This is a genomic window from Corynebacterium guangdongense (assembly GCF_030408915.1).
In the GTDB taxonomy this organism is placed as follows: domain Bacteria; phylum Actinomycetota; class Actinomycetes; order Mycobacteriales; family Mycobacteriaceae; genus Corynebacterium; species Corynebacterium guangdongense.
Window position 1 is genome coordinate 2,493,184 of record NZ_CP047654.1, and the last position, 56,448, is coordinate 2,549,631.

At 68.1% G+C, this 56,448-nt stretch carries 54 protein-coding genes (1 of these 54 only partly in view); 25 read left to right on the top strand and 29 right to left on the bottom strand.

Annotated features, from left to right (window positions below):
• From ppk2 to groL, 4 genes are all read right to left on the bottom strand, one after another.
• Window positions 1–476 carry the 5' portion of a polyphosphate kinase 2 gene (gene ppk2, locus CGUA_RS11770; RefSeq protein WP_290195888.1) on the bottom strand. Its footprint begins 424 nt before the window's first position, so only the first 476 of its 900 coding nucleotides appear in the window; its start codon is at window positions 474–476; its stop codon lies off the left edge, out of view.
• A 137-nt stretch (window positions 477–613) separates the two neighbouring features.
• A complete protein-coding gene (locus tag CGUA_RS11775; protein WP_290195890.1) occupies window positions 614–736 on the bottom strand; it encodes a porin in 123 nt (40 codons plus the stop codon).
• 138 nt (window positions 737–874) lie between these two features.
• Window positions 875–1,117 carry a PorH family porin gene (locus CGUA_RS11780; protein ID WP_290195892.1) on the bottom strand — a complete coding sequence of 81 codons (243 nt, stop codon included), beginning with the start codon at window positions 1,115–1,117 and terminating at the stop codon, window positions 875–877.
• 496 nt (window positions 1,118–1,613) lie between these two features.
• The gene (groL, locus tag CGUA_RS11785; protein WP_290195894.1) at window positions 1,614–3,251 is read right to left on the bottom strand and encodes a chaperonin GroEL; all 1,638 of its coding nucleotides are present in this window, start codon (window positions 3,249–3,251) and stop codon (window positions 1,614–1,616) included.
• Window positions 3,252–3,478: 227 nt separating this feature from the next.
• Between groL and CGUA_RS11790 the strand changes: the two genes are divergently transcribed.
• The 7 genes from CGUA_RS11790 (at window position 3,479) to CGUA_RS11820 (ending at window position 11,480) form a co-directional block, all read left to right on the top strand.
• The gene (locus tag CGUA_RS11790) at window positions 3,479–4,810 is read left to right on the top strand and encodes a dipeptidase (RefSeq protein WP_290195895.1); all 1,332 of its coding nucleotides are present in this window, start codon (window positions 3,479–3,481) and stop codon (window positions 4,808–4,810) included.
• Window positions 4,811–5,062: 252 nt separating this feature from the next.
• The gene (locus tag CGUA_RS11795) at window positions 5,063–8,083 is read left to right on the top strand and encodes a Na+/H+ antiporter subunit A (protein WP_290195897.1); all 3,021 of its coding nucleotides are present in this window, start codon (window positions 5,063–5,065) and stop codon (window positions 8,081–8,083) included.
• 2 nt (window positions 8,084–8,085) lie between these two features.
• On the top strand, window positions 8,086–8,577 hold the full coding sequence (locus CGUA_RS11800) for a Na(+)/H(+) antiporter subunit C (protein ID WP_290195900.1): 492 nt from the start codon (window positions 8,086–8,088) through the stop codon (window positions 8,575–8,577).
• Window positions 8,570–10,312, top strand: coding sequence for a Na+/H+ antiporter subunit D (locus tag CGUA_RS11805; RefSeq protein ID WP_290195902.1), 1,743 nt, complete (start codon window positions 8,570–8,572; stop codon window positions 10,310–10,312). Before CGUA_RS11800 ends, CGUA_RS11805 begins: the two co-directional genes overlap by 8 nt.
• Window positions 10,312–10,824, top strand: coding sequence for a Na+/H+ antiporter subunit E (locus CGUA_RS11810; protein WP_290195904.1), 513 nt, complete (start codon window positions 10,312–10,314; stop codon window positions 10,822–10,824). Before CGUA_RS11805 ends, CGUA_RS11810 begins: the two co-directional genes overlap by 1 nt.
• Window positions 10,824–11,099 (top strand): monovalent cation/H+ antiporter complex subunit F, encoded by a 276-nt coding sequence (locus CGUA_RS11815; protein WP_290195905.1) that lies wholly within the window; start codon window positions 10,824–10,826, stop codon window positions 11,097–11,099. Before CGUA_RS11810 ends, CGUA_RS11815 begins: the two co-directional genes overlap by 1 nt.
• The gene (locus CGUA_RS11820; RefSeq protein WP_290195907.1) at window positions 11,100–11,480 is read left to right on the top strand and encodes a monovalent cation/H(+) antiporter subunit G; all 381 of its coding nucleotides are present in this window, start codon (window positions 11,100–11,102) and stop codon (window positions 11,478–11,480) included.
• Here the strand turns inward: CGUA_RS11820 and CGUA_RS11825 are convergent.
• The 4 genes from CGUA_RS11825 to CGUA_RS11840 all read right to left on the bottom strand — a co-directional run bounded on the left by CGUA_RS11825 (window position 11,477) and on the right by CGUA_RS11840 (window position 14,383).
• Window positions 11,477–12,052 carry an alpha/beta fold hydrolase gene (locus tag CGUA_RS11825; RefSeq protein ID WP_290195909.1) on the bottom strand — a complete coding sequence of 192 codons (576 nt, stop codon included), beginning with the start codon at window positions 12,050–12,052 and terminating at the stop codon, window positions 11,477–11,479. The genes CGUA_RS11820 and CGUA_RS11825 overlap by 4 nt on opposite strands.
• Entirely contained in the window at window positions 12,049–13,191 is a 1,143-nt protein-coding gene (locus CGUA_RS11830; RefSeq protein ID WP_290195911.1) for a glutamate--cysteine ligase, read from the bottom strand. Before CGUA_RS11830 ends, CGUA_RS11825 begins: the two co-directional genes overlap by 4 nt.
• A gap of 13 nt (window positions 13,192–13,204) precedes the next feature.
• Entirely contained in the window at window positions 13,205–13,999 is a 795-nt protein-coding gene (locus CGUA_RS11835) for a LytR C-terminal domain-containing protein (RefSeq protein ID WP_290195914.1), read from the bottom strand.
• A 150-nt stretch (window positions 14,000–14,149) separates the two neighbouring features.
• The gene (locus CGUA_RS11840) at window positions 14,150–14,383 is read right to left on the bottom strand and encodes a DUF3263 domain-containing protein (RefSeq protein WP_290195916.1); all 234 of its coding nucleotides are present in this window, start codon (window positions 14,381–14,383) and stop codon (window positions 14,150–14,152) included.
• 15 nt (window positions 14,384–14,398) lie between these two features.
• On the opposite strand from CGUA_RS11840, the gene CGUA_RS11845 reads away from it, so the two are divergent.
• Genes CGUA_RS11845 through CGUA_RS11865 form a run of 5 tightly spaced genes read left to right on the top strand, consistent with a single transcriptional unit; the run spans window position 14,399 to window position 18,819 of the window.
• Window positions 14,399–14,998, top strand: a complete 600-nt coding sequence (locus CGUA_RS11845; RefSeq protein ID WP_290195919.1) for a peptide deformylase — start codon at window positions 14,399–14,401, stop codon at window positions 14,996–14,998.
• Window positions 14,999–15,988 (top strand): N-acetylglutamate synthase, CG3035 family, encoded by a 990-nt coding sequence (locus CGUA_RS11850; protein ID WP_290195922.1) that lies wholly within the window; start codon window positions 14,999–15,001, stop codon window positions 15,986–15,988.
• A gap of 24 nt (window positions 15,989–16,012) precedes the next feature.
• The gene (locus CGUA_RS11855; RefSeq protein ID WP_290195924.1) at window positions 16,013–16,438 is read left to right on the top strand and encodes a VOC family protein; all 426 of its coding nucleotides are present in this window, start codon (window positions 16,013–16,015) and stop codon (window positions 16,436–16,438) included.
• Window positions 16,439–16,493: 55 nt separating this feature from the next.
• Complete coding sequence (locus CGUA_RS11860; protein WP_290195926.1) at window positions 16,494–17,321, top strand: exodeoxyribonuclease III; 828 nt, start codon at window positions 16,494–16,496, stop codon at window positions 17,319–17,321.
• A 10-nt stretch (window positions 17,322–17,331) separates the two neighbouring features.
• Window positions 17,332–18,819 (top strand): phospholipase D-like domain-containing protein, encoded by a 1,488-nt coding sequence (locus CGUA_RS11865; RefSeq protein ID WP_290195928.1) that lies wholly within the window; start codon window positions 17,332–17,334, stop codon window positions 18,817–18,819.
• 123 nt (window positions 18,820–18,942) lie between these two features.
• On the opposite strand, the gene CGUA_RS11870 is transcribed toward CGUA_RS11865, so the two are convergent.
• Genes CGUA_RS11870 through CGUA_RS11880 form a run of 3 tightly spaced genes read right to left on the bottom strand, consistent with a single transcriptional unit; the run spans window position 18,943 to window position 21,147 of the window.
• Window positions 18,943–19,698, bottom strand: a complete 756-nt coding sequence (locus tag CGUA_RS11870; protein WP_290195930.1) for a multidrug ABC transporter permease — start codon at window positions 19,696–19,698, stop codon at window positions 18,943–18,945.
• Window positions 19,698–20,609, bottom strand: a complete 912-nt coding sequence (locus CGUA_RS11875; protein ID WP_290195932.1) for an ABC transporter ATP-binding protein — start codon at window positions 20,607–20,609, stop codon at window positions 19,698–19,700. The genes CGUA_RS11870 and CGUA_RS11875 overlap by 1 nt, the downstream gene beginning before the upstream one ends.
• A gap of 25 nt (window positions 20,610–20,634) precedes the next feature.
• The gene (locus CGUA_RS11880) at window positions 20,635–21,147 is read right to left on the bottom strand and encodes an NUDIX domain-containing protein (RefSeq protein WP_290195934.1); all 513 of its coding nucleotides are present in this window, start codon (window positions 21,145–21,147) and stop codon (window positions 20,635–20,637) included.
• Between the two features lie 79 nt (window positions 21,148–21,226).
• On the opposite strand from CGUA_RS11880, the gene CGUA_RS11885 reads away from it, so the two are divergent.
• From CGUA_RS11885 to CGUA_RS11895, 3 genes are read left to right on the top strand one after another with little or no spacing between them, the layout of a single operon-like run.
• Entirely contained in the window at window positions 21,227–22,687 is a 1,461-nt protein-coding gene (locus tag CGUA_RS11885; RefSeq protein ID WP_290195936.1) for a GlnX family signal transduction membrane protein, read from the top strand.
• Window positions 22,687–23,745, top strand: a complete 1,059-nt coding sequence (locus tag CGUA_RS11890; protein WP_290195937.1) for a transporter substrate-binding domain-containing protein — start codon at window positions 22,687–22,689, stop codon at window positions 23,743–23,745. The genes CGUA_RS11885 and CGUA_RS11890 overlap by 1 nt, the downstream gene beginning before the upstream one ends.
• Window positions 23,708–26,230, top strand: coding sequence for a serine/threonine protein kinase (locus tag CGUA_RS11895; protein ID WP_290195939.1), 2,523 nt, complete (start codon window positions 23,708–23,710; stop codon window positions 26,228–26,230). The genes CGUA_RS11890 and CGUA_RS11895 overlap by 38 nt, the downstream gene beginning before the upstream one ends.
• 6 nt (window positions 26,231–26,236) lie before the next feature.
• On the opposite strand, the gene CGUA_RS11900 is transcribed toward CGUA_RS11895, so the two are convergent.
• Together CGUA_RS11900 and pta are read right to left on the bottom strand one after the other, a co-directional pair.
• The gene (locus tag CGUA_RS11900) at window positions 26,237–27,463 is read right to left on the bottom strand and encodes an acetate kinase (RefSeq protein ID WP_290195941.1); all 1,227 of its coding nucleotides are present in this window, start codon (window positions 27,461–27,463) and stop codon (window positions 26,237–26,239) included.
• Window positions 27,463–28,836, bottom strand: coding sequence for a phosphate acetyltransferase (pta, locus tag CGUA_RS11905; RefSeq protein WP_290195943.1), 1,374 nt, complete (start codon window positions 28,834–28,836; stop codon window positions 27,463–27,465). Before pta ends, CGUA_RS11900 begins: the two co-directional genes overlap by 1 nt.
• Window positions 28,837–29,167: 331 nt before the next feature.
• Between pta and CGUA_RS11910 the strand changes: the two genes are divergently transcribed.
• From CGUA_RS11910 to CGUA_RS11920, 3 genes are all read left to right on the top strand, one after another.
• Complete coding sequence (locus tag CGUA_RS11910) at window positions 29,168–30,535, top strand: FAD-dependent oxidoreductase (RefSeq protein WP_290195945.1); 1,368 nt, start codon at window positions 29,168–29,170, stop codon at window positions 30,533–30,535.
• 102 nt (window positions 30,536–30,637) lie between these two features.
• Window positions 30,638–32,161, top strand: a complete 1,524-nt coding sequence (locus CGUA_RS11915; RefSeq protein ID WP_290195947.1) for an HNH endonuclease — start codon at window positions 30,638–30,640, stop codon at window positions 32,159–32,161.
• A gap of 80 nt (window positions 32,162–32,241) precedes the next feature.
• Window positions 32,242–32,691 (top strand): GNAT family N-acetyltransferase, encoded by a 450-nt coding sequence (locus CGUA_RS11920; protein WP_290195949.1) that lies wholly within the window; start codon window positions 32,242–32,244, stop codon window positions 32,689–32,691.
• A 3-nt stretch (window positions 32,692–32,694) separates the two neighbouring features.
• Here the strand turns inward: CGUA_RS11920 and CGUA_RS11925 are convergent, their stop codons facing one another.
• From CGUA_RS11925 to CGUA_RS11940, 4 genes are read right to left on the bottom strand one after another with little or no spacing between them, the layout of a single operon-like run.
• Entirely contained in the window at window positions 32,695–33,096 is a 402-nt protein-coding gene (locus CGUA_RS11925) for a type III secretion system chaperone family protein (RefSeq protein WP_290195952.1), read from the bottom strand.
• Window positions 33,093–33,518: a YbjN domain-containing protein gene (locus tag CGUA_RS11930; protein WP_290195954.1), complete on the bottom strand. Its 426-nt coding sequence runs from the start codon at window positions 33,516–33,518 to the stop codon at window positions 33,093–33,095. Before CGUA_RS11930 ends, CGUA_RS11925 begins: the two co-directional genes overlap by 4 nt.
• Window positions 33,519–33,521: 3 nt before the next feature.
• Entirely contained in the window at window positions 33,522–34,763 is a 1,242-nt protein-coding gene (purT, locus tag CGUA_RS11935; protein ID WP_374725049.1) for a formate-dependent phosphoribosylglycinamide formyltransferase, read from the bottom strand.
• Between the two features lie 31 nt (window positions 34,764–34,794).
• On the bottom strand, window positions 34,795–36,084 hold the full coding sequence (locus CGUA_RS11940) for an adenylosuccinate synthase (RefSeq protein ID WP_290195959.1): 1,290 nt from the start codon (window positions 36,082–36,084) through the stop codon (window positions 34,795–34,797).
• Between the two features lie 76 nt (window positions 36,085–36,160).
• Between CGUA_RS11940 and CGUA_RS11945 the strand changes: the two genes are divergently transcribed.
• The 3 genes from CGUA_RS11945 to CGUA_RS11955 all read left to right on the top strand — a co-directional run bounded on the left by CGUA_RS11945 (window position 36,161) and on the right by CGUA_RS11955 (window position 39,465).
• Complete coding sequence (locus CGUA_RS11945) at window positions 36,161–37,147, top strand: hypothetical protein (protein WP_290195961.1); 987 nt, start codon at window positions 36,161–36,163, stop codon at window positions 37,145–37,147.
• 213 nt (window positions 37,148–37,360) lie between these two features.
• A complete protein-coding gene (locus CGUA_RS11950; protein WP_290195964.1) occupies window positions 37,361–37,960 on the top strand; it encodes a PRC-barrel domain-containing protein in 600 nt (199 codons plus the stop codon).
• A 482-nt stretch (window positions 37,961–38,442) separates the two neighbouring features.
• A complete protein-coding gene (locus CGUA_RS11955) occupies window positions 38,443–39,465 on the top strand; it encodes a PRC and DUF2382 domain-containing protein (RefSeq protein WP_290195967.1) in 1,023 nt (340 codons plus the stop codon).
• 37 nt (window positions 39,466–39,502) lie between these two features.
• On the opposite strand, the gene CGUA_RS11960 is transcribed toward CGUA_RS11955, so the two are convergent.
• From CGUA_RS11960 to CGUA_RS11990, 7 genes are all read right to left on the bottom strand, one after another.
• Window positions 39,503–40,603, bottom strand: coding sequence for an FUSC family protein (locus CGUA_RS11960; protein WP_310169343.1), 1,101 nt, complete (start codon window positions 40,601–40,603; stop codon window positions 39,503–39,505).
• A 93-nt stretch (window positions 40,604–40,696) separates the two neighbouring features.
• Entirely contained in the window at window positions 40,697–41,947 is a 1,251-nt protein-coding gene (locus tag CGUA_RS11965; RefSeq protein WP_290195971.1) for a hypothetical protein, read from the bottom strand.
• 157 nt (window positions 41,948–42,104) lie between these two features.
• Window positions 42,105–43,139, bottom strand: coding sequence for a class II fructose-bisphosphate aldolase (gene fbaA, locus CGUA_RS11970; RefSeq protein WP_290195973.1), 1,035 nt, complete (start codon window positions 43,137–43,139; stop codon window positions 42,105–42,107).
• Between the two features lie 174 nt (window positions 43,140–43,313).
• Window positions 43,314–44,507, bottom strand: a complete 1,194-nt coding sequence (locus tag CGUA_RS11975; RefSeq protein WP_290195976.1) for a glycoside hydrolase family 76 protein — start codon at window positions 44,505–44,507, stop codon at window positions 43,314–43,316.
• 56 nt (window positions 44,508–44,563) lie between these two features.
• On the bottom strand, window positions 44,564–45,211 hold the full coding sequence (locus tag CGUA_RS11980) for a TrmH family RNA methyltransferase (protein WP_290195978.1): 648 nt from the start codon (window positions 45,209–45,211) through the stop codon (window positions 44,564–44,566).
• Window positions 45,198–45,752 (bottom strand): orotate phosphoribosyltransferase, encoded by a 555-nt coding sequence (gene pyrE / locus CGUA_RS11985; protein ID WP_290195980.1) that lies wholly within the window; start codon window positions 45,750–45,752, stop codon window positions 45,198–45,200. The genes CGUA_RS11980 and pyrE overlap by 14 nt, the downstream gene beginning before the upstream one ends.
• A 59-nt stretch (window positions 45,753–45,811) precedes the next feature.
• Window positions 45,812–47,059: a TtfA family protein gene (locus tag CGUA_RS11990; protein ID WP_290195983.1), complete on the bottom strand. Its 1,248-nt coding sequence runs from the start codon at window positions 47,057–47,059 to the stop codon at window positions 45,812–45,814.
• 401 nt (window positions 47,060–47,460) lie between these two features.
• On the opposite strand from CGUA_RS11990, the gene CGUA_RS11995 reads away from it, so the two are divergent.
• From CGUA_RS11995 to CGUA_RS12005, 3 genes are all read left to right on the top strand, one after another.
• The gene (locus CGUA_RS11995) at window positions 47,461–47,745 is read left to right on the top strand and encodes a hypothetical protein (RefSeq protein WP_290195985.1); all 285 of its coding nucleotides are present in this window, start codon (window positions 47,461–47,463) and stop codon (window positions 47,743–47,745) included.
• 226 nt (window positions 47,746–47,971) lie between these two features.
• Window positions 47,972–48,892 (top strand): ABC transporter ATP-binding protein, encoded by a 921-nt coding sequence (locus CGUA_RS12000; protein ID WP_290195987.1) that lies wholly within the window; start codon window positions 47,972–47,974, stop codon window positions 48,890–48,892.
• Entirely contained in the window at window positions 48,889–50,493 is a 1,605-nt protein-coding gene (locus CGUA_RS12005; protein ID WP_290195989.1) for an ABC transporter permease, read from the top strand. The genes CGUA_RS12000 and CGUA_RS12005 overlap by 4 nt, the downstream gene beginning before the upstream one ends.
• Here CGUA_RS12005 and CGUA_RS12010 read toward each other — a convergent pair.
• From CGUA_RS12010 to CGUA_RS12025, 4 genes are read right to left on the bottom strand one after another with little or no spacing between them, the layout of a single operon-like run.
• Window positions 50,490–51,317 (bottom strand): sulfurtransferase, encoded by an 828-nt coding sequence (locus CGUA_RS12010; protein WP_290195990.1) that lies wholly within the window; start codon window positions 51,315–51,317, stop codon window positions 50,490–50,492. The genes CGUA_RS12005 and CGUA_RS12010 overlap by 4 nt on opposite strands.
• A gap of 48 nt (window positions 51,318–51,365) precedes the next feature.
• The gene (locus CGUA_RS12015; protein ID WP_290195993.1) at window positions 51,366–51,728 is read right to left on the bottom strand and encodes a hypothetical protein; all 363 of its coding nucleotides are present in this window, start codon (window positions 51,726–51,728) and stop codon (window positions 51,366–51,368) included.
• 6 nt (window positions 51,729–51,734) lie between these two features.
• On the bottom strand, window positions 51,735–52,148 hold the full coding sequence (locus CGUA_RS12020; RefSeq protein WP_290195995.1) for a DUF4265 domain-containing protein: 414 nt from the start codon (window positions 52,146–52,148) through the stop codon (window positions 51,735–51,737).
• 4 nt (window positions 52,149–52,152) lie between these two features.
• On the bottom strand, window positions 52,153–52,551 hold the full coding sequence (locus CGUA_RS12025; RefSeq protein WP_290195997.1) for a DUF302 domain-containing protein: 399 nt from the start codon (window positions 52,549–52,551) through the stop codon (window positions 52,153–52,155).
• 106 nt (window positions 52,552–52,657) lie between these two features.
• Here CGUA_RS12025 and CGUA_RS12030 point away from each other — a divergent pair, with 106 nt between their 5' ends.
• Window positions 52,658–53,722, top strand: coding sequence for a M20 family metallopeptidase (locus CGUA_RS12030; protein WP_290195999.1), 1,065 nt, complete (start codon window positions 52,658–52,660; stop codon window positions 53,720–53,722).
• A gap of 76 nt (window positions 53,723–53,798) precedes the next feature.
• Here CGUA_RS12030 and clpB read toward each other — a convergent pair whose 3' ends face one another.
• Entirely contained in the window at window positions 53,799–56,363 is a 2,565-nt protein-coding gene (gene clpB, locus CGUA_RS12035) for an ATP-dependent chaperone ClpB (protein WP_290196002.1), read from the bottom strand.
• Between the last annotated feature and the right edge of the window lie 85 nt (window positions 56,364–56,448).

Genomic DNA, 56,448 nt, shown 5'->3' on the forward strand with positions numbered 1-56,448 from the left:
ATGACGCGCTCGACGCCGGAGCGGTTGTACCAGGAACGGTCGAAGAAGATGATCTCACCGGCCGAGGGGAAGTGGGCGATGTAGCGCTGGAAGTACCACTGGGTGGCCTCTTTCGAGGTCGGCTTCTCCAACGCGATGGTACGGGCGCCGCGCGGGTTGAGGTGCTCGTTGAAGCGTTTGATCGTGCCGCCCTTGCCGGCGGCGTCACGCCCCTCGAAGAGGATGATGTGGCGCTGGCCGGTCTCCTTGGTCCAGTTCTGCCACTTCAGCAGCTCGATCTGCAGCTGACGCTTGACGTGCTCGTACTCCTTGCGGGTCATCCGCTCGTCATAGGGGTAATCCTCGCGCCACGTCTCAATCGGCGTGCCGTCCGCATTGAGGAGTACCGGATCGTCCTCATCGGAATCGTCGACGGTGTAGCCCTCTGTGGCGGCTAGGTCGATCAGCGGCAGGTCGTCGTCATTGTGGTCAGCCATGCGTTCGAGTCTAGCGTCGGGCTTCGGATTAGGTGCGGTTAGTTCCGGGAACCTGCTACCGGAATTCACCCGCCGGAACCGGGCCGGAAAATGCAGGAAGCCCCGCACCGGAGTGCGGGGCTTCAAGTCAGCTTGTCTTAGAGCAGACCAGCCAGGTCGACGGCGGCGTCGGCCCAGTCGCCGGCAACCTCAAGGTTGTCGAAGAGCCACTCGATGATGCCGGTGGAAGACAGGGTCTGCAGGTTGTCCAGGAACTCCATGTTTTTCTCCTTATGGAAGAGGTGGGGCGTTCAGTGGGGACGCTCCCACGAATGTGTTTTGTGAAAGGTTTTCGGTGGCCCCTCCGCCAATCCGGACGGGCCGCCGGGTGCCGATCCCCAGGGGGCGGCGGGAACTACTTAGGAGTCAGCCTCGACGGAGGAGAGGCTGGAGGTGCTGGCCTCGGCGCCGGCCTCGGCACCGTTCTCAGCGTCGGTGGAGGAGAAAGCGTCCAGAGCGGAGGAGGTGGTCTCGAACTCGACGTCAGCCTCGAGGTTGAACAGGTTCTGCAGCAGCTCGACCGGCAGGGTCAGGAAGTCCTTGATGGCGCCAGCGAAGGTAGCGAAATCGTCCAGCAGGTCAACGTAAACGGTGAGATCCATGAAATTCTCCTTGATAGGGGCCAGCAGGGCTGGCGGAAGGTTTCCAGTTTTGCTGACACCCTGAAGGGCGTCACAGGAATAATCATGTCACAAACCGGTCACGCGTCAACCGCAGAGACGGAGAATTTACTTCGATTTAAACAATTTTCGGGACTTCCCGGACCAGCCCAAAAGGGCGGGGCCCGAACCACCCCCACACCCCTGAACTGGCCTTTTGATATTCCAGCACAGAATAGTTCCACAAAAAGTTCCGATCGACGTAACACATTTCCGGCGTCGCGCGACGTAGGACAAACCCATACCCACCCAGCTTTCTCACAGCACCCCCGAATGGGGTCAAATACAGCCTTTCTTCAGGTGGTCATCTGCGAAAGAGGCCTCGCCCCGTCGCCGGGCCAGGCCCGGAAAGACGCGACGGCCCCGCCGCACCGGGAGGGTGCGGCGGGGCCGTCTGGCGTCGATAAGCCTCCCAGGGCGAGCCCGGGAGGGGGCTCAACTACATGCCCATGCCCTGCATGTCGTCCATGCCGGCGCCTGCGCCCGCCGGCTGCGGCTTGTCGGCGACGACAGCCTCAGTGGTCAGGAACAGAGCGGCGATGGAGGCGGCGTTCTGCAGTGCGGAACGGGTGACCTTTGCCGGGTCGTTGATGCCGGCCTTCATCATGTCGACGTACTCGCCGGTGGCGGCGTTCAGGCCCTCGCCGACCGGGAGGTTGGCGACCTTGTCGGCCACGACGCCCGGCTCCAGGCCGGCGTTGTAGGCGATCTGCTTCAGCGGAGCGGCCAGGGACTGACGGACGATCTTGACGCCGGTGGCCTCATCGCCGGTCAGGCCGAGGTTGTCGTCGAGGACCTTGGCCGCCTGCAGCAGGGACACGCCGCCGCCGGCGACGATGCCCTCCTCGACCGCAGCCTTGGCGTTGCGGACGGCGTCCTCGATGCGCATCTTGCGCTCCTTGAGCTCGACCTCGGTGGCTGCGCCGACCTTGATGACGGCCACGCCGCCGGCCAGCTTGGCCAGGCGCTCCTGCAGCTTCTCGCGGTCGTACTCGGAATCGGAGTTGTCGATCTCGGCGCGGATCTGCTTGACGCGGCCCTCGATCTGCTCCGAGGAGCCGGCGCCCTCGACGATGGTGGTGTCGTCCTTGGTGATGACGACCTTGCGCGCCTGGCCCAGGAGGGACAGGTCGGCGGTCTCCAGGGAGAGGCCGACCTCCTCGTCGATGACCTGGCCACCGGTGAGGATGGCCATGTCCTGCAGCTGGGCCTTGCGGCGGTCACCGAAGCCCGGGGCCTTGACGGCGACGGACTTGAAGGTGCCGCGGATCTTGTTGACGACCAGGGTAGACAGGGCCTCGCCCTCGACGTCCTCGGCGATGATCAGCAGCGGCTTGCCGGACTGCATGACCTGCTCCAGGACCGGCAGCAGGTCCTTGACGTTGGAGATCTTGGCGGAGACCAGGAGGATGTACGGATCCTCGAGGACGGCCTCCTGACGCTCCGCGTCGGTGGCGAAGTAGCCGGAGATGTAACCCTTGTCGAAGCGCATGCCCTCGGTGACCTCGAGCTCCACGCCAAAGGTGTTGGACTCCTCGACGGTGATGACGGAGTCCTTGTTCACGGAGCCGTTGCCGACGGCGTACATCGCCTTGGCGATCTGCTTGCCGATCTCCGGATCCGCGGCGGAGATGCCGGCGGTCTGGGCGATCTGCTCCTCGGTCTCGACCTCCTTGGCGGACGCCAGGACTTCCTCGTTGACCTTCTTGACCGCAGCCTCGATGCCGCGCTTGATGCCCATCGGGTTGGAGCCGGCCGCGACGTTGCGCAGACCCTCGGAGACGAGCGCCTGGGCCAGCACGGTGGCGGTGGTGGTGCCGTCGCCGGCTACGTCGTCAGTCTTCTTGGCGACTTCCTTGACCAGCTCGGCGCCGATCTTCTCGTAGGGATCCTCGAGCTCGATCTCCTTGGCGATGGTGACGCCGTCATTGGTGATGGTCGGGGCGCCCCAGGACTTCTCCAGGACGACGTTGCGGCCCTTCGGGCCCAGGGTGACCTTGACCGCGTCGGCGAGGGTGTTCAGACCCTTCTCAAGACCGCGGCGTGCTTCCTCATCGAAGGCAATGAGTTTAGCCATGTGGTGTGTTCTCCTCGTTTGATAGATTCGTTGACGACACTCACGTCTGCCTCCAAGTAGGCGCCCGCGACGGCACGGCTGACGAGTGTGGACAGCCTCACCCACTCGGTGATCAAGATTTCTGGCACTCAATCAGTTCGAGTGCTAAATCCGTTTTAGCACTCCAACCCCCCGAGTGCAAGGCGATGGGCCGTGACCGACGGGTCCGCTCACGTACCCTGAGGCACATGACTTCTCAGATCACAGTGACCGACCGCGAGCGCATCTTCACCGACCTGAAGGAACTGGTCTCCTTCAATTCCGTGCACGGCCGCGCGGAGCTTGCCGACGCCTCGCACGCCGCCGCCGAGTGGGTCGCCGCCGCCCTGCGCGGGCACGGCCTGAGCACCGAGGTGTTCGACACCGTCGACGGCTCGCGCACCGTCCTCGGCCGCCGGGCCGGCGCCGCGGACGCCCCGACCGCCCTGCTCTACTCCCACTACGACGTCGTCCCGGCCGGGCCGCTCGGCCAGTGGCTCTCCGATCCCTTCACCCTCACCGAACGCGACGGCCGCTGGTACGGCCGCGGCGCCGCCGACTGCAAGGGCAACGTCGCCATGCACCTGGCCGCACTGCGCGCCCTCGAGGCCCACGGCGGCACGGACGTCAACCTCACCGTCCTCATCGAGGGTTCCGAGGAGAACGGCGGCGTCGGCCTGGACAACCTCATCGAGACCCGCCCCGACCTGTTCCAGGCCGACATGATCCTCATCGCCGACTCCGGCAACGCCGCCGTCGGCGTCCCGACCCTGACCGCCAGCCTCCGCGGCGGCGCCCAGATCACCGTCACCGTCGACACGCTGAAGAACCCGGTCCACTCCGGTCTCTTCGGCGGCGCCGCCCCGGACGCCGTCGCCGCACTGATGCGCACGCTCAACTCCCTCTACGACGACAACGGCCTCACCGCCATCGACGGCGTCGACGCCACCGGAGTCTGGGCCGGCCTGCCCTACGACCCGGAGACCTTCCGCCAGGACGCCGCGGTCCTGGACGGCGTCGACATCTACTCGCAGACCCCCGCCGACCAGGTCTGGGCCCGCCCCTCCGTCACGGTCACCGGCTTCTCCTCCACCCCGGTCGAGGAGGCCGTCAACGCCGTCCCGGCCACCGCCAGCGCGCGGCTCAACCTGCGTGTCCCGGACGGCATGGACCCCCACGAGACCGCGGCGAAGGTGGTCGCGCACGTCGAGAGGCACACGCCGTGGAACGCGCGGGTCACGGTCACCGTCGACGACGTCAACCCGACCTTCTCCACCGACGTCACCGCCCCCGGCGCCCGGCTGCTGGGCGAATGCCTCAAGGACGCCTACGGCGCCGGGGAGCTGGCGCTGGTCGGCTCCGGCGGCTCCATCCCGCTGACCGCCACGCTGAAGAAGGCCGTCCCGCAGGCCGAGATCGTCATCTTCGGCGTCGAGGAGCCGCAGTGCACCATCCACTCCCCCAACGAGTCCGTCGATCCCGGCGAAATCGAGCACGTCGCGGCCGCGGAGGCCATGTTCCTCCAGCGTTTCGGCAAATAACGCCCAGCTTTTCTCCCGGACCCCCACAGATCACGTTCACTTAGCCATACTTAGGTTTGATCGCTAGACTGGCCCGCAGTTGGCCGCGCCATTTTGACGCCGCCTCCAATCTTGGGTGTTTCACGGGATCAGACACTGAACGCGATCCCCGGTGGCGCACGCTCGTGTGGCGTCGACGTATGGGGTAGGCGAACGCACCTGTTGCCACGGGTCAGTGCTGACGGAAATACTCAAGAGGGGAGCTAGGGATACGTGCTGGTCTTACTCATCGCGCTCATCCTTGCAGCGGCTGTCGCACCACTGCTGATCCGGCTCATCGGAAGAATCGCTTTCGCCGTCCTGGCGATTGTTCCGGCAGCCGGATTCGCGTGGGTTCTCAGCCTCTTCATCAACGGGACATTCGAGGACGGCGGAGCCCTGTGGTTCCACGCCGAATGGGTGCCGAGCGCGCACCTGAACATCCATCTCCGGCTGGACAGCCTGGCCGCGCTGTTCAGCCTGATCATCCTGGGCGCCGGCGCGCTGGTCCTGCTCTACTGCTGGGGCTACTTCGACTCGAACCCGCCCCGCCTGGCCAAGTTCGGCGGCGAGATGGTCTCCTTCGCGGCCGCGATGTACGGCCTGGTCATCAGCGACTCCTTCCTGCTGATGTACGTGTTCTGGGAGATCACCTCGGTGCTGTCGTTCATGCTGGTCGGCTACTACGGCGAGCGTGCCTCCTCACGCCGCGCCGCCGGACAGGCCCTCATGGTCACCACCCTCGGTGGCCTGTCGATGCTGGTCGGCATCATCCTCCTGGGCCGCCAGACCGGCGTCTGGCACCTGTCCCAGATCCCCAAGTTCAACGATCTCGCCGAGACCCCGTACATCCTCGCCGCGGTGCTGCTCATCCTGGCCGGCGCCCTGTCCAAGTCCGCCATCGCCCCGGCCCACTTCTGGCTGCCGGGCGCGATGGCCGCGCCGACGCCGGTCTCCGCCTACCTGCACTCCGCGGCCATGGTCAAGGCCGGCATCTACCTCGTCGCCCGCCTGGCCCCGGATTTCCGGGTGATCGACGGCTGGCACCTCACCGTCATCTCCATGGGCCTGTTCACCATGCTGCTCGGCGGCTGGATGGCCCTGAAGCACAAGGATCTCAAGCTCATCCTGGCCTACGGCACGGTCTCCCAGCTCGGCTTCATCATGGCGGTCACCGCGATCGGCTCCCGGGAGGCGATGCAGGCCGGGCTCGCGCTGACCTTCAGCCACACCCTGTTCAAGGCCGCGCTGTTCATGATCGTCGGCGCCATCGACCACGCCACCGGCACCCGTGACGTCCGCGAGCTCTCCGGCCTGGGGCGGCGCGAACCGCTCATCGCGGCGCTGGGCTGGATCTCGGCGTTGTCGATGGCGGGCATCCCCCCGCTCTGGGGCTTCATCGCCAAGGAATCCGCGCTCACGGCCGTGCTGGAGGAGGATCTGCTCGTCGGCATGCCGCGCCAGCTGATGATGGTCGGCCTCGTCGTCGGTTCGGTCCTCACGATGACGTACGCCCTGTACTTCCTGCACGGGGCGTTCGCCACCAAACCGGCCGACCACCCGAGCGGCGGCGGCACCTCCGTGGCCGTCGAGGAGATGGAGAAGATCGGCCCGACCCTGTGGCTGGCCCCGGCCGTCCTGTCGGCGCTGACCGTCCTGTTCGGCCTGTGGCCGAAGCCCATGGACGTCGCCATCGGCGCACACGTCGCCAACGTGGACAAGGCCACCCCGGCCGACGAGGCGGCCCATCTGGCGCTGTGGCACGGCTTCACCGTCCCGCTGCTGCTGACCGCCGTCATCGTGGCGCTGGGCGCGGTGCTGTTCTGGCAGCGTGGTGTCCTGGCCCAGGCGCAGTTCGAGAAGCCGGCCCTCGGCTCGGCGGACCACGCCTACGACGCGGTCCTCAACTTCTTCCGCAACCTTTCCCTGCGCCTGACGGCGTCGACCCAGCGCGGTTCGCTGAGCGTCAACCTGGCCGTCATCTTCATGGTGCTCATCCTGCTGCCGGGCATCGCCCTCATCACCGGCGAGCGCACCGACGTGCGCGTCATCCTCTGGGACAACCCGTGGCAGGGGCTGGCGTCGGCGATCATCATCGTCGCCGCCGTCGCCGTGACGCTGGTGAGCAACCGGCTCTCCGCGGTCATCCTCGTCGGCGTCACCGGTTTCTCCATCGCCTTCATCTTCGCCAGCCACGGCGCCCCGGATCTGGCGCTGACCCAGCTGCTGGTGGAAACCATCGTCATGGTCCTGTTCATGCTGGTCCTGCGCAAGATGCCGACGGAGATCGACCAGGCGCAGACCACCAAGTACCAGCGCCTGCGCGCCTGGCTGGCGATCGCCACGGGCCTGGCCGTCACGGTTGTCGCCATGTTCGCCATGAACGCGCGAATCACCGAGCCGGCGTCCGCGCTCATCCCGGATCTGGCCTACGAGATCGGCCACGGCGCCAACGCCGTCAACGTCATCCTCGTCGATATCCGCGCCTGGGACACCTTCGGCGAAATCTCCGTCCTGGTCGTCGCCGCCACCGGCGTCGCCTCCCTGATCTACCGCACCCGCTCCTTCAGCCGCGGTTCCCGGCGCCCCACCCTGAAGGTGCAGGGGCGCCGCTGGCTGGCCTCCGGCGTCGAGAGCGAGCGCGCCCAGAACCGTTCGCTGCTGGTCGACGTCACCACCCGCATCCTCTTCCCGTCGATGATCGTGCTCTCCCTGTACTTCTTCTTCGCTGGCCACAATTCCCCCGGCGGCGGCTTCGCCGGCGGCCTGGTCGCGGGACTGGCGTTCACGCTGCGCTACCTCGCGGGCGGCCGCGCCGAGCTGGAGGAGGCCCTGCCCATCGACGCCGGCAAGATCCTCGGCACCGGCCTGCTCCTGGCCCTGGCCGGCGCCATCTGGCCGATGTTCCTCGGCCAGCCGCCGATCACCAGCCATATCTGGGACCTCACCCTGCCGCTCATCGGCGACATGCACGTGCCCAGCGCCCTGCTTTTCGACGCCGGCGTCTACGTCATCGTCGTCGGGCTCATCAAGCACATCCTCGACTCCATGGGCGCCCAGCTCGACCTGGAGGAGGAGATGCGCAAGCAGCGCGCCCGGGACCGTGCCCGGTCCATGCAGCGCGCGGCCGAGCACCGGCGTCGGCAGGCGCAACGCCAGGCAGCCCGCTCGGCCAGCCGGGAAGGCCCGCTGCCGACCACGCCACGCGGCAGCCCGATCCTGACCACCGACACCACCGCAGAGGAGGACAACTAGACATGGAAGCCAATCTGCTTCTGCTGCTCGCCTCCGGGACGCTGATCGCCGCCGGTGTGTACCTGGTCCTGGACCGCGTCCTGACCCGCCTGCTGATGGGCATCCTGCTCATCGGCAACGGCGCCAACCTGCTCATCCTGCAGGCCGGCGGCGGGTGGGGTTCCCCGCCGATCATGGGCCGCGACAGCGAGATCCACGGCGAGAACGTCGCCGACCCGCTGGCCCAGGCGATGATCCTCACCGCGATCGTCATATCCATGGCGATGACCGCGTTCATCCTCGCCCTGATCTACCGCCAGTACCGCTACCGCACCGCCGACGTCATCGAGGACGACGTGGAGGATGCGGCCATCGCCGCCCGCCCGGCCACCGCCGCCGCGGCCCCGGACCATGACGCCTCCGACGACCCGGAGACGGGCCGCCACACGAGCGAGGGCGACTCCTTCGGCCCCAAGTCCTTCGAGGAGCCGGTGAGGGGTGCGCACGATGAGTGAGTTCTTCCGTCCGCTGGTCGATTTCCTGATCGACTACATGCCCTACCTGATTCCGCTGCCGATTCTTCTGCCCGCCCTGGCCGCGGCGGTGTCGCTGCTGCTCAGCCGCAAGCCGCACGCCCAGCGTGCCGTCGCCCTGACGACGCTGGCCGCCCTGTCGGTGCTGGCTTTCCTCATGATCGTCGTCACCGACCTGGAGGGCATCCAGACCGTGCAGATCGGCGGCTGGGACGCCCCGATCGGCATCACCCTGGTCGTCGACCGCCTGTCGACGGTCATGCTCTTCGTTTCCTCCATCGTGCTGTTCTGCGTCATGTGGTTCGCCATCGCACAGGGTATCCGCGACGGCGGCAAGGACGAGCCCGTCGCGGTGTTCCTGCCCAGCTACATGCTCCTGACCATGGGCGTGAACCTGTCCTTCCTGGCGGGCGACCTCTTCAACCTCTACGTCGGCTTCGAGATCTTCCTCGTCGCCTCCTACGTGCTGCTCACGCTCGGCGCCTCGCCGGCGCGAGTGCGCGCGGGCATCAGCTACGTGATGGTCTCGATGGTCTCCTCGATGGTCTTCCTCTTCGCCCTGGCCATGGTCTACGCCGCCGTGGGCACCGTGAACATGGCGCAGATCTCCATCCGCATGGAGGAGATCCCGGACGGCACCCGCGCCGCGATCTTCGGCACCCTGCTGGTCGCCTTCGGCATCAAGGCCGCGGTCGTCCCGCTGGACGCCTGGCTGCCGGACTCCTACCCCACCGCCCCCTCCCTGGTCACCGCGATCTTTGCGGGCCTGCTGACCAAGGTCGGCGTGTACTCGATCATCCGCATGCGCGCCACCGTCTTCACCGACGGCGGCTTCGACGACCTCTTTCTCTGGGTCGGGCTGGCGACGATGATCGTCGGCATCCTCGGCGCGATGGCGCAGAACGACATCAAACGTCTGCTGTCCTTCACGCTGGTCAGCCACATCGGCTACATGATCTTCGGCATCGGCCTGGGCACCGCCCAGGGCCTGTCCGGCGCGATCTTCTACGCCGTGCACCACATCCTCGTGCAGACCGCGCTCTTCCTGGTCGTCGGACTCATCGAGCGCCAGGCCGGCACCACCAGCCTGCGCCGTCTGGGTTCGCTGATGTACACCGCGCCGATCATCGCGGTGCTCTACTTCCTCCCGGCGATCAACCTCGGCGGCATTCCGCCCTTCTCCGGATTCATCGGCAAGATCATCCTGCTCGAGGGCGCCGCCAACCGCGGCGGCTGGCTGGCCTGGGTCGTCGTCGGCGGCGCCGTCGCGACCTCCCTGCTGACCCTCTACGTCATGGTCCTGGTCTGGTCGAAGGCCTTCTGGCGCGACCGCAAGGACGCCCCGGAAGGGGAACTGGTCAAGGCCCGGCCGGCGCCGCTGGCCGACGTCACCGACGTCGTCCACTACACCGAGCGCGAGGAGGTCGGGAAGATGCCCTTCGGCATGGTCGCCTCCACCGCGACGCTGGTCCTGATGAGCACCTCAATCACCTTCTTCGCCGGCCCGATCTCCGGCATCACCGACCGCGCCGCCGAGTCCGCGCAGGACAACTCGATCTACCGCACGGCCGTGCTCGGCACCGACTGGTCCAACCCGGGACGCACCCCCAACCAGCTCCGGCTGGACGACGGCGCCGACTCCCTCGAGCAGCGCGACCAGCCGCTGCCCCAGCCCGAACCGGTCATCTCCGACACCCCAGAAGTGGAGGCCGAGTAATGCTGCAGGGTTTCCGGAACCGATTCCACTTTCCGTTCTTCGTGTGGATCATCCTCATGTGGACGCTCCTCATGGGCGAGATCTCCTGGGCGAACACCTTCGGTGGCGCCGCCGTCGCGCTGATCGTCATGCTCGCCCTCCCGCTGCCGGCGACGCCGACCAAGGGCATCCGGATCAGCTGGGGCAGGCTGCTCCTGTTCGGCCTCATCTGGCTGCGTGACCTTGCGGTCGCCTCGGTCAAGGTCGGCTGGCTGGCCATCCGCCCGCAGGAGCCCCCCAAGACGGCCATCCTCACCGTGCCGATGCGCGTGTCCAACGACCTCGTCCTCGCCTTCGCCACCGCCGCGTACAACCTGCAGCCCGGCGGCTCGGTCTCCGACATCGACATCGCCAACCGCCTGTGGACCATCCACGTCCTCGACGCGGACGACGAGAGCGACATCAAACGCGAGATCGACAATGTCCTGACCCTGGAACGCCGCATGATCGACATCTTCGAAGGAGGCAAGTGATGCCCGACAACATCTACAACGGATTCCTCCTGGTCGCCGCGGTCTTCCTGGCGCTGGGATTCATCCTGCAGGTCTACCGCATCGCGGTCGGCCCCAACTCGCTGGACCGCATGATCGGCCTGGACGGTTTCACCGCCTCGCTGCAGTGCGCGCTGGCCATCTACATCTGCTGGACCCTGGACACTACGGTCACCAGCGCGATGCTCGTGGTCGCGCTGCTCGGTTTCATCTCATCGATCGCCGTGGCCCGCTTCCGCAAGAGGGACGGTGCCTAAATGACCTGGTCACTGATAGCCGACATCGTGTCCCTGCTGCTCATCCTGCCGGGCGCGTTCTTCGTTCTCACCGCCGCCGTGGGCGTCATCCGCTTCAAGGGCACGATGGCGAAGGTCCACGCGATCACCAAGCCGCAGACGACCGGCATCCTCATGCTCATGACCGGCACCATCATCCACATCGTCGCCGACGAGGATTTCTCCGTCGCCGAGCGCGGCGACGTGGGCATGATCGTCCTGCTCATCACCTTCGCGCTGATGACCAGCCCGGTCACCGCGCAGCGCCTCGGCCGCGTCTCCCGGCGCGAGGGCCTCTACGGCCCCAGCGAGTACATGTCGCGCAACGACTCCCCCGCCGATCGCAGCATGCGCCGGCATTAGCGGTTCAGCTCCGCCACCAGGCGCGACGGATCATTCTCCCACCACGGGCCCGTCGCGTCCCCGATGTCGCGGAGCTCCCCGTCGCTGAGCCCGGCCAGGGTCCGCTCGGCCTGGCCGCGCGTGGCGGCGTCGGCAAGCACCAGCGTCGGCGCCCGGACCCCCGCCAGCTCCGCGGCCGGGTCCTCCTCGAGCCGCGCCAACGCCTCCTGCTTGTCGACGCCCCGTCGCCGCAGCAGGAACCCCGGCAGCACCTTCAGCGCCCGGCGGGCCGCCGCGACCCGTTTCTCGTCGGCGTGCAGCAGCGGCGAGACGAGCACCAGCCTGCCGATCCGGTGCGGCTGGCGCGCCGCCAGGCGAACGGCCACGGCCGCGCCCGTGCCGAACGCGATGACGTCGACGTCGCGCAGCTCGTGTTTGTCCAGCATGGACTCCACCGTGCGCAGCTGCCCGTCGAGGCTCTGCCCGGTGAGGTTGACCAACCAGGGGGTGATCTCGCCCGGCAGCGCGTTGACCAGCCCGGTCAGGCTGTCCGGCTGGCGGCCGGCGTCGGGAAGCAGGAGGAGGTTTCTCACAGGGGGCGCATCTCCACCATCTCGGCGCAGGTCGCGTCGACGACCTGCTTCCAGTCCCCGGTCAGGGTGTGCACGCGGCGCTGCCGGGTGTAGCCGGCGCCGCGCTCGACGATCTCGTCGATGAGCTTCAGCTCCGCCAGGCAGCCGAGCTCCTCGGCGAGGGGGCTGAGGACATCGACGAGCTCGCTGAGTTCCTGGGTGACCCACCGCTCCTCGGTGTCGCGGCTGGTGACGACCAGCGCCTCCATGCCGTATCGGGCGGCGCGCCACTTGTTTTCCGCGACGTGCCACGGCTGCAGGGTCGGCAGCTGCTCACCGCGGTCGATCATGCGGTCGTAGTGGACGACCAGGCAGTGCGTCAGGGCCACGACCGCGGAGAGCTCGCGCAGGTTGCTCGTCGCGTCGGCCACCCGGACCTCGATGGTTCCCCATTTCGCCGCCGGGCGGATGTCGAAGTGCATCGACCCGGTGTGGCTGGTGACGCCGCTGGTGGCCTGGTCGTGCTGGAACTGCTCCCACTCGCGCCAGGACCCGAACTGGTACGGCAGACCCGCCGTGGGCAGCTGCTGGTAGAGCATCGTGCGGTTGGACGCGTACCCGGTGTCCACGCCCTCCCACGCCGGGGAGCAGGCGCTCAGGGCCAGCATGTGCGGGTACTTCGTCATCAGCGCGTTGATGATCGGCCACACGCGATCCTCGTGGCTGATGCCGACGTGGACGTGGACGCCCCAGATCAGCATCTGCGAGCCCCAGTACTTCGTGCGGTTGATGATCTCCGCGTAGGTCATCTTCGGGCTGACCGGCTGCTCCCGCCAGTCCGAGAAGGGATGGCTTCCCGACGCCCACAGCTTCACCCCCAGCTCCTGCGCCCCCTCGCGCAGCGCCTCCACGCCACGTTCGAGCTCGTGGACGGCGTCCGGCACGCTGGTGTGCACCCCGGTGACCAGCTCCACGGTGTTCTGCAGGAACTCGCGCTCGAAGTGCAGCTCGGGATGCCTCGGCGCGACCAGGTCGATCAGCTCGACGGCCTTCGGCACGAGGTCTCGGCTCTCGGGATCGACAAGACCGACCTCCCACTCGACGCCGATGGTCGGAGCGGGAGATCGGTTGAACTCGATGTGCGGTGCGGCATTGTTCATGATGCCGCCGAGTCTACTGCCTGGGAGCCAGTTCGCCGATGAGTGCGAGGGTGACATTTCCGGGGCGGGCGGTGCCCTCCGGAAGCTGCTCGATGTTCGGCGCCGTGGTCGTCGGCACCTTGTAGGTGTCGGCGACCTGCTCGGCCAGTTCCTCGGCGGCCCGCTGGCCGACCTTGTCGCCCGGGTGGTAGAAGACGGTGGTCTCCGGCAGCGGGTTGTCCAGCTCCTGCTCCGGCAGGTTGCCGTGCTCGCCGACCTTGTAGCCGCGGTCGCGCAGGTCGTTGTAGGTCTCCTCGGCCAGGCCGGTGATGGTGGAGTTGTTGACCACGTTGACGGTGACGTTCTTGACGTCGGCCTCGCTGATCCCGCCGCCGGCGGCACCGGCGCCCGCGCCCGCCGACGGCGCCGCGACGTTGCCGTTGTTCGGGGCGGCGGCCGGGCTGGTCGGCTGCTCCTGGGCCGCGGTGCCCTCGGCGTCGGCGGCGGCGGCCGGGTTGTCGGTGGCCTCCGCGCCCTCCGCGCCCTCCGAGCCCTCCGTGGCCGGGGCGCCTGCGGTCGTCGGATCCTGCGTCACGGTGCCGGCCTGTCCGTTCGCCGACTCGGACACGGTCTGGGAGGTGCCGGTGGCGGCGCGTTCGTCGTCGCCGCCCTGGGTGAAGGAGTACAGGGCCCACAGGCCGAAGAGCACGGCGACGGCGATCAGCACCATCGCCAGACCACGGAGCGGGAGTCCGGAGGCGCCGGAGCCGGTGGACGCGGCGCGGGAACCGTCCTGGTTGGCAGAAGTCTCATTATTCACATCAGTCACAATGGCCACAGTAGTGGGCCGGAGGGGATTTCGGGGCGTTTGGGGAGTGGCGCGCCACAAATCCGTGGGTGAAAAACCCCGGGTCAGTCCTTTCCTCTCCCCAAAACCGAGGGTCAGCACTGACCCGGGGGTTGTGACCCGCGGTTTTACCTACGAACCCCGTTCCTCCGCCCGGCGGTGGCGCAGGCGTCGCAGCCTGGCGGTCATGGACGGATACTCCGCCATGGCGGCGGGGACGTCGATGAGCATGTTGAGACGCTGGTAGTAGCGGGCGGGACTGATGCCGAGCTCGGCACGGATGGCCTCATCCTTGCGTCCGCCGGCGCGCATGCCCCGCTCCTCGAAGGCGAGGATACGGGCGTCGTTTTCCGTCAGGTCCTGCATGCTTAAACTATAGGCATGACTATTCGGCCCATCGTCATTCACGGCGACCCCGTCCTGCACAACCCGACCGAGCCGGTCACCGAGTCACCGGCGGAGCTCGCGGAACTGATCGCGGACATGCACGAGACCATGGACGTCGCCAATGGCGTCGGCCTGGCGGCGAACCAGATCGGCGTCAACAAGCGCCTGTTCGTCTACAACTGCCCCGACATGGAGGGTCCGGACGGCACCGAGAAGCCGGACGGCGGCATGCGTCGCGGCACCGTGATCAACCCGGTGCTCGAGACCTCCGAGATCCCGAAGACGATGCCGGACGAGGAGCTCGACCAGGAGGCCTGCCTCTCGGTTCCGGGCGAGTCCTTCCCGACCGGCCGCGCCGACTGGGCGAAGGTCACCGGCACCGACGAGAACGGTGACCGGGTCGAGATTGAGGGCTACGGCTTCTTCGCCCGCTGCCTGCAGCATGAGGTCGGCCACCTCGACGGCTTCCTGTACACCGACACCCTCATCGGCCGGAACAAGCGCGCCGCCAAGAAGATGGTGAAGCAGAACGGGTGGGACCAGCCGGGCCGCACCTGGATGCCGGGCGTCGACGACGATCCTTTCGGCCACTAGATGTCGCACATTTTCCGTTCCGACAAGGTGGCCGTCGGCGAACGCGTCGTGGTCCGCCGCCGGCTTCCCGAAGGTTTCTCCGACGTCATCGGACACGTCACCGCGCTGGATCCACTGACGGTGCGGCCCCAGGAGGTCGGCGGCTTCCCCTCCGCACTGGACGTGGTGGTGATTCCGGAGGAGCAGGTCCACATCGTCAAGAAGCTCTCGCCGCGCATGGTCCGCAACTCCGACATCCGCCACGTCGAGACCGCCTACGCGAAAGCCTTCCCGGGCATCGAACACACGTGGACGGCCGACGGCCAGTGGCTGATGCGGGCTGGCGACGGCGTCACCGAGCGCTCCAATTCCGCGACGCCGCTCGGCCGCTCCGCGGGTTTCGTCCCGGTTCCGCTCGAGGAGATCGAGGCTTTCTACGCACGCCACGACCTCCCGGTCACGCTGCACATCCCGGAGCGCATCGGCAAGCCGGCCGAGCGCCTGGTCGAAGCCGGCGGCTGGGAGCTGGGCCCGGAAATCCTCACGATGGTCCGGCGCCTGGACGACCTCTCCTCGCTGCCGGGCGAGGGGGCGCTGACGTTCAGCGTCGACAAGCAGCCCGACGAGCAATGGCTCTCGAAGTACCACTTCCGCGGCCGGGCCCTGCCGGTGGAGGCGCTGAAGCTGCTGCGCGAGGACATCGACGGGACCATGGGCTTCGCCCAGCTGCGCACCGGGGAGGGCGAGACCGTCGCGATCACCCGCGCCACCCTGACGGAGTCCGAGGACGGCGCCGTCTGGCTGGGCTACTCGGCGGTCGAGGTCGACGAGGCGCATCGACGCCGGGGCCTCGGCACCCTCCTGGGCGCCAGCATCCTGCGCTGGGGCCGCGAGCTCGGCGCGGACAGTGCGTATCTGCAGGTCATATCGAGCAACACCGCCGGCATCGGACTCTACGAAAAGCTGGGCTTCATCGAGCAGCACCGGCACCGTTACGCGGTGAAAAAGTAGCGCCGGGGGCGTAGCCTGGGCGGTGTGACATACCGCACAAGCCCCTACATCGACTTCCCGGGCAACGCCGAGGAAGTCCTCACCTACTACCAGTCCCTCTTCGGCGGCGAGCTGGAAATCGCGAAGTACGACGACATGGACGTCTCCCAGTTCCCCTTCACCCCTCCCCCGGGCATCGTCGCGCACGGTGACCTGCGCGGCCCGCACCTGAACATCAGTGGCGGCGACGATTTCGGACCGGATCCCAAGTCCCTTGAGGAGCGTGGCCTGGCCATGTCCCTCTACGCGAACACCGCCGAGGAGGCCCGGGAGGTGATCACGAAGCTGAGCGACACCGGCGGGACCGTCGAGATGCCCTTCGAAAAGGCGCCGTGGGGCGGCTGGTTCGGCCAGGTGAAGGACCGCTTCGGCATGCTCTGGCAGATCTCGGCCGACCCGGGCAGCGCCTGACCGACCCCCGGGCTTGCGGGCGATCGCGCGGTGGCCACGCTGTACTGTGGTCATCATGCGTATCGCCACCTGGAACGTGAACTCGGTCAGGACCCGCGCTGAGCGGATCGTCGACTTTCTCCACCGCCACGACATCGACGTCCTGGCGATGCAGGAGACGAAGGTCGCCGACGACAAGTTCCCCTACGCGGTCTTCGAGGCCGCCGGCTACGAGGTCGCCCACGTCGGCTTCCACCAGTGGAACGGCGTCGCCATCGTCTCCCGGGTGGGCCTGAGCAACGTCTCCGACGCCTTCCCGCACCAGCCGAAGTTCGCCAAGGACGGCGATCCGGTGGACGAGGCCCGCGCCGTCGGCGCCACCTGCGGCGGGGTGCGCGTGTGGAGCCTGTACGTGCCCAACGGCCGGGACATCCTCGACCCGCACTACGACTACAAGCTCGACTTCCTCTACCAGCTCTCCGCCCACGTGCGCCGTGAACTGGCGGCGGACCCGGCCCAGAAGCTGCTGGTCGTCGGCGACTTCAACGTCGCCCCCCGCGACGAGGACGTGTGGGACATCTCCATCTTCGAGGGCAAGACCCACGTCACCGAACCCGAGCGCGCCGCCTTCCAGATGCTCGAGGAATCCGGCCTCACCGAAATCACCCGCCCGCTGACCGCAGAACGCTACACCTACTGGGACTACAAGTCCCTGCGGTTCCAGAAGGGCGAGGGCATGCGCATCGACTTCCAGCTCGCCTCCGCCCCGCTTGCCGACGCCGCCACCTCCGCCTTCGTCGACGTCGAGGAGCGAGGCGGCAAGGGCGCCAGCGACCACGCCCCGGTGGTCGTGGAGTTCAACCTGGACGCGGCCGCCGCCCCCGCGTACGACGAAGTCCGCTGACCCCACCCCCATGAACGCCCTGATCCCCGACTTCACGTTCTGGCAGTGGATTCTCTTCACCATCGAACTGGTGGTCAAGATTCTCGCGCTGGGCGTCGTACCGGACGGGCGCAAGCCCTCCGCCGCGAACGGCTGGCTGCTGCTGATCTTCTTCCTGCCGTTGGCCGGCGTTCCGCTCTACCTGCTGATGAGTTCGAGTTTCGTCAGCGCACGTCGCCACCGCATCCAGCAGGAGGCGAACGTGATGATCAGCGACCGGCAGGCCGACCTCCCCAACTACCCCGGCAGCGTCGAATTCTCCGCCGAGGTGGAATCCATCCTCAGCCTCAACCGGAAACTGACCGGCTTCCCTGCGGTGACCGGGCACAACAAAGGATTCTGGGCGGACTACGACATGGCGATCCGGCGCATGGCCGAGGTCGTCGACTCCGCCGAAAAATACGTCTACGTCGAGATCTACATTCAGGCCTGGGACGAGACGACCGAAGTCTTCTACCGCTCCCTGGAACGCGCCGTGCAGCGCGGCGTCCAGGTCCGACTGCTCTACGACCAGATCGGATCCCTGAAATACCCGGGATTCCTCAAACTCGGCAAACGTTTCACCGAGATCGGCGTCGACTGGCACACCATGCTCCCCCTGGCCCCCTGGCGCTTCCGCTTCCGCCGCCCCGACCTGCGCAACCACCGCAAGATTCTCGTCGTCGACGGCCGGGTCGGTTTCATCGGCTCGCTCAACATGATCGACCGCGGCTACCTGGTACGCAACCACGTGCGAGCCAGCCGCCAGTGGATCGACCTCATGGTGGAGCTCACCGGCCCAATCGTCACCTCCCTGGAGGCCGTCTTCGCGGTGGACTGGTACACGGAATCCGGGGAGGCCCTCGACATCTCCGCCCCGGCAGACCACGAACCCGAGGTCACCGACGACGTCAACGTCGTGCAGATGCTGCCCTCCGGCCCCGGCTACACCACCGAGCCGAACCTGCGCGTGTTCAACTCGATCATCCACCACGCCAAGGAACGCCTCACCATCTGCTCGCCCTACTTCATCCCCGACGAAGCCATGATGGAGGCCGTGACCACGGCCTGCTACCGCGGCGTCAGGGTGGATCTACTGGTCAGCGAGCAGGCCGACCAGTTCATGGTGCACCATGCGCAGTCCTCCTACTACCAGCAGCTCCTCGAGGCCGGCGTCAACATCTGGCAGTTCCCCGCGCCCTACGTCCTGCACACGAAGTTCGTGGTCGCGGACCCCGGCGAGTCCGGCAACGACGCCATGGGGGCCTTCGGCTCATCAAACCTGGACATGCGCTCCTTCGGCCTGAACTACGAATCGACGCTGGTGGTGGCTAAGGGCAACCTCCTCGACCAGCTCTACGAACTCGGCGAAATCTACAAGTCCGTGTCCTGCCGCATCACCCTGATGCAGTGGAACCAGCGCGGTTTCTGGCGCCGCTACATCGACAACATCATGCGGCTGACCTCGGCGCTGCAGTAGACGAGGACGCAGCGGTCGGCGTCGTCAGGCCGATGGGAGTGGTGCCTGACCGGGGAGCACTAACCGCTTACGCGTTCCCGTCCCCGCAACGCTCCCACCGGAAACCGTAAGCACTTAACGCCCCTACGCGTCGCGGCGCTGCAGCACGACGACGCCGGCGACCCAGGCCACCACCGCCCAGGCGAGGAAGATGAGCGCGGAGACCCACACGTCCCACTCGGTGCCACGCACCGGCATGTTGACGAGGACGGCGTTGAGGTTCTCGAAGGGCAGGTAGCGCAGGATCCGTTCGCCGACGCGCGGGATGAGCCGGACCGCCTGCTCCAGCCCCAGGTACCAGATCAGGGCGAGCGCGACGGTGCCCGCGGTCTGGCGCAGCAGCAGGCCGAGGCCCTGGCAGAACACGACCAGCACGGCCATGAACGTCGGGTAGGCCCAGAGGTAGCGCCGGGCGGCGTCGGTTTCGAAGGGCCGGTACCACTCGGAGACCGAGGCCGGGGCGAGCAGGTCGGAGAGCCAGTAGGACGTCGTCAGGCAGACGAGGGTGAGGAGGGCGGCGATCACCGCGTAGAGCACGACCTTGGCCAGTGCGACCTGCCAGCGGCGGGGTGTGGCGAGGAAGTTGGCGGCGGGCAGCCCGTAGCGGTATTCCGTGGTCACGACCATGATTGCCTGGATCATGATGACGGGGACGCCGAAGACGAGGAAGCCGCTGTGGGCGAGGTCGGGGGTCATGAAGGCGCCGGGGCCGTCCGGGGTGAAGGTGGCCAGGAGGCCGGCCCAGCCGATCGAGACGAGGAGGACGAGCCCGGTGGTCCACCAGAAGGAGGCGGTGGTGCGTAGTTTCGTCCATTCGGACAGGAGGGTGTGGTGGAACATCAGCGGATCTCCTTCTGTCCGGTGTACTGCACGCTGTCCTGGGTGGTGCGCATGTAGGCGTCCTCCAGCGAGGCTTTGGCGCCGCTCAGTTCGGTGAGCATCACGCCGGCGTTGAAAGCGAGGGCGCCGATCTCCTCGGTGGGGCGGTCCGGGATCTCCAGTCCGTCGCCGCTCTTCGTGAAGGCGATGCCCGCGGCGGTCAGCGCCGCGCCGAGCTTGTCGACGTCCGGTGTCCGCACCCGGGTGGTGACCGCCGAGTGCTCGCGGATGAACTCCGCCACGGAGGTCTCGGCCACCAGGCGGCCGCGTCCGATGACGATGAGGTTGTCGGCGGTCTGCGCCATCTCGGAGAGCAGGTGGGAGCTGACGAGCACGGTGCGTCCCTCGGCGGCGAGGGCGCGGAGCAGCCCGCGAACCCAGCGGATGCCTTCCGGGTCGAGGCCGTTGACGGGTTCGTCGAGGATGAGGACCTCGGGGTCGCCGAGCAGTGCGCCGGCGAGGCCGAGGCGCTGGCCCATGCCGAGGGAGAAGCCGCCGGCCTTCTTGCCGGCGACGTCGGAAAGTCCGACCAGCTCGAGGACCTCCCCGACGCGGCTGGTGGGGATGCCGTTCGACTGGGCGAGCCAACGCAGATGGTTCGCGGCGGAGCGGTTGGGGTGGACGCTTTTGGCGTCGAGAAGCGCGCCGACGGTGGCCAACGGGCGGGGCAGTTCCCGGTAGCGCCGGCCATTGATGGTCGCGGTGCCCACGGTCGGGGCGTCGAGCCCGAGGATCATGCGCATGGTCGTGGACTTGCCCGCGCCGTTGGGCCCGAGGAAGCCGGTGACGATGCCGGGTTTCACGCGGAACGACAGGTCGTCCACCGCCCGGACCGGCCCATACACCTTGGTCAGGTTAGATACGTCGATCATGGCCCCCAGGGTGCCACACGCGGCGCTAATTCAGGCGCGACGCCCGCTCGCGCAGCATGGGGAAGGCCTGCCGGAAGGCTGTCAGCAGCGGGAGCTTCTCGACGCCGTCCAGCGGCACCCAGCGCAGCTCCAGCGACTCCTCGTCGGGTTCGAGCGGGATGCGGTCCCCGGTCGTGGTGGTGGCCAGAACCGTCGTGTAGGTCCACCCGCCGGGCAGGTCGGGGCGGGCCGGGTCGGCGCTGAAGGGCCCGGCGGTGACGATGGCCTCCCGCACGTCGACGTAGGCCGGGTCCAGCGATGCCTCCTCGACGGACTCGCGAATCGCGGCGTCGACCGCGGTCTCGTGGGAGTCCCGGGCGCCTCCCGGGAGGGCCCAGGTCCCGCCCTCGTTCGTCCACACCGCACGGTGCTGCATCATCAGTTCCGGGGTGCCGGATTCGGGGTGCGGAGCGACGAGGAATAACCCGGCGGCGCCGAAGCGCCCCCACACCTGTCGTCCGTCCGGTGCCGCCGACCAACCGTTGCCGTCTCCCTCCATAGCCAACAACTTACTAGCAACGCCGCGGTCAGGGGTGAGCCCGTGGCACGGGAGCCGGGTCACGGGTTATTCTTGGTCAATGGCTGATACGCAGGTAAACGCGCGTGACCGGGGCGTCTCCCCCGGTGACGTCGCCGCGCCTGCCGTGCGCGACTCCGTCCAGGACTCCTGGCTCGATCACCTCGACAACGACGACTCCGCGCAGGGCACGGTCACCGGTTCCGCGTGGTTCGCCGGGCTGGTGGAGGGGCCCATCCGCCGCACCCGCCTGGTCTTCGCCTTCCTCACCACGACCCCGGGCATCATGCTGGCGATCACCACGCTGCTGAGCGTGGCCATCTTCGCCGCCGGCTACTCGATGTCGCAGTCCTCCGCGCAGCGGCAGGAGTCCCTGGACGTGCTGCTCTCGGCGACGGAGCCGCTGAGCTACACCACGCACAACCTCTACTCGAATCTCTCCCAGGCCGACACGGTCGCCACCACCGGTTTCGTGCAGCCCGGCGTGGAAACCGACGACTCGGTGGCGGCGTACCACCAGGCAATCGACCGGGCGGCGGTGGCCGCCACCCGAGCCGCCGAGGGGTTGCCGGCGGGGGACCGCACACTGTCCGAGCTGGTCACGACCATCCAGCGGGAGCTGCCGGTCTACACCGGCATGGTGGAGTCGGCGCGGGCACAGTCGCGGGTCGGCAACCCCGTCGGCGTGACCTACATGGCCAACGCCTCGGCCCTCATGCGCGACCGGATCCTGCCCGCCGCCGCCGAACTGTTCTCCCTGACCAGCGACCGGGTGGGTGACCAGCAGCAGTCCCTCTCCCAGCCCCAGTGGGTGCCCTTGTCGGGGCTGTTCGCGGCGGTCGGGTTCCTCACGCTGGCGCAGTGGTGGCTGTGGCGGGTGACCCACCGTCGCCTGAACAAGGGCTTCGCGACGGCGACCCTGCTCATGATCGTGGCGATCGTCTGGGTCTCGGCGTCGAACTTCGCCACGTGGCAGGCCGGCACCCAGGGTTTCGAGCAGGCGTCGCAGCCCTGGGATCGCCTGACCACCGCCCGCATCCAGGCGCAGCAGGCGCGCACCTCCGAGACCCTGGCCCTGGTGCGCCGCGAGTCGGTCGACTCCACCACGGAATCCTTCCACCAGATGGACAGGGCCGTCACCCAGGCGGTGGACTCCTACGCACAGGCGCCCGGCGCGGATCAGCGGGCGATCGCCGACGCCCGCCGCGCGCTCGGCGAGTGGCGCATCGCCCACGAGCAGCTCTCTGCCGCGCTGATGTCGGGTGAGTACGAGTACGCCCTGCACCTGTCCTCCGACCACATCCCCATCGCGGGCCAGCCGGCCACGGCCACGGGGGCGTACAACCGCCTGGACAACGCCCTGACCACGCTCAGCAGCGACGCGCGCGCCTCGATGCGGGCGTTCATCGGCTCCGGCCTGGCGGCGACGAACCTGGTCTCCACCGCGGTCATGATTCTGGCGCTGATCTCGATCGCCGCCATCTGGGTCGGCATCCGGCCACGTCTCCAGGAGTACCTCTGATGAGAGCACGCAGACGCGCGCTCACCGCGCTCACCCTGGCCGTCGGCCTCACGCTGACGGCCTGCACCGGGTTTCCCCTGCCCGGGGAGTCCACCTCCACCGTGGAGACCACCGACTCGCAGTTCCAGGGCGATCGCCCCGCCGGTCCGCCGCTGCCCGCCGGCGCCCTGCTGGAGCAGCCGGGCGAGGTGTCCCCCGCGCAGAACGTCGACCAGGACGTGGTGGGTTCGCTGCGCCCGGACGACCGCACGCCCGAGGAGCGGGTACCGCGGATCGTGGAACGCGGCCGCCTCATCGTGGGCGTCGACCAGTCGCAGAACCTGTTGTCCTCGCGGGACGTGATCACCGGCCGACTCATCGGTTTCGAGGTGGATCTGGCCCGGGAGATCGCCCGCGACATCTTCGGGGACCCGGAGGCGGTGGACTTCCGCTTCATCGATTCCGTCGACCGCGCCCGCCCGCTCGACGCCCGGGAGGTCGACATCATCATCAGGACGCTGACCATCACGGAGGAGCGCCAGGAGGTGGTGGAGTTTTCGGCGCCCTACCTCAGCGCGGACACCCGGATGCTGGTGGCGGGTCCGAACATCCGGGGCTACGGGGATCTCTCCGGCCGCGTGGTCTGCGTCGCCGACGACACCGCCGCGCTGGACAAGGCCCGGGCGGCCGCGCCCTACTCCATCCTGCTCAAGACCCGCCGCTGGTCCGACTGCCTCTACGCGCTGCAGGAACGCCAGGTCGACGCGATCATCTCGGACACCACGATTCTCTCGGGTATAGCGGAGCAGGATCCGTACACCACCATCACCGGTGAGTCGCTGGGTTCGGAGAACTACGGCGTCGGAATCCGGAAGTCCACCCCGGGGGAGGATTCCTCGGGCCTGGTCCGCCAGGTCAACTCCACCCTGGAGCGGATCCGCGCCGACGGCACCTGGTGGCGCATGTATGAACAGTGGTTCTCGGCGAACCTCACCACCGCCGGACCGCCGGACCTGTACTACCGGGAGGAGGAACCCGCCGATGCCTACGCAGCCGACGACGCCCCAGCCGAGGGATGATGACCGTGACGAGTCCACGGAGGAACCGCTGATCTCCACCGAGGCGGTGGCCTTCGACCCCTTCGCTGATGACGAAGACGAGGGCGACGCCGATTACGGCCAGGGGGCCACGGCCGCGGACACCGACGCACACCCCCTCACCGAGGCGGTGGCCTTCGACCCCTTCGCCGATGACGACGAGGACGAGGATTCCGAACCGCAGACCAGCTCCTCGTGGTCGGGCACCAGCCACGACGACGCCGACGCGGTCGCCGACGAGGAGATCGCCCAGCTCATTCAGGAGCTCGACGACATCCGCGAGGGCCGAGCGGCGCCGACGAAGGAGGACGCGTCGGAGCGCTCGCGCCGGGAGGCCATCGACACCTTCCGCTCCCGGCGCGGCGCCCAGCGCACCGCCCGGCCGGTGGCCGACGGCATGGTCAATCTGCCGTTCATCGTGCGCACCAGCCCGGATCAGACGCTGCGGGACCCGCAGCCGGCGATCGAGCGCGGCGTGCCGGAGCCGCAGCTGAGCCCGGGGGACCTGGTCGCCGGTCAGTACGAAATCCTCGGCGTCATCGCGCACGGAGGCATGGGCTGGATCTACCTGGCCAACGACTCCTTCGTCTCCAACCGGCTGGTGGTCCTCAAGGGGTTGCAGTCGCACAAGTCGGACGAGGAGACGGCGACGGCGCGGGCGGAGCGGGAGTTCCTGGCGGACATCACGCACCCGGGCATCGTGAAGATCTACAACTTCATCGACGACCCGCGCGTGCCCGGCGGCTTCATCGTCATGGAGTACGTCGGCGGGCCCAGCCTGAAGGAGCGCCGCGACGCCCAGGTGGACCAGCTCTTCCCCATCGACGTGGCCATCGCCTACATCATCGAAGTGCTGCCGGCCCTGGAGTACCTGCACTCGCGCGGGGTGGTCTACAACGACCTGAAGCCGGACAACATCATCATCACCGAGGACCAGGTCAAGCTCATCGACCTGGGCGCGGTGACCGGCATCGGCTCCTTCGGCTACATCTACGGCACGAAGGGGTTCCAGGCCCCGGAGGTCTCCTCGGAGGGGCCGTCGATCGCGTCGGACATCTACACGATCGGGCGCACGCTGGCGGCGATGACGATCGACCTGCCGAAGGAGAACGGGGTCTACGCCGAGGGGCTGCCCTCCCCCACCGATGAGCCCCAGTTCCGGCGCTTCCTCTCCTACTACCGCCTGCTCCAGCGGGCGACGCATCCGGAGCCGGCGAAGCGCTTCCGCTCCGTCGCGGAACTGGAGACCCAGCTCTACGGGGTGCTGCGTGAGGTCATCGCCCTGCGCGACGGCGTCCAGCACCCGGCGCAGCACTCCCTGTTCTCCCCGCAGCGTACGACTTTCGGCACCAAGCACCTGGTTTTCCGCACGGACCAGCTCATCGACGGCATCGAGCGCACCTCCAAAGTCACCTCCGAGGAGGTGGTGGCCGCGCTCCCCACTCCCCTGATCGACCGCTCCGACGTCGGTGCGGCGCTGCTGTCGGGTTCCTCCTACGCCGAGCCGCTCGAGGCCCTGGAGACCCTGCGCCAGGCGACGCAGACGCCGGAGTACGAGCACTCCGCGGAGATCCCTTTCGGTGTGGTCCGCACCATGCTCGACCTGGGCTTCACCGACCAGGCGCAGTCCTGGCTGCTCAGCCTCCAGGACCGGTTCCAGGAGGACTGGCGCTTCCAGTGGTACAGCGGGGTGGCGTCGACGCTCGTCGACGACTTCGGCCACGCCCAGGCGCACTTCGCCAAAGTCCTCGCCATCCTGCCCGGCGAGGCTGCCCCGAAGCTGGGGCTGGCGGCCATCGACGAACTGCTGCTGCAGTCGATGGACTACCAGGACACCCCGCTGCTGGAACCGAAGCTCGCCAACGCGGCCAGCGGGCTGACCACGAACCTCGCCGATGTGGATTCGGAGTTCTACCGGAGCCTCGGTGAGAACTGGTCGCACGTCACCACCGATCCGGCCCAGCTGCGCTTCCACACCTTGCGTCTCTACGGCATGATCTGGGCGACGAACCTGACGACCGTGTCCTCCGCCTTCGGCCTCTCCCGCCAGCTGGTCGCCGAGGGGCTCACCGAGTCCGCGGTGGCCGCGCTCGACCGCGTCCCGCAGTCCTCCCGCCACCACCGTATGGCCCGTCTGACGACGATTCTCGAGCTCATCGGCGGCGAGCTGAGCGAGTCCCGCATCCGCCGCGCGGCCCGGCGGCTGGAGGAGATCCCGAACTCCGAGCCCCGCTTCCTGCAGATCAAGATCGCGGTGATGACGGCTGGGCTTAATTTCCTGCGCCAGAAAGGGCTGGACAGGGCGTCGGCAAGCAACGCCCTGTTCGAGTACAGCTTCACCCAGCGCGGGTTGCGTCACGGGCTGTCGGACACGCTGCGGGAGCAGGCCCGCGCCGCGCCTTTCGCCCGCCACCGCTACGCGCTGGTGGATATGGCGAACCAGGTGCGCCCGACCACCTGGTTCTAGCTGGTTCTAGAAGGCCACCCGGTCGGCGTCGGGCTGCGCCGCGGCGACCTCGGCGGCCTTCTGCGCGATGGCCAGCTCCTCGTTGGTGGGGATGACCAGGACGCGCACCGCCGAATCGTCGGCGGAGATCAGGCGCGGGCCGTCGTTGGGCAGCCGGTTGCGCTCCTCGTCGATCTTGATGCCGTACATCTCGAGGTCGGCGAGCGCGTCACGGCGCACGAAACGGTCGTTCTCGCCCACGCCGGCGGTGAAGATGATGGTGTCCACGCGGCCGAGGGCGATCATGTAAGCGCCGATGAAGTGGCGTAGCTTGTGGATGTAGATCGAGTACGCGAGCCAGGCGTCCTGGTTCTCCTCCTCGATCATCTGGCGCAGCTCACGGAAGTCGTTGACTCCGGCGATGCCCTTGACGCCCGAGCGCTTGTTGAGCAGGTTGTCGATCTCGTCGATCGACATGTTCGCCGTGCGCGCCAGGTGGAAGATGATGCCCGGGTCGATGTCGCCGGAGCGGGTGCCCATCGCCAGACCCGCCAGCGGGGTCATGCCCATAGTGGTGTCGATCGGCTCGCCGGCGTGCACCGCGCTTGCCGACGCACCGTTGCCCAGGTGCAGGGTGATCTGGTTGAGCGAGGCGAGCGGCCGGTCCAGGAACTCCGCGGCGGCCTGGGAGACGAACTCGTGGGAGGTGCCGTGGAAGCCGTAGCGGCGGATCTGGTTCTCCGCGGCGACCTCACTGTTGATCGCGTAGAGGGCGGCCGCGGGCGGCAGCCCGGCGAAGAAGGCGGTGTCGAAGATCGCGACGTGCGGGATGTCCGGCAGCAGCTCGCGGGCGACGACGATGCCGTCGATGTTGGCCGGGTTGTGCAGGGGCGCCAACGGAATCTGGTCGCGGATCATCTCGACGACCTGGTCGCTGATGAGCTGGGGTGCGGAGAAGACCATGCCGCCGTGGACGACGCGGTGGCCGACGGCGATGATGTCGAGGGAGGTCGGGCCGACGCCGAGGCGGTCAAGGGCACGCATCGACAGCTTGAGGCCGTCGGTGTGGTCGGCGATGGGCTGCTGGGAGACGTGCTTCTCACCGGCGTGGGTGATGGTCAGGCGGCCGTTGGTCTCCCCGATCTGTTCGACGAGGCCGGAGACCAGCGGATCCTCGCTGGCCCTGGCGGCCGGGTCGACGATCTGGAATTTGATGGACGACGAACCTGAGTTGATGACGAGAACGTAGCTCATTAGCGGGAACCTCCGGCCTGGATAGCGGTGATGGCGATGGTGTTGACGATGTCCGGGACGGTCGCGCCGCGGGACAGGTCGTTGACCGGCTTCTTCAGCCCCTGCAGGATGGGGCCGACCGCGAGCGCGCCGGCGGTGCGCTGGACGGCCTTGTAGCCGATGTTGCCCGCGTCCAGATCCGGGAAGATCATGACGGTGGCCTGACCCGCGACCGGGGAGTCCGGCATCTTCTTCCGGGCCACGGAGGGCTCCATGGCGGCGTCGAACTGCAGCGGGCCGTCGATGGCCAGCTCCGGGGCGATCTCCTTCGCGCGCTGGGTGGCGGCGATGACCTTCTCGACGTCCGGGCCGGCGCCGGAACCGCCGGTGGAGTAGGACAGCAGCGCCACCTTCGGGTCGACGCCGAACTGGGCGGCCGTGCGGGCGGAGACGACCGCGATCTCACCGAGCTGGTCGGCGGTCGGGTTCGGGTTGACCGCGGAGTCGCCGAAGGCGTAGCGCTTGCCCTGCATGATCATGAGGAAGATCGAGGAGACCACCGAGGCCTCCGGAACCGTCTTGATGATCTGCAGGGCCGGCTTGATGGTGTGCGCCGTGGTGTGGACGGCGCCGGAGACCATGCCGTCGGCCAGCCCCTTGTAGACCATCATCGTGGCGAAATAGGAGACGTCCTTCATGGTCTCGCGGGCCTGCTCGAGGGTGACGCCCTTGTGCTTGCGCAGCTCGGCGAAGATCCCGGCGAACTCCTCCAGCCACGGGCTCTCCAGGTGGTCGATGATCTGGGCGCGGGAGAGGTCCCAGCCGTTGGTCCGGGCACGCTCGAGGACGTCGCTGGCGTTGCCGAGGATGGTCACGTCCGCGATGCCCTGGGCGAGGACCTGGCTGGCGGCGTCGAGGATGCGGTCGTCATCTCCCTCGGGGAGGACGATGTGCGAGTTCGCGTTGCGGGCCCGCACGATCAGGCGGTGCTCGAACAGCGCCGGGCTGATGACGGCGGCGGTGTCGAGGGCGAGTTCCAGCGCCGGACCGACGGCCCCGCTCAGGCGCTCGGGGTCGCACGCCTCCGCGACGACGGCCCCGCAGCACTCGATGTCGGCGACCGCGAGCTGGACGTGATCGCCCGGCCGGTCGTAGACGACGATGACCGGGGCGCCGAGGGCCGCGGCGACATGCGAGTCGAAGGCGATGCTTCCGGTCCCGACGAAGAGGTGGCCGCTGAGTTCGGCGAACTCGTTGACCACGCGGTGGAGGTCCCGCTCATAATCGCTGAGATTCACGAGCTCAAGCTGGTTGCCGGCAGCGAGTCCAGCGACGTCAATTCCGTCAAAGTTACGGCCTATGACTGTGAGCAGGACAGAGCGGGAGTCGGTCACGATGAGCCTTCCTTGTAGATTGAGAACTTGTCCAAGCTGTTCAATGTGGCTTTCGCCACCCGTGGCACAGAACGTGACACCTCCAGTGCGTCCCGGAGGGTGTGACTGGCCCAGCATGCGCGTCAACCATCCTAGCCTCCACTGTGCCACTCTTCAGGGAACTTGGACCCTTTTTTGCGGGTATTGATGTTATCTATACTGTCCAGAGCTGCATATAATCGCGCCCTGGATATGTCGTAGGCTAAGCGGCACAAGTAGGCTCGTAGCCCGAGCCATTTAGTAGACAACTCAGTACATTAGGACTGGACCACTCAGTTCGAAAGGATCATTCATGACCGCCCCACTGCGCGTTGCCATCATTGGTGCCGGCCCCGCCGGCATCTACGCCTCCGACCTCCTGGTCAAGTCCGACACGGACGTCGCCATCGACCTCTTCGAGAAGATGCCGACCCCGTTCGGCCTCATCCGTTACGGCGTCGCACCGGACCATCCGCGCATCAAGGGCATCGTCCAGTCGCTTCACCGCGTCATGGAGCAGGAGCAGATCCGCTTCATCGGCAACGTCGAGATCGGCCGTGACATCTCCGTCAAGGAGCTGCAGGAGTACTACGACGCCATCATCTTCTCCACCGGCGCCACCGCCGACCGCGCCCTCAACATCCCGGGCGCGGACCTCGAGGGCGTCTACGGCGCCGGCCAGTTCGTCGGTTTCTACGACGGCAACCCGGACTTCTCCCGCGACTGGGACCTCAATGCGGAGAAGGTCGCCGTCATCGGCGTCGGCAACGTCGCCCTCGACATCGCCCGCATCCTGGCTAAGACCGCCGACGAGCTGCTGAGCACCGAAATCCCGGACAACGTCTACGAGAACCTCAAGAAGTCCGACGTCAAGGAGGTTCACGTCTTCGGCCGCCGCGGCCCGGCCCAGGCCAAGTTCACGCCGCTGGAGCTCAAGGAACTCGACCACTCCGACACCATCGAGGTCGTCGTCGACCCGGAGGACATCGACTACGACCAGGCCTCCGAGGTCGCGCGACGGGAGTCCAAGTCCGTCGACCTCGTCGCCCAGACCCTCGAGGGTTACGCCATGCGCGAGCCGAAGGGCGCCCCGCACACCCTCCAGATCCACTTCTTCGAGAGCCCGGTCGAGATCAAGGGCGAAAACGGCAAGGTCACGGCCCTGGTCACCGAGCGCACCGAGCTCGACGGTCACGGCAGCGTCACCGGCACCGGCCAGTACACCACCTGGGAGGTCGACCAGGTCTACAGCGCAGTCGGCTACCGCCCGGACGGCGTCCTGGGCGCCCCCTTCGACGACGACCGCTCCATCATCCCGAACGACGGCGCCCGCGTCCTGACCGGACCGGAGGGCGAGATCGTTCAGGGCCTGTATACCACCGGCTGGATCAAGCGTGGCCCGGTCGGCCTGATCGGCAACACCAAGTCCGACGCCAAGGAGACCACCAGCGCCCTGCTCGATGATTTCAAGGCCGACAAGCTCAGGATGACCGAGCACCGCGACCCCGAGAAGATCACCCAGCTGCTCCAGGATCGCGGCATCGCGACGACCACCTGGGAAGGCTGGCACCGCCTCGACGCCGTCGAGCGCGAGCAGGGCGAGGCCGAGGGCCGCGAGCGCAAGAAGATCGTCGAGTGGGAGGACATGGTCCGCGCCGCCGAGCCGGAGTACAACATCTAAGCTTGCCGACGCATCACCCCAGGCCCGGACACGTTTTCCCGCGATGTCCGGGCCCTCTTGTATGTTGAGGGACAGAACATACTTTCGAGCCGGGGGGCATCGATGTCGACCACACTGATCCAGGCCCAAGAGACCATCCGCCGAATCGCACACTCCGCCGACGACACGCTCGTGACGGAACTGACTGCAACCTTCGGGTCATTCGAACAGCAACGCGCCCACGGACTCGCCCTGCTCGGGGAGTTAGACGCCCGCGACATGGCTCCGGCCCAGGGATCGCCCGATGTGTCGGCGTGGTTGGCGACCTTCTTCGGGCAGTCCGAACGGGCCGCCGCCGACTACCGGACCGTCGCCCGCCGGCTCCGGGAGGCGCCGCGTTTCCTCGAGCACTACCTCACCGGAAACCTCAGCTACTCCAACGTCCGGCTCGCCCTGCGTTACCTCACCGAGGAAAACCACGACACAGTGCTAGACCTGGCGCTGAACCTGACACACGCCCAGCTCCGGCGCGAATTAAGCGGGCTGCCCGACAACGATGACCCGCCCCGGCCCGCCGAGCGCTTCACCTACAGCATTGACCAGGAAACGGGGTGGCTGCGCTTCTCCGGGCAGCTCAACCCGGAGCACGGCGCGGCTTTCCTCGCCGCGCTGAAGATAGGCGAGCTCGCGGGACTTCGGGCGCTCAAGGACACCGACGTCCCCGCCGACCTCTCCCCCGCCGAACTTCTCGGCCACCTCGACGAGAAGCTCGCGGCGGAGGCGGTTGACGACACGCCGGCCACCTCGGAGCGCCCGCTGAGCACAGACGACGTCCTGACCCCGCCTGCGGAGGAGCATCTCTCCGCCGCCACCGCCGCGGCCGCCGACCATGACGTCCCGGAGGACCAGCGCGGCGGCTGGGAGGATGACGGCGGTCCCCCCGTGGATCATTCCCCGGGCAGGAGAATGGTGCCCGCCGGCCGCCTGGGCACGCGCTTCGGCTCCCCCAGAGCACGAACCCGGCTCATGGGGCTGATGTCCCTGGCCCACATCGCCCGCAGCACCCCCACCTCGCTCGTCCGGGCCCCGGGGGCGGAGGTGCACCTGATCATCGGCCCCGACGGGCTGCCCCGGATCCCCGAGCACCTGGGCGAGGAGGCCAGCAGGTTCCTGGACACCATTCTCAACGGCATGCTGCAGATCCACTTCCAGGACCCCGCCGGCGCCATCATCGCCTCCTGCCGTCGCAGCCGGGTGCTCCCCAAGAAGGTCGAGGAGGCTCTGCTCACGCAGTGGGGCCACCAGTGCGCCGGGCCGGGCTGCCCGAACACCAGGTTCCTGGAGTTCCACCACATCCACCGTTACGCGCAGGGCGGGCCGACGGACACCGTGAACCTGGTCCTGTTGTGCAGCGGATGTCACGCGCTGGTCACCGAGGGGACGGTCACGGTGCACATCGACGAACACGACCCCGCCAGAATCCATTTCCGCTACCCCGGCGGCCGATCCTTCACCTCCACCAGACGCGGCGCACCCCGGCGCAACCCGGACGCGGACCGGTACTTCGAGGGCCCGGTGCCGAAGGGCGACGAGGCGCTGCTCCAGCGGTGGGACCTGGACAACCTGTCCTTCGCGGATCTGGCCTAGCCGAACACGCACACGTGTGCGTGGGCCATCCGGACCCCGGGCAATTACCCACTCGTGCCCGCGGAAACTATGATGTCCGCATGCCCGACTACATCTCAACCAGCCGACTCATCGATCTGTCGGCACGCGAGGTCCACGAGCTCTACAAGCTGCGCGTGGACATCTTTGTCGCCGAACAGACGACCCCCTACGCAGAGATCGACGACATCGACGCCGAGTCGACCACTTGGCACCTCCTGGCCCGCAAGGACGGCTCCCTCATCGGCACCGCCCGCGTCTTCCCCCGCGGGGACGACTGCGTCATCGGCCGCTTCGCGGTCGCTCCCGACCACCGCGGGTCCGGGGTCGCCCGTCAGCTGTTCGAGGAGGCCCTGAAGGTCGCCGCCGAGCGCGCCCCGGGCAGGGACGTCGTCCTCGAGGCCCAGGCGCCGCTCGTCGACTACTACGCCGGCTTCGGGTTTGAAGCTGAGGGCGAGCCCTACGACGACACCGGAGTGCCCCACCAGCTCATGCGCCTGAAGCGCAGCTAAACCTCAGCGCTCGGCGTCGAGGCGCGCCACCAGCGCCTGGGTGCTGCCGACGGCGCTGCGCAGGTGCGTGGCGGCCTGGTCGGCCGAGAGTCCGGAGGGGTAGAAGCCCGCCACCTCGGTCACGACGGTGACCGAGCCGTCCTCCTCGAGTGTCCGGTGGCAGGTCGGCCAGGGACGGCTCCGGTGCCAGGTCTCGATGAGGTCGTCGATCTGTTCCGGGGAGAACCCGCGGGCGTCGACGAGACCGGTGACCACCAGGACGTCTCCTGCGATGGACACGATGAAGTCGGCGTCCTCGAAGAGGACGGCGAGGGCGTCGCCGGGAGCGTCGACATGGCTCCAGCCCTCCTCGGCGAGGACGCGACGGATAAGGTCGTAGCTCAGGTCGACGACGTGGTCATTCACAGTTCCTCCACTCCCCGGAAGGCCTCACGAATCTTGGCGACGGACATGGACAGCATGTCATCGAGCTGACGGTCGGCGACCCCGGTCTCCCAGTCTGCGCTGACCTGGGCGGACACGGTCAGGGAGCCGTCGTCGTTGATGCCGTAGACGAGCTTCGGCCAGTAGTTGCCCGCGTGCCAGTCACGGATGAAGCCGCGCAGGCCCTCGAGCTTGTCGACGGGCAGAGTGCCCGGCCACGTCGAGCTGACTGTGGCGACCTCTCCGGCGACGCCGACCCAGTAGACGCGATCCTCCCACCGGATGCCCGTGTCGCCTGACTCGGCGGTCAGATACTCGACCTGCCGGGCGGCCAGGACCTTCCGGACGCGGGAGACAGTCAGCGGCGGCGTCTCCCGCTCGTCGCGGGGCTGAATCGGCTGCATGTCCTACACCTTCTGACGGGAGGTCTCGATACTGATCTTGGCGGCCGCCTCGGCGGCTCGCTGACGGGCGGTTTCGACGCTCTCGCCGGTCGCCAGGGCCAGGCCCATACGGCGGCCGTCGTAGGAGGTGGACTTGCCGAAGAGCCGCACATCCGCCTCCGTGACGGCCAGGGCGTCGGCAAGCCCGGTGTAGCTCACGCTGCGGGACTGGTCGTCGGCGTGCAGCACGACGGCGGCGCCCGGAGTGGTGAGCGTGACGTCGATGGGCAGGCCGAGAACGGCGCGGACGTGCAGGTCGAACTCGGAGAAGCGCTGAGTTGCTAACGTGAGCATGCCGGCGTCGGCCGGGCGGGGGCTGACGGAGGAGAAGTAGACCTCGTCGCCGGCGACGAAGAGTTCGACGCCGTAGACGCCGCGGCCGCCGAGCTCGTTGGTGATGCGGGCGGCCACGGAACGGGCGTTGTCCATGGCGCGCTCGCTCATCTCCATCGGCTGCCAGCACTCCACCAGGTCGCCGCCGGAGTGGCGGGTTCCGATCGGCTCGCAGAACCAGGTCGCCAGCTCACCGGTCTCCGGGTCGATGGAGCGCACGGCGAGGATCGTGACCTCGTAGTCGAAGTCGACGAAGCGCTCGACGACGACCTGGCCGGAGGAACGGGTACCCGGGGAGGAGCGCAGGGCCTGCTGCCACGCGTCGTCGATGTCCTCGGGGCCGCGGACCAGGGTGTGACCGCGTCCCGAGGTGGAGACCTCCGGCTTGACGATGCAGGGATAGCCCAGCTTCTCGAAGGCGGCCTCGTACTCCTCCCGGGTGCTGGCGAAGCAGTACGCGGTCGTCGGCAGGCCCAGCTCGTCGTGGGCGATGGTGCGGATGGACTCCTTGCCGACGGAGAGGTCACAGGCGCGCGCCGTCGGAACGACGGTGACCCGCTTCGACTCCGCGACTTCCGCGAGGGCGTCGGTGGCGACGGTCTCGATCTCCGGGACGACGAAGTCCGGGCGCACGCGCTGAACGAGGGAACGTACCTGGCCGGGATCGGTGGCGTCCGCGACATGCGCGAACTGCGCGACCTGGTGTGCCGGCGCATTCGGGAACTTGTCGACGGCATGCACCTCCAGACCCAGCTTCTGGAACGAGATCGTCAGCTCCTTGCCGATCTCCCCGCCGCCGAGCAGCAGCACCTTGGTGGCGTTGCCCGTGGTGGGGCTGCCCAGCCTCTGCACCGGTCGTTGATCCACCGTCACAAGCTCCCCTTCTTCACTGATCTAGGTTGATCTAGTCGGCCATGACGTCGTGGCGGACGATGGTCTGGTCGCGGCCCGGTCCGACGCCGATGTAGGACATGCGGGCGCCGGAGAGCTCCTCCAGGCGCAGGACGTAGTCCCGGGCCTTCTCCGGCAGCTCCTCGAAGGTGGTGCAGCCGGTGATGTCCTCGTCCCAGGCGGGCATGGTCTCGTAGATCGGCTCGGCATGGTGGAACTGCGACTGGGTCAGCGGCATCTCGTCGAAGCGCTCGCCGTCGACCTCGTAGGCCACGCAGATCGGGATCTCCCCGATGCCGGTGAGCACGTCCAGCTTGGTGAGGAAGTAGTCGGTGACGCCGTTGACGCGCGCGGCGTAGCGGGCGATGACCGAGTCGTACCAGCCGGTGCGACGGACACGGCCGGTGTTCACGCCGACCTCACCGCCGGTGACCTGCAGGAACTCCCCCCACTTGTCGAAGAGCTCGGTCGGGAACGGGCCGGCGCCGACGCGGGTGGTGTAGGCCTTGATGATGCCCAGCACGTGGGTGACGCGGGTCGGGCCGATGCCGGCGCCGACGCAGGCGCCGCCCGAGGTCGGGTTGGAGGACGTGACGAAGGGGTAGGTGCCGTGGTCGACGTCGAGCATGGTGGCCTGGCCGCCCTCCATGAGGACGTGCTTGCCCTCGTCGAGGGCCTTGTTCAGGACGTACTCGGAGTCGATGACCATCGGCTCGAGGCGCTCCCGGTAACCCAGGAAGTACTGCACGATTTCCTCGGCGTCGATGGCCTTGCGGTTGTACATCTTGACCAGCATCTGGTTCTTGACGTCGAGCGCGGACTGCACCTTCTGCCGCAGAATGGACTCGTCGAAAATGTCCTGCACACGGATGCCCACGCGGCCGACCTTGTCGGAGTAGGCCGGGCCGATGCCACGGCCGGTGGTGCCGATGGCCCGCTTGCCCAGGAAGCGCTCCTGCACGCGGTCCATGGTCTGGTGGTACGGCGCCACCAGGTGCGCGTTGGCGGAAATGCGCAGACGGGAGGCATCGGCGCCGCGCGCCTCGAGCCCGTCCACCTCCTCGAACAGGGCCTGCAGGTTGATGACGACGCCGTTGCCGAGAATCGGCGTGGCGTTCTCACTCAGAACTCCGGCGGGAAGGAGCTTCAGCTCATACTTCTCTCCGCCTACGACAACGGTGTGGCCGGCGTTGTTGCCGCCGTTCGGCTTGACGACGTAGTCGACCAGACCGCCGAGAATGTCGGTGGCCTTGCCCTTTCCTTCGTCGCCCCACTGAGCACCCACGATCACGATTGCAGCCATATTTCTCGTCAGTCTTCCTAGAAAGGGGTTGGGACGATACGTGATACTACCTGGCCCGGCGTTAGACTCCATCTTCATGCGTCTGATCGTCGTGCGCTGCGGTGCCCCGGAAGTGGAGGTGCCCCAGCTGAGTGTGCTGCGGGAACTGGTCAACATTGATTCCCTGGAGGTGCTGGACCTTTCGGCGGTCCCGGCCCGCCAGGAACTGCGCCCCCTGGACGAGGCGGCCCTCGAGGAGCTGCCCGTCGATCCGACCCCCTCGCTGGACGAGATTTCCGCCCGGCCCGACGTCGGCCACCTCGGCGCCCCGGACTTCGCGCCGCAGCGGCCCGGGCGCGAGCTGCGCTTCGTCGTCGTCGGCTCCGACGCGGCGCTGTCGGCTGTCCTGACCCGGATGATGCGCGCCGACTACCTCTGGGCGACCGTCGGCTATGTCCCCCTCCACCCGGACTCGGCGGCCGCCACCAACTGGTCGCTGCCCGCCAACCGCGCGGCCGCCTTCCGGCTGGCCTGCGCCGGCACCGTCCGCCCCGCCCCGGTCATCCGCAACGACGCCAGCATCGTCGTCGCCGGTTCCGCCACGATCTCCGCCGTCGACGGCGGCACCCTCGACGCCGAGGTCATCGTCGACGACGCCACCCTCATTTACCCGGAGAAGGTCCGCAACACCCGGGCCCGCTTCTACGGCCAGTTCGGCGTGAAGCTGGTCCCCATGACCGACGCCCCGGGCATCGCCGCCGTCCGCTTGACGACGCCCCTCACCGTGGCAGAGGAGAACCGCGGCGGCCGCGGCCTGCGTGGCGCCATCGGTTCCCTGATGTCGCGTTCCCTGACTCCGGCGCAGGTCCAGGCGTGGTCGGAGACCCCCGGCCTGAGCTGGCTGGTCGACCGGGCCCCGCTGGAACCGGCGGGCATTGATCCGCGTTCGCTGCTCAGCGGCCGCGCCGTCCAGGCCGGCGGCGTCGATCTCCGGGTCACGATCGACGGCGTGCCGGGCCCGCGGCCAGTCAAGCGGGTCACCTTCTACCGCCATCTCCGCGACCTCCAGATCGTCCGGATCTAGGGCGGGCCGCACCGTCCAGGGGTGGGCGCACCGATCGCACTCCCCGCGTGAGCAGTCCGGAGAGGGTTCACTCCCTCGCCACCGTGGACTACCCTGAGAGGCATAGTCAGCGCAATACTGTTGCCGCACATCACCCTTCTTTGACCCATTGACGTGGCGGATTTCTCCCCCGCGAGGCGTCCGCCACGACCGACGCGACAAGAAGGAAGAACGATGGCCACCAACCGACAGATCCACGACCTTTTCGCAGCCACGGCCTACGACATCAACGGCGACCGGCTGGGCAAGGTCACGGAGGTCTACCTCAACGACGACACCAGCCAGCCCGACTTCGTGGAAATCCACCACGGGCGCTTCGGCCGGGGGACCTCGCTGGTCCCGCTTCACGGCCACACCCTCGACCACGACCACCTCACCCTGGCCTTCCCGAAGGCCCTCATCCGGAAAGCACCGGACTTCGAGTCCTACGCGCATCTCTCCCGCGGTGATCGGAAGCGCTTCCACGCCCACTACGGACTGGAGGACGGGGAGGACCTCCCTCCCCGCGAAGCGGACCCCGCCGAAGGCCCCCGGGCCCGGGGCGGCACTCCGGCGACCCACTCCGAGACGGAGGCCCGGCGAAATCTGGACGTCGCCACGGAGGTCAATCCGGGCCGCACTGGGGCCGCAGCCGAGCAGTGGGCCACCCGACCGACCACCGAGGACACGGGGCAGGGGACCCACTGGTACGTGATCGAGGGGGCGGAGGACATGTCCGAGCGCGACGAGGTACACGTCGTGGATCGCACCGACGAGGCGACCGAGCACCGCTGACCGACCACCTCGACCACCCCGACCCCGGCAAGGAGGGTCGGGGTGTCGGGCGTTTCCGACCGCCCGACGTCGCGTCCACGCCCACGAAGCAATTATATTCACGCTTCCGACAAGTCTTACCAAGGGAAAAATTTATCGTCCTGAGACCCGGTGCCCGCCCCTTCACGCTCGGCCGCTCGATGGTTTCCTGTCGATCTCTCAGAAATACAGCTAAATCTACGGAAGAAGAAGTCCGCCACAACCAGCGCCAACCAGCCCGGCCCACACCCCCAGGCGGCGAATAACGCGTTCCACCTGGCTTTTCCATCGCAAAACCCTACGACTTCCTGTCAGGCGAATTGATGCTGAGAATCGCTCAGACGAGGTAGAAATCCGTTGGCGGTTTCCCTAGCGTCGGTGTTGTTGGTCAGCACGACAAAACGCTGACCCACGGGAATCAAAGAAAAATCTCACCATCGACCACGCTTACGGAGGATCACCTTATGGCTACCAACCGACAGATTCGCGAGCTCCTCGACGCCACCGCTTATGACGTTGACGGCGACAAGCTGGGCAAGGTTAACGAGGTCTACATCAACGACAACTCTGGCCAGCCGGATTTCATCGAGGTCAACCACGGCCTGTTCGGCATGAGCTCCTCCCTGGTCCCGCTGCGCGGTCACTCCCTGGAGAACGACCACCTCACCCTGGCGTTCCCGAAGGACCGCATCAAGGACGCCCCGAACCTGGACGCGGACGCGCACCTTTCCCGTGAGGACCAGGACCGCCTGTACAACCACTACGGCCTCTCCAACACCGAGAACCGCACGACCTACCACCCGGACTACACCGACGACCGTCGTCGAGCCGGGTTCGGCGGCACCGATCCGGAACGCGAGGGCTGGCGCAACCAGGACGTGGCCACCGACGTCAACCCGGGCCGTGACCGCGATCTGGACCGAGATCGCGACCTGACCGGTGACCGTGACTGGGATCGTGACCGCACCCACGGCGTGGACGTCGACGCCGACGACAACGCCATCGTCCGCTCGGAGGAGCGACTGCACGTCGACAAGGAGCGCGTCAATACCGGTGAGGCACGACTGCGCAAGTACGTCGTCCACGACACCGAGACCGTCGAAGTCCCGGTCGAGCGCGAAGAGGTCCGGGTGGAGCGCACCCCGATCGACCGAGACGCCGCGGAGGGGCGCGTCGGCGAACTCGGCGAGGACGAGGCCTCCGTCACCCTGCACGAGGACCGCGTCACCGTGACCAAGGAGTCCGTCCCGGTGGAGAAGGTCGGCCTGGAGAAGACCACCGTCCGTGACACCGAGACCGTCACCGAGGATGTCGCCAAGGAGCGTGTCGACGTCGACGGCGTCGACAACGACAGCAACTTCACCGGCGACCGCACCCGCAACCCGCTGGACCGTGACCGTGACGGCAACCTGCCCGGCGACCGCACCCGCAACCCGCTGGACCGCGACAACGACGGCAACCTGGACCGCGACGACCTGCGTCGCTAAGCCAGCTCAGCGCACCGCTTAACTCCGGAACCCCGGCCTAATCCTCCCGAACCTCGGGCGGGAAGGCCGGGGTTTCTGACGTGGGCGCCAGCACGGCGACGGCGGACTCACGCGACATGCCGCAGACCTCCAGCAGGTCGGTGATGATCGAACGGGTCTGCGCGAGCACCGCATAGGAGCTGAGCACCGGGTCCTCCCCTGCGGCCTCAATGCCCGAGCGGGCGCCGAGAGACCGCAGCTGATTCACCAGGTCCGGAATCTCGATGGCCTCATCCAGCTGATCACGCCCGGCGTAGACGTCGGAGAGGGTGAGGGCGATCTCGGAGAGCTCGTCGAGAAGCGCCAGCTGCTGCTCCGTCACGGAGGCGTAATCCTGATCCTGGACGAGGACCAGTGCACGCCGGGCCAGCACCCGCGCGTTGCGGATGGCGTTGTCGGCGGGCGCGACGACGCGCTCAAGGTGCCGGACGTTGCGCCTGCGCGACCACAACAACGGCGAGATCCGTGTCGATTCCGCGCCCGAGCGCGCCGCGGCGGCCATGGAGTTGATCTGCTTCTGGGAGCCGCGGGCCGCGATCAGGGCCTCCTCGACCAGCCGCTCCTCCCCGCCGCGGAGCCCGTCGGCGACGTCGTCCAGGACGGAGGACACCATGCTCAGCACCTTCGACGCTTCCCGACGCCCCGCCGCCAACGGGGACGTGGGGAGCAACGCGATGATGATCATCGCGACCGCCGAGCCGACGATGGCGTCCAGCGTGCGGTCCACCCCGGTCGATTCGCCGCCGGGGGGCATGATCGTGACGATGAGGATGGAACCGATCGCGACCTGATTGGACACCAGCGTGGATTTGGACAGGAACGACGCCACGACCAGCGCCACCGCGACGGCGACTGCGATCTGCCAGCCTCCGCTCCCGGCACCGAGGAACATCAGGTCACCGACCAGCACGCCGACCACGCAACCCAGCGCCATCTCCATCGCCTTGTTGATCCGCTCCCCGCCGGAGAGCCCGAGCACGATGACGACCGTGATCGGCGCGAAAAACGGCTGCACGTGGCCCAGCACGGACATCGCCAGCCAGTACGCGATTCCCGCGCCGAGGGCTACCTGCAGGATCGACCACAATCGCCCCCGCACGCGCCGGAGCCGGGTCTGAAGTGATTCATCGAATGCCCTAAGCCGCTGCCGGGCACCCATTCTCTGTGACGCCATGGCGACCACGTTATCCGCTCAGTCCGCCAACGGATCGGGAGCGCGGGAGTTCTCAGGAAACTCGTCCTCCGGGCCGACGCCATGCGGCTCAGAATCCAGCGAGACAGCCGCCTCCTCCGCCGGCCGGGACACCACGACCTGCGCGCTCAGATCCGACCACGCGCTGCGGTCGGAGACGAAGCCCTCCTCGTCCACGTCCTCCGGGTCCAGGCATCGGCCGACGAGGATCCCCCTCACGTCGACCATCGTGCCCGGCTCCAGCCACTCGTCCGAGGCGTAGTACCCGGTCGAGGTGGTGTCGAATCGGGCCAGCACCCGCTGCGTCGCCAGTCGTGCTTTGTCGGTGTCGGTGGCCAGTGTGGGCGCGAGGGATTCCGGGGCGGCGCTCAGCGCACGCACGTCACCGTCCGGACCGGTCACCTCCACCGTCAACGACTCCGCGTGCCCCATGTCCTGCCACGTCATCCCCGCCTCCGCCCAGGCCAGCGGGACCTCGGTCGCCGAGGAGGCGATTTCGGCGAAGCGCAGCCAGACGCCGGAGTCCGCCACGTCGGTGTGCTCCGCCAGGTGCCGGTATTCCCAGCGGCACTGCGTGATGCCGAAGCGGTCGGCCTCGGCGCGACCCAGGTACCGCAGGGTCTCCTCCCGCACCGCCACCCCGCGATCCATGACGCGCCCGGCGAAGACCTCCGCTCTCGCCTCCCCGGCGTCACCGTCGCCTCCCCCGTGGGGAACGGTGAGCGTCAGCGTCGCGGGCGGGATGAAATGCAGATCCGGGAAGGGGAAGCCGAGATTCCGGAAGTAGGGGTGCCTCGGGTTGTTGACCAGCAGCCCCTCCTCCATCGTCCAGCGCTGCCCCAGGCGGAGGTTCCAGCAGCCCGCGTCGTCCTCGTCCTGTTCCAGGTAGACGACGCGGATTTCGCCGCCGTCATGGACCAGGTCGGTGTTCTCCGGGGCCCGTGCGAAGGGCAGGTCGGGATCCTCACAAATGTGCGCCCCGACCCAGGACTGGCCCAGCACGGCGAGGTTGCGATCGTCGGTCTGGATGCCGGGGGTGACGGTGAAGCGGTAGTGCGTGTCGGTGACCTCGAGGGAGACGTCCGGGGAGATCTTCGACAACGGCTCGGGCCCGGTCTCGTTCAGGTTGACCGAGGGCTTCTCCTCCCTGTCCTCCCGCTCCTCCTGGCCGACGGCAGCGTGCCCGACCATGGCCCCGGCGACGACGGCGGCGACGAGGGCCGGGCCAAGGAAAGCTGTCTGAGGACGCATGCTGCCCCGCCTTTCTTCCCTGCTGCTCGAAACGGATGAACGAAGTGAACCACAGTTTTCTTATCAATACTAGTTGTTTTATCGACGCCAGAAGGCCCGCATCGCGATACCGCGACACGGGCCTTCGACACTCCGCTCGGGGGAGTCTCCCTGGGTCCTACTTCGAGACGGACTTACCCACGGAGTGCAGGTCCTGGCAGGACTCGATGACGCGCTCGGACATCGACTGCTCGGCCTTCTTCATGTAGGAGCGCGGGTCGTAGAACTTCTTGTTGCCGACCTCGCCGTCGATCTTCAGCACACCGTCGTAGTTCTGGAACATGTGCGAGACGATCGGGCGGGTGAAGGCGTACTGGGTGTCGGTGTCGACGTTCATCTTGATGACGCCGTAGGACAGCGCCTCCTCGATCTCCTCGACGGAGGAGCCGGAACCACCGTGGAACACCAGGTCGAAGGGCTTCGCACCGGCCTCGAGGCCAGCCTTCCTGACGGCGACGTCCTGACCGGCGCGGAGGATCTCCGGGCGCAGCTTGACGTTGCCCGGCTTGTAGACGCCGTGGACGTTGCCGAAGGTGGCGGCCAGCAGGTAGCGGCCGTTCTCACCCAGACCGAGCGCGTCGACGGTCTTCTCGAAGTCCGCCGGGGAGGTGTACATCTTGTCGCCGGTCTCACCCGTGACGCCGTCCTCCTCACCGCCGACGACACCGATCTCCACCTCGAGGATGATGTTGGCGGCCTTGGCCGACGCCAGCAGTTCCTGGCCGATCTGGAGATTCTCGTCCAGCTCGATGGCGGAGCCGTCCCACATGTGGGACTGGAACAGCGGCAGCTCACCGCGGTCGACGCGCTCCTGCGAGATGGCGATCAGCGGACGGACGTAGGTGTCCAGCTTCTCCTTCTGGCAGTGGTCGGTGTGCAGCGCGACGTTGATGCCGTAGTTCTTCGCGGCCTCGTGTGCGAAGGCGGCCAGGGCGGTGGCGCCGGCGACCATGTTCTTGACGCCCAGACCGGAGCCGAACTCTGCACCACCGGTGGAGAACTGGATGATGCCGTCGGACTCGGCCTCAGCGAAACCCTTCAGGGCAGCGTTGATGGTTTCAGACGAGGTGCAGTTGATCGCCGGGTAAGCGTAGCCGCCTTCCTTGGCGCGATCGAGCATCTCGTTGTAGACCTCAGGAGTTGCGATGGGCATATCTGTGGAGCCTCCGTCACGATGGGATATTTGTTCCTGGCGTCCCGGCTCTGTCCTGGTGTCCTCGGCGGACCCGGCAGGACCGGCGACGCTACGGGACCAGTATGCCTGGTTTCCCTGAACCGCGCCCGGATTCGCTCCCTCCCCACTGCCCCCGCCGAGGAGGGGAGGAACCTACGCGGCGTCCTTCGGAATGACCGTGACCGCCGCCTCCAGCAGCATCCACCCGGACAATTGGACCGAGAGGTCACGCTCCGCGATGCGGACGACGCTGACGGCTTCGCCGAGCGTGCTCGGGCCCAGCCCGTAGTTGTGGGGCAGGCGGGCGTCGTCGGTCCAGTCGGTAGCGAAGATCGGGAGCCCGTCGACCTCGAGGCGGTGGTTCCATACCGACGTGGCCGAGGCGGTGACCAGGCGGGCCGCGATCTTCTTCGTCGCCCGGTTCGCCGGGGAATCGCCCGGCAGCCGCACGGCGACGTCGGCCAGATAACGGGCGAGGATGCCCTTGAACAGGCCACCGTCGCCGTCACCGGTGTCCCAGTCGATGACGCCCTGCGGAGTCGCCAGGTGCGTCGCGATCGCCTGCACCAGGGAGCGGATTCGGGTGATGAAGCGCATCGCGTCGTCGGCGCGCTCGGCGTCCAGGACACCCTCGATCGCCTCCCCCGGCCCCAACCCGGCGCGCTGGCGCAGTTCCAGGGCGATTTCCAGACACGCGCCGAGCACGGTGCCCTGGTTGTAGGGGTGGATGGCGGAGACCACCTCAGGGCCGTGCATCTGCATGCGGATGCCGTCCATGACCAGCCCGTCGTCGTCGATGAGGTTGTCGAGGATCCAGTCGACGATCTCGATCGCCTGATCCAGCCGCCCGGTGCGCGCCATCATGATTGCCGCCGGCCCGTTCGAGGGGACGTTGTAGAAATTCGCGTCGGCCCGCCACGGGAGCACCCCGGTTAGCGAGTCGATGCCGCCGATGATGTTGATCTCCAGGGACTCGAGCTGCCTCCGGGGGGCGGTGACCTTCTCCAGGCCGTTGGCCCGGGCCATCGCCAACGCCAGCCACGCCTTGTCGTCGTAGTAGCGGTTGTTGACGAGTTGACCGCCGTTGCGCACGATCATGCCGCGCATGGTGTTGACGACCCGGCGGCGACGTGCCTTGGTCGGGTGCCGGGTGGCGGCGTCGACCAGACAGTCGAGGTAGTGGGCCTGCCACCAGTAATGCCAGTGCGCGAAAAGCTTTTCCTTCATCACCGGTGGCCAGCTGACCACGGCAAGGTTGGTCCGCGGCAGGCCCCACAGGCGGGAGGCATGCCGGTCGTTGATGGCGCTTTCAGCAAGGTCAGCGCGGTGGGACCACTTTTCGTGCACGGTTGTCTATCGCTCCTCAGGCCAGGTGTGTCAGCCGATCGTAATCGAAATCGGGCTCACCAGGAGGCGCCCAGGTCCGCATGCTGCCGGATCCAGGCGTGCATGGCGATGCCGGCGGCGACGCCGGCGTTGATGGAGCGCGTCGAACCGAACTGCGCGATCGAGCATGTCATCAGCGCACCCTCCTGCGCCTCCTCGCTGACCCCCGGCCCCTCCTGCCCGAAGAGGAGCAGGCACTCGCGGGGCAGCTCCGCCGTTTCCAGCGGAACCGATCCGGGGGTGTTGTCGATGGCGACGACGGTCAGGTCGTTGCGGATGGCCCACACCAGCAGCGAATGCACGTCGGGGTGGTGCATCAGGTGCTGGTAGCGGTCGGTGACCATGGCCCCGCGGCGGTTCCACCGGCGACGCCCGACGATATGGACCGTGTCCACGGCGAAGGCGTTGGCGGTACGGACCACGGTGCCGATGTTCGCGTCGTTCTCGAAGTTCTCGATGGCGATGTGCAGCGGGTGCCGGCGGGCGTCAATATCGGCGATGATCGCTTCCCGACGCCAGTAGCGGTAGGCGTCGACGACGTTGCGGCGGTCGCCCTCTGCGAGCAGCTCGGGATCGTAGCGGGGATCGTCGGGCGTCGGCCCCTGCCACGGGCCGACGCCGTGCCGGCCCTCGTGCCACTCCGTCGGACCCTTAAGCGAGTCCAAGGTCGGACAGCCCCAGCAGGTAGCGGTACTCGAGTCCCTCAGCGGCGATGACGTCGCCGGCGCCGGTGGCGCGGTCGACGACGGTGGCCACACCGACGACCTCCGCGCCCGCCTCGCGCAAGGCGGCGACGGCGGTGAGTGGGGAGTTGCCGGTCGTGGTGGTGTCCTCGACGACGAGCACCCGCTTACCGACGACGTCCGGCCCCTCCACCCGGCGCTGCATGCCGTGCTTCTTGGCCTCCTTGCGCACGACGAAGGCGTGGATCTCGCGGCCTTCGGAGTGCATCACGGAGGTGGCGACGGGATCCGCGCCCAGGGTCAGTCCGCCGACGGCGACGTAGTCCCAGTCCGCGGTCAGCTCGCGCAGGAGCTGGCCGATGAGCCGCGACGCACGGGCGTGCAGGGTCGCGCGACGAAGGTCGACGTAGTAGTCGGCCTCCTTGCCGGACGAGAGGGTGACCTTGCCGTGGACGACGGCCAGTTCCTTGACCAGCTCAGCCAGCTCGGCCAGCCTGGCCTGGTCGACGGTCGGTGCGCTCATGTACTTCTCCTGCCGGATCGGGGGTTATGCCGCCCCGATCCTACTCGGCGCCGACAGGTCTAGTCCTCCTCGCCGTCGCCGAAGATGGAGGGGCCCGACCGGAAGCGGCGGAGGATGCGGGTGCCGTCGCTGCCCGGGTCCGTCTCCCGCCCGTCGGCGATGGCCTCCACGTCGTCGACGCCCAGCGCCCGCGGTGGGACCGTGCCGCGGTACTCGGCCCGGGTGCGCGTCGGCAGCTCCAGCGGTTCCTCCGGGCGCACCACCGGCGGGGTCTCCACCAGCTCCGACTCGTCGGGGCCGGGAACGGGCGGGACGGCGGCCAACCGCTCGGGGGACACCGGGTGCGCCACCGGGCGCGAGGGGGTGAAGTCACTGACCCAGATGTCGTCGACGTCCTCCTCCTGCGGGGGCAGGACGCGGGCGGCGTCGGCGAGCAGCGCGAGCGGAGCGAGCATGGCGTCCCAGTCCCCGCTTCTCGACGCCGGCGTCGTCTGCGCCAGCACCCAGTCCGACTCCATCCACACCGCCGTCACGGACTCCGGCAGCTGAGACAGGGCGGTCGTGACCCGCACATCCACGAGCCGCTTGCCGACGCCCGCCTCCGTCGCGTACACCCGGAAACCCTCCGTCTCCTGCACCCGGATCAGGTCATCGCCGCTACTGTCCGGGTCGTCGAACTCCACCCGACGCATGTCGACGACGACGTCGGAGGCCTTGCCGGTGCGCATCGCCATGACGTTGACGCCGCCGAGGTCCATGAGAAGAAGCTCGTGGCCGTAGGCGCCGCCGGAGACGATGTCGCGGGCGGGTGCGCCCGTCGCGGCGGCGCCGCGCGACCATTCGTCGACGAGGAAAGCATCCCGACGCGTGAACGTGAAACCGTTCGCCTCCGCCCAGGACCTGCGCTCACGGCGGATGAGTCCGGGCAGATGCAGACCGGACGGGCGGGGGCGCACGGCCTTCGGGGCGGGTTCGTCCTCGGGTTCCGGATCAGGCTCGGGCTCGGGCTCGGGCTCCGCCGGGATTTTCTCGCCCTCCTCCGCGGGGCCTTCCTCCTCGTCTTCCTCGCGAACCTCGCGGATCTCCTCGACGACCTCGGCGTCAATGATCTCCGGGACCGGCGGCGCCGCGGCGTTCTCGCCCTCCTCGGATTCCTCCCCCGATGAAGGCACCGTCGTCTCGGGCGCACTCCCGTCTCCGGCCGCCTCCAACTCGCGGACCTCCGCGCGCTGGCGCGCGTCGACGCGCCAGAGATACGCCCCCGCCCCGGCGGCGGCGATCGCGATCACGAGTGCAAGGTAAGCCATCACGTATCGAGCGTACTTGCGCAGTCGGGATTTTTCGGGTTGACGACACCATGACCTCCCGTCGGTCCGGAGAGCCACGGACCCACGCGCCGCCCCCGAATTGAGGTGATCGCCCCGCCGCCCGCGGCCTGGGCGGCCTTCGTCGGGGAAACGGCCTCGTCCGTTACGGCTCCCTTCACCCGTCCAGGGGGCCACGCGGACGTCAGGGCAGGCCACCGCCGATGTTGGGTCGCAAATGTCAGGTTCCTGCCATTAAAGGCACAGGCAGGTGAGCGACACCGGCCGGTCCACCCCACTGGCAGAGACACGCGACAGCCGTCACCATGTAGGACGTGACAAATTTCTTGTCGCGGATCACCGCACCAGTATCGGGCTGGCGCATCAACCAAGGAGAATTACCCATGGATCTCGCCATCTACCAGGATCTTTTCGTCAACTTCGAGGCTTTCGGCCAGGGCTTCACCACCGCCTTCCAGTCCGCCATCGACGCCTGGGCCCAGGCCTTCGACTTCTTCGGCGCCAACGACGCCGCCGCTGAGGCAGGCGCCGAGACCCAGGTCAACGGCCTGTCCTCCCAGTTCGGCCTGGGTGCCGAGGCCGGCGTAGAGGCCGCCGAGGCCACCGAGTCCGCCCAGAACGGCGGCTTGAACCTCAACCTGGAGACCGGCCTCGAGGCCAACCTCTAAGAGGGATCCCGGCAGGGAGCGGGCGGAGCCGGCGGCCGCACGGTCGCGGTGTGCCCCGAAGCGGCGCGAGACCCCCGTCTCGCGCCGCTTCGCTGATCCTGCCGGGGCCGCGGGGGTCACATATCCATTGTCAACGCCCGGTGCCGGTTTTAGGCTGAGATGGACGGGGCCATGACCGGGAACGCACCCGGGAGCCCGTCGAGTGACCAGCCCAGGAAGGTCCGCCATGAGCGACGCCCGCAGCCCCGCCATTCTCGCCTCGAACCTGACGAAGACGTTCGGCAGCACCCGGGCGCTCGACAATTTCTCCCTCACGGTGCCCGCCGGGCAGGTGACCGGCTTCCTCGGCCCCAACGGTTCCGGCAAGTCCACCGCCATTCGGGTGCTGCTCGGTCTGCTCCGGGCGGACTCGGGCACCGCCCGGGTGCTGGGCCTGGACCCCTGGCGGGACGCCGTCGCCGTCCACCGGCGCATCGCCTACGTTCCCGGGGACACCTCCCTGTGGCCGAACCTCACCGGCGGCGAGGCGATCGACGTGCTCACCCGGCATCACTCGGGGAGCGCCCACGAGCGTCGTAAAGCGGAGCTGCTGGAGCGCTTCAACCTGGACCCCACCAAGAAGACCCGTTCCTACTCCAAGGGCAACCGCCAGAAGGTCTCGCTGGTCGCGGCGCTGTCGACCGAGGCGGAACTCTTCCTCCTCGACGAACCGACCGCCGGCCTCGACCCGCTGATGGAGGCGGTGTTCACCGAGGAGGTCCGCGCGCTGCGCGACCGGGGGGCGACGGTGCTGCTGTCCAGCCACATCCTCTCCGAGGTCGAGAAACTCTGCGACAGCGTCACCATCATCCGCGCCGGCCACGACGTCGAGTCCGGAACCCTCACCGAGCTGCGGCACCTCACCCGCTCCACGGTCTCAGCGACCACGCGCACCGACGCGTCCCACCTCGCCCGCTTCGAGGGCGTCCACGACTTCAGCGTCGACCGCGGCCGCGTCACCTTCGACGTCGACGGCCCGCGCATCGCCGCTCTGCTGCCGGAGCTGGCCGCCCTGGGCGTCGACAACCTGACGATCACTCCCCCGTCACTGGAGGACCTCTTCATTCGCCACTACGGGGACGCCTCCCGGCAGGAGGCCCGGCGATGACCGGAGATCTTTTTGCAGGCACCGGCTGGCTACTGCGCCTCAATCTCCGCCTCGACCGCATCCAGATCCCCGCCTGGACGCTCGGCTTCCTCGTCCTGGTCTGGGCATCGGTGATCGCGATGCAGGACGCCTACCCCGACAACGCCAGCCTGCAGGCCCGCGCCCTGCTGCTGAGCAATCCGGCGGCGATCATGATGACCGGCCCATTGTTCGACGCCGAAAACTACACGCTCGGGGCCGCCATCGCCAATGAGCTGATGCTCTACGTCATGGTCCCGGCCGCCGTCATGAGCGTGCTGATCATGACCCGGCACACTCGCGCAGATGAGCAGGCCGGGCGCACGGAAATGCTGCGCGCCCTGCCCGTCGGCCGCTTCGCACCACCGACCGCGGCGATGATCACCGTGACCATCGCCAACCTCCTGGCCGGGGCCGCCGTGGCGGCGGGCCTGGCCATCCCCGGCGGGGCTGTGGCGGATTCCGTCGCCGCCGGCGTGGGCACCGCGATGGCGGGCATGGTGTTCGCCGCCTTCACCGCGGTCGCCGCCCAGGTCTCCGACAACGCCGCCACCGTCCGCGGCATGGGACTCGGCGCCATCGCCGCGGCCTACATGGTCCGCGGGTTCGGCGACGTCATCAACCACTCCGGCTCCTGGCTGTCCTGGTTCTCCCCCTTCGCCTGGGCACAGCAGATGCGCGCCTACGTCGACCTGCGCTGGTGGCCGATGCTCCTGGCGGTGGCCGCCACGCTGGTGCTAACCGCGCTGTCCGCCGCCCTCGCCCATCGACGCGATCTCGGCGCCGGGCTGCGGGCCACCCGACCCGGCCCGGCCGCCGCACCCCGACGGCTGCTCTCACCGGCCGGCCTGGCCTGGCACCGGACCTCCGGGATGTTTCTGGGCTGGGGCGTCGGGCTGGGCGCGATGGCCGTCGGGATGGGCTCCCTGGCGAACTCGCTGCAGGACATGATCGACCAGAATCCGGCGTTTCAGGACTGGGTCGAGTTTGACATGTCGGCCATCACGCAGTCCTTCGGGGCGCTGATTCTGTCCTTCCTCGCGCTCGGCCCGGCGGCACTCATCGTGGCCGGGATTCTGCGCCTGCGGGAGGAGGAGACCTCCACCCGCACCGAAATCACCCTGGTCTCCGGCAGCTCCCGGGCCGGTTACCTGCTGGGCTGGTCCGCGGTGGTGACGCTGCTGTCGCTGGTGCTCCTGGTGATTTTCGGCGCCACCACCGGCCTGGGCATGACCCTGGCGACGGGGGAGGCGGAATGGATCGGAGAGCTGACGCTCGCCTCCCTCGCCTATGTCCCGGCCGTCCTGGTCTTCGGCGGACTCGCGCTGGCCCTTTACGGCCTCGCGCCGCGCCGGGCCCCCCTGGCGTGGGCCGTGGTGGTGTGGGCCTCGATCGTCTCGATGCTCGGCGAACTCTTCAAACTTCCCGACTGGGCCCGGGGCCTCTCGCCGCTCTGGCACACCCCACTGATGCCGGGGCCAGAGCCGGAGCCGTGGACGCTGGCGCTGCTGACGGCGCTCGCCGTGGCGCTGGCCGTCCTCGGTGTGCTCGGCTTCCGCCGCCGCGACGCCGGACAGGCCTAACGCTCGACCGGGTTCTTCGGGTCAGCCGCCCACTGGGACCAGCCGCCTATGTAGTGGCGGACGCCGTGGACGCCGGCGATCTCCATCGCGGCCAACGCCTGGGAGGAGTGGTTGCCGGAGCCGGAGTAGACGATGACGTCGGCGCCGTCGGTGACGCCGACCTCGGCCAGCCGGGCGCGGATCTCCTCCGGGGTCCGGAAGGTGAAGTCCTCGTTCAGCAGCTCGGTGACCGGCAGATTGACCGCGCCCGGAATGTGCCCCGCCTTGAGGTCGAGGATCTCGCGCTCACCGGCGAAGCGGCGGCTGTCGCGGACGTCGAGCAGGATGCCGTTGTGCGCGCGGACGTCGTCGATGGTCGCCGTCGGCATGCACCCGAGCCGGGCGGTCATGTCCGAGTCCGTGGCCGTGATGTTGCCGGGACCGCCGACGATCTTGTGACCGGCCTCCTCCCAGGCCTTCTGGCCGCCGTCGAGGATGCGGACGTCCTCGACGCCCGCCCAGCGCAGGGTCCACCAGGCCCGGGAAGCCCAGAGGCCGCGGCCGCCGTCGTAGACGATGACCGGGCGATCACTGCGCAGACCCCAGCCGTCGAAAGAGGCCTGCACGTAGGACAGCTCCGGCAGGGGGTTCCGGCCCGCGGTGGAGCCGGGCAGCCCCGCCAGGGATCGGGCGGGATCGCAGAAGTGCGCGGTCGGAATGTGCTCGGAATGGTAGTGGCGCAGCCCGCCCCCCTCGTCCTTCTCCCAGTGGGAGAACAGCACGACGGAACCCAGGCCCTGGTAGATCATCTCGTACAGTTCAGCGGGCGACACGGTAATCGACATGAGACAGAGTCTAGGCCCAACACCGGGTCCCCGTCGGCACATCGGGGGTTATCCGTCGCCGGCGGGCTCCCCCGGCCAGGTGTTGGAGAAGTGCTTGAGGACGGCCACCGCCGTGGCCACGTCAAAAGTCTCCGGGACCTCCCCGGTGACGGCCTTGACCGACCGCAGCAGCGCATCCGCGTTGGCCTGGGTCATGACGGGGAACCGCCAGAAGCGCAGGTTGATCAGCATCAGCTCCTGACGGGTGACGGTCTCCGGCAGGGAGCCCAGCGCGTCGACGACGGCCTGCACCAGCTGCGGGCGGGTCACGGGGTGCTTCGGGAGACCCGTCAACGGATCGGGGCCGCAGGTGCACCAGGGGATGCCGACGGTGGGCATGCTCCACACCCAGTCGGTGGAAATCTCAGACATGGGCGGTCAGTCTAGTGCCCCTCCTGCGGTATAGCCGGGCGAGAGGTCGATCAGACCGGACTCGACGAGCCCCTCGAGCCAGGCGGTGATGCCGTGGTACGGCCCGTCGGGGCCGACGCTCACCGCCAGTAAGCCGGCGGGGCCCTGCTCCACCCGACATCCCGCGTCCAGGAGGGGGCCGACGAGGTTGACGGGCCCGCTCGGCAGGATTCGCAGGGTGGAGTTGCCGCCGCGCACGACGACGGAATCCACGTGCCATTCGCCGTCGACCCGCACACAGTCCACGATGTCGCCGAGCGCCAGGTCAATGTCCGTGAAGGGGATGGAGGAAACGATGAAACGCCCCTCCCCCACCGGGCGCGCCCTCAATTCCTCAGTGTCGACGCCGGCGCGGTCGACGCGGGTGATGATACGGGTCATGCAGTTATCCGGACAGCGAGTTCAACGCGCCGACCAGCGCCTCCTGGACGGAGTCGGCGGTGGAGGCCAGCTCCCCGGTACCGACCAGGCTGAGGAGGGTGCGGGGGTCGATCGCCTCCACGATGACCTCGTCCGCATTGTCCGGATTCGTGCGCACCACGACGTTGCATGGCAGTAGCGAGCCGATGCTCGGCTCCTGCGTGATGGCCTGGTGCGCGAACCCTGGCATGCATGCACCCAGGATGAGGTAGTCCTCGATGTCGACGTCGAGCTTCTTCTTGAGGGTCGCGGTCATGTCGATCTCGGAGACGACGCCCATGCCCTGGTCGGCGAGGGCGGCGCGGGTGCGCTCGACGGCGTCGGCGAAGTCGGTGGTCAAGGTAACGGATGTGGTCAGTGCCATGGCTGTTTCCTTACTCCTTGTCGTGCCCCGGCCAGTCACCGGGACTGCGCTTTCCAGCCTATCGCGCCGTCGGCTCGGGGCAGCGGGATTTCGCTAACCTTGTGCCATGACCGAGCTGCTCTCCGCCACCATTGAACTGACCTCCCGTCTCGTCGCCATCCCGAGCGTGACCGGCGACCACCACGGCCAGGCCGCGGTCCAGGACACCTGCCTCAACTACCTCAGTCGCCACGACCTCGAGGTGACCACGTCCCGCGAGGGCCGCCCGTGGTCGCTCGTTCGCACGCCGAAGGAGCCGGCACTCCTCTTCGTCTGCCACACCGACACCGTGCCGGTCGGCGAGGTCAACGACTGGACGCGGAACCCGCACAGCGGAGTGGCCGACGGGGACGTCATCCACGGGCGTGGCAGCGTCGACATGAAGGGCGGGCTCGCCGCCGCCGTCACCACGCTCGCCGACGCCGCCGCCCGGGATCTCGGGGTGGCGCTGCTGATGACCGCCGACGAGGAGATCGGCGGGGTCGGCGCCGCCGAGGTGGCCAGCAGTCTCTCCCTCGGATTCACCCCGCAGCTGGTCGTCGTTCCCGAGGCGACCGACAACGTTTACTCCCGGGGACACCGGGGCGCGGCGTGGTTCGACGTCACCGCCCACGGTCGCTCCGCGCACGGTTCGACGCCTGCGGCGGGAATCAACGCGATCACGCTTCTCTCGGAGAAGGTCATTTCGCGTCTCGGGACCGCGCCACTTTCCGAGGACGAGTACCTCGGCTCCGACACGATCAACCTCGGAATGATCTCCGGCGGGCAGGCGCCGAACATCGTCCCGGACCACGCGGAGCTGACGCTGGACTGTCGCACCGTCAACGGCGGCGGTGCGCTGCGTGCCTGGCTGGACGCCCTGGGACCCGAGTTCAGCGTGCGGCAGCGTTTCGACCTGCCCGCGCTGAACACGGAGACCGTGCCCGGGGTCATGGAGCAGTTCCCGGCGTCCGGGCCGGCGACCTACTTCACCGACGCGGCCGTCATCCAGGAACTGGTCGGCGGCGCCCCCACCATCATCTGGGGTCCGGGCCACCCGGATCAGATGCACACCGTCGACGAGGTCATGCATGTCGATTCGCTGGCGCAGGCGCTGCGCAACTTCCGGACGGTGGCGCAGGCGCTGGGGTAGCCGTCGGCAGGCTCAGTCGGAAAAGCCGGGGGCGCCGAAAGGCATGGACCTTCCGGCGCCCCCGTGGCGGAATCAGCTAGTGGTTCCAGCGCTCCACTGTGAGCGCCTCGCCACCGTCGGCGACGTCGACGTGGACGGTGTCGCCGTCACGGACCTCACCGGCCAGCAGCTTCTTGGCCAGCGTGTCCCCGACGACCTTCTGGATGAGTCGACGCAACGGACGGGCGCCGTAGGCCGGGTCGAAGCCGCGCTCGGCCATCCAGGATTTCGCGGCGTCGGAGACCCGGAGGCCCAGACGACGCTCGGACAGCCGCTCCTGCAGGTCGCCGAGCTGGATGTCGACGATGCCTCGCAGCAGCTCCTCGGAGAGCGGGTCGAAGATGACGACGTCGTCGAGGCGGTTGACGAACTCCGGCTTGAAGGTGGCCTTCACCGCGTTCATCATCTGCTCGCGGCTGCCGCCGGCGCCCAGGTTCGAGGTCAGGATGATGACCGTGTTGCGGAAGTCCACCGTGCGGCCCTGGCCGTCGGTGAGGCGGCCGTCGTCGAGCACCTGCAGCAGCACGTCGAAGACGTCCGGGTGGGCCTTCTCCACCTCGTCAAAGAGCACCAGGGTGTAGGGGCGGCGACGGACGGCCTCGGTCAGCTGACCGCCGGTCTCATAGCCGACGTATCCCGGAGGGGCGCCGACGAGACGGGCGACCGAGTGCTTCTCGCCGTACTCCGACATGTCGATGCGCACCATGGCGCGCTCATCGTCGAAGAGGAACTCCGCCAGCGCCTTGGCCAGCTCGGTCTTGCCGACGCCGGTCGGGCCCAGGAAGAGGAACGAGCCGGTCGGGCGGTTCGGATCCGAGATGCCCGCCCGCGAGCGGCGGACCGCGTCGGAGACCGCGACCACGGCCTCCCGCTGACCGACGACGCGCTTGCCCAGCACGGACTCCATGTTGAGCAGTTTCTCGGTCTCGCCCTGCATCATCTTGCCGGCCGGGATGCCCGTCCAGGCGGAGACGACGTCAGCGATGGTCTCCGGGGTGACCTCCTCCTCCAGCATGGCGCCGTTGCCTCGGTCGTGGGCCTCCGCCTCGGCGTCGGCAAGCTCCTTCTCCAGCTCCGGAATGCGGCCATAACGCAACTCGGACACGCGGGCGTAGTCGCCCTCGCGCTCCGCCTTCTCGGACTCCTGGCGCAGCTCGTCCAGCTCCTCGCGGGCCGCCTGCACCTTGTCGATCGCGCCCTTCTCGTTGGCCCAGCGGGCCTGCATCTCGGAAAGCTTCTCGCGCTCGTCGGCGAGGTCCTGGCGCAGCTGCTCCAGGCGCTCCTTCGACGCGGCGTCGGTCTCCTTCTCCAGGGCGATCTCCTCGATCTCCAGGCGTCGGACGATGCGCTCGAGCTCGTCGATCTCCTGCGGCGAGGAGTCGATCTCCATCCGCAGGCGGGAACCTGCCTCATCGACCAGGTCGATCGCCTTGTCCGGAAGGAAGCGGTTGGTGATGTAGCGGTTGGAGAGCTCCGCGGCCGCGACCAGGGCGGAGTCCTGGATGCGGATGCCGTGGTGGACCTCGTAGCGCTCCTTCAGGCCGCGGAGGATGCCGATGGTGTCCTCCACCGTCGGCTCCCCGACGTAGACCTGCTGGAAGCGGCGCTCCAGAGCGGCGTCCTTCTCGATGTACTTGCGGTACTCGTCGAGCGTGGTGGCGCCGACCAGGCGCAGCTCACCGCGGGCGAGCATCGGCTTGATCATGTTGCCGGCATCCATCGCGCCCTCGCCGGAGGCACCGGCGCCGACGATGGTGTGCAGCTCATCGATGAACGTGATGATCTCACCGTTGGCGGAGGTGATCTCCTCGAGGACGGCCTTGAGACGCTCCTCGAACTCACCGCGGTACTTCGCGCCCGCGACCATGGAGGACAGGTCCAGGGAGATGAGGGTCTTGCCCTTCAGCGACTCCGGGACGTCGCCGGCGACGATGCGACGGGCCAGCCCCTCGACGATGGCGGTCTTGCCGACGCCCGGCTCGCCGATGAGCACCGGGTTGTTCTTCGTGCGGCGGGAGAGCACCTGCACGACGCGACGAATCTCGGAGTCACGGCCGATGACGGGGTCGATCTTGCCTTCCCGGGCACGCGCGGTCAGGTCCGTGGAGTACTTCTCCAGCGCCTGGAACTGGTCCTCCGGCTCCTGCGTGGTGACCTTGCGGTTGCCGCGCACGCTCGGGAAGGCGCCGGTGATGGCCTCGTAGGTCGCGCCCCGCTTGGTCAGCAGGCGGGCCGCGTCGGAGTCAACTTTGGCGATACCGGCGAGCAGCACCTCGGTGGAGACGTACTCGTCTCCGAGCTCCCCCGCGAGCTCCTGCGCGGCGGTCAGGGAGTTGAGCGCCTCGCGGTTGAAGTTGGGGTTGGCCATGTTCTGGCCCTGCGCCTTCGGATAAGACTCCACCAGCTCGGCGGCCTCCGCGGCGACCGTCTCGGCGTCGACGCCGGTGGCCTTGAGGACGGGAGCGGCGACACCGTCCTTCTGGGTGAGAATCGCCGCCAGCAGGTGCGCCGGCCGGATGTCCGGGTTGCCGTTGGCGGAGGCCTGCTGCAGAGCCTGCTGCAGGGCCTCCTGAGTCTTGGTGGTGGGGTTGAACGAGCTCATATGCTGGTCCTCTCTTCCTACTTCATGGTTTGTCACCCAGTACAACGCACCAGAAGTTGAGTCTGTTCCACTCAACCCGAAAAAA

Bases quoted from the DNA above. Each gene is read 5' to 3' on its own strand.
- CGUA_RS11790 (WP_290195895.1), top strand. From the start codon at position 3,479: ATGACTTCTCAGATCACAGTGACCGACCGCGAGCGCATCTTCACCGAC.
- CGUA_RS11890 (WP_290195937.1), top strand. From the start codon at position 22,687: ATGAGAGCACGCAGACGCGCGCTCACCGCGCTCACCCTGGCCGTCGGC.
- CGUA_RS12020 (WP_290195995.1), bottom strand. From the start codon at position 52,148: ATGACCCGTATCATCACCCGCGTCGACCGCGCCGGCGTCGACACTGAG.
- CGUA_RS11965 (WP_290195971.1), bottom strand. From the start codon at position 41,947: ATGCGTCCTCAGACAGCTTTCCTTGGCCCGGCCCTCGTCGCCGCCGTC.
- CGUA_RS11800 (WP_290195900.1), top strand. From the start codon at position 8,086: ATGGAAGCCAATCTGCTTCTGCTGCTCGCCTCCGGGACGCTGATCGCC.
- clpB (WP_290196002.1), bottom strand. From the start codon at position 56,363: ATGAGCTCGTTCAACCCCACCACCAAGACTCAGGAGGCCCTGCAGCAG.
- CGUA_RS11850 (WP_290195922.1), top strand. From the start codon at position 14,999: ATGTCGCACATTTTCCGTTCCGACAAGGTGGCCGTCGGCGAACGCGTC.
- CGUA_RS11845 (WP_290195919.1), top strand. From the start codon at position 14,399: ATGACTATTCGGCCCATCGTCATTCACGGCGACCCCGTCCTGCACAAC.
- CGUA_RS11990 (WP_290195983.1), bottom strand. From the start codon at position 47,059: ATGGCTTACCTTGCACTCGTGATCGCGATCGCCGCCGCCGGGGCGGGG.
- CGUA_RS11945 (WP_290195961.1), top strand. From the start codon at position 36,161: ATGCGTCTGATCGTCGTGCGCTGCGGTGCCCCGGAAGTGGAGGTGCCC.
- CGUA_RS11895 (WP_290195939.1), top strand. From the start codon at position 23,708: ATGCCTACGCAGCCGACGACGCCCCAGCCGAGGGATGATGACCGTGAC.
- CGUA_RS11930 (WP_290195954.1), bottom strand. From the start codon at position 33,518: ATGCAGCCGATTCAGCCCCGCGACGAGCGGGAGACGCCGCCGCTGACT.
- CGUA_RS12025 (WP_290195997.1), bottom strand. From the start codon at position 52,551: ATGGCACTGACCACATCCGTTACCTTGACCACCGACTTCGCCGACGCC.
- CGUA_RS11915 (WP_290195947.1), top strand. From the start codon at position 30,638: ATGTCGACCACACTGATCCAGGCCCAAGAGACCATCCGCCGAATCGCA.
- CGUA_RS11870 (WP_290195930.1), bottom strand. From the start codon at position 19,698: ATGTTCCACCACACCCTCCTGTCCGAATGGACGAAACTACGCACCACC.
- CGUA_RS11880 (WP_290195934.1), bottom strand. From the start codon at position 21,147: ATGGAGGGAGACGGCAACGGTTGGTCGGCGGCACCGGACGGACGACAG.
- CGUA_RS12010 (WP_290195990.1), bottom strand. From the start codon at position 51,317: ATGTCGATTACCGTGTCGCCCGCTGAACTGTACGAGATGATCTACCAG.
- CGUA_RS12005 (WP_290195989.1), top strand. From the start codon at position 48,889: ATGACCGGAGATCTTTTTGCAGGCACCGGCTGGCTACTGCGCCTCAAT.
- CGUA_RS11920 (WP_290195949.1), top strand. From the start codon at position 32,242: ATGCCCGACTACATCTCAACCAGCCGACTCATCGATCTGTCGGCACGC.
- CGUA_RS12000 (WP_290195987.1), top strand. From the start codon at position 47,972: ATGAGCGACGCCCGCAGCCCCGCCATTCTCGCCTCGAACCTGACGAAG.
- CGUA_RS11955 (WP_290195967.1), top strand. From the start codon at position 38,443: ATGGCTACCAACCGACAGATTCGCGAGCTCCTCGACGCCACCGCTTAT.
- fbaA (WP_290195973.1), bottom strand. From the start codon at position 43,139: ATGCCCATCGCAACTCCTGAGGTCTACAACGAGATGCTCGATCGCGCC.
- CGUA_RS11820 (WP_290195907.1), top strand. From the start codon at position 11,100: ATGACCTGGTCACTGATAGCCGACATCGTGTCCCTGCTGCTCATCCTG.
- CGUA_RS11815 (WP_290195905.1), top strand. From the start codon at position 10,824: ATGCCCGACAACATCTACAACGGATTCCTCCTGGTCGCCGCGGTCTTC.
- CGUA_RS11910 (WP_290195945.1), top strand. From the start codon at position 29,168: ATGACCGCCCCACTGCGCGTTGCCATCATTGGTGCCGGCCCCGCCGGC.
- CGUA_RS12015 (WP_290195993.1), bottom strand. From the start codon at position 51,728: ATGTCTGAGATTTCCACCGACTGGGTGTGGAGCATGCCCACCGTCGGC.
- pyrE (WP_290195980.1), bottom strand. From the start codon at position 45,752: ATGAGCGCACCGACCGTCGACCAGGCCAGGCTGGCCGAGCTGGCTGAG.
- CGUA_RS11995 (WP_290195985.1), top strand. From the start codon at position 47,461: ATGGATCTCGCCATCTACCAGGATCTTTTCGTCAACTTCGAGGCTTTC.
- CGUA_RS11950 (WP_290195964.1), top strand. From the start codon at position 37,361: ATGGCCACCAACCGACAGATCCACGACCTTTTCGCAGCCACGGCCTAC.
- CGUA_RS11775 (WP_290195890.1), bottom strand. From the start codon at position 736: ATGGAGTTCCTGGACAACCTGCAGACCCTGTCTTCCACCGGCATCATC.
- CGUA_RS11900 (WP_290195941.1), bottom strand. From the start codon at position 27,463: ATGAGCTACGTTCTCGTCATCAACTCAGGTTCGTCGTCCATCAAATTC.
- CGUA_RS11805 (WP_290195902.1), top strand. From the start codon at position 8,570: ATGAGTGAGTTCTTCCGTCCGCTGGTCGATTTCCTGATCGACTACATG.
- CGUA_RS11780 (WP_290195892.1), bottom strand. From the start codon at position 1,117: ATGGATCTCACCGTTTACGTTGACCTGCTGGACGATTTCGCTACCTTC.
- CGUA_RS11875 (WP_290195932.1), bottom strand. From the start codon at position 20,609: ATGATCGACGTATCTAACCTGACCAAGGTGTATGGGCCGGTCCGGGCG.
- CGUA_RS11830 (WP_290195911.1), bottom strand. From the start codon at position 13,191: ATGAACAATGCCGCACCGCACATCGAGTTCAACCGATCTCCCGCTCCG.
- CGUA_RS11840 (WP_290195916.1), bottom strand. From the start codon at position 14,383: ATGCAGGACCTGACGGAAAACGACGCCCGTATCCTCGCCTTCGAGGAG.
- CGUA_RS11860 (WP_290195926.1), top strand. From the start codon at position 16,494: ATGCGTATCGCCACCTGGAACGTGAACTCGGTCAGGACCCGCGCTGAG.
- CGUA_RS11810 (WP_290195904.1), top strand. From the start codon at position 10,312: ATGCTGCAGGGTTTCCGGAACCGATTCCACTTTCCGTTCTTCGTGTGG.
- CGUA_RS11940 (WP_290195959.1), bottom strand. From the start codon at position 36,084: ATGGCTGCAATCGTGATCGTGGGTGCTCAGTGGGGCGACGAAGGAAAG.
- CGUA_RS12030 (WP_290195999.1), top strand. From the start codon at position 52,658: ATGACCGAGCTGCTCTCCGCCACCATTGAACTGACCTCCCGTCTCGTC.
- groL (WP_290195894.1), bottom strand. From the start codon at position 3,251: ATGGCTAAACTCATTGCCTTCGATGAGGAAGCACGCCGCGGTCTTGAG.
- CGUA_RS11885 (WP_290195936.1), top strand. From the start codon at position 21,227: ATGGCTGATACGCAGGTAAACGCGCGTGACCGGGGCGTCTCCCCCGGT.
- CGUA_RS11865 (WP_290195928.1), top strand. From the start codon at position 17,332: ATGAACGCCCTGATCCCCGACTTCACGTTCTGGCAGTGGATTCTCTTC.